Source organism: Corynebacterium sp. AOP36-E1-14, assembly GCF_052377495.1.
Taxonomy (GTDB): Bacteria; Actinomycetota; Actinomycetes; order Mycobacteriales; family Mycobacteriaceae; genus Corynebacterium.
Map to the genome: position 1 here is coordinate 56,763 of NZ_JBQSWV010000004.1, position 56,856 is coordinate 113,618.

Here is a 56,856-nt window from a genome sequence, read left to right on the forward strand (position 1 = left end):
TCCCCTCAGGGGTCTCGTGACCGGGCATGCCCATCGACGTCGGCATCGTCTTGACGACCTCGCCGTTGCGGGTCACCGTGACCATCTTCGTGTCGTTGTCGGCCACGGCGCGCACGTCGTCACCGATGGTGAAGGACGCCTCGCGGTCGACCTCGCCGTACATGCCGCCGAGGTCCTTGCCCACCAGGTCCGCGTCCACCGTGACCTCGGTGCCGGCCTGCCAGTACTCCTCCGGGCGCCAGCGCACCTCGTTGGAGGTGATCCAGTAGAACGCGCCCTCCACCTTCGGCTCCGTCTGGATCGAGATCGCGTCCTCGACCGCCTGACGGTCACCCGGGGCCTCGTCGAATCGCAGCGCGATGGACTGGCCCACGCCGACCGTCGACCCGTCCAGCGGGGCGAGCGAGGCGTTGGTCAGCAGATCCGGGCTGAAGGTCGTGAAGGACGTCGACAGGTTCTCGTCGCCGGCCTTCGCCTCGAGCGAGTAGGTGCTGGAGTACTCCAGCTTGCCGTCCGAGGTCCACTCCGTCTCGTCCTCGTTGAAGGACCCCTCGACCTCGTTGCCGTAGCCGTCGGTCAGGGTGACGGAGTCGATGCCCTCGTCGTCCTGCACGGTGACGGGTTCATCGACCTTGACGCCGGTGTCCTCGTCCTCGACGTTGGCGGTGAGTTCGACGGCGTCGTCCTCGTCGTCGGACGTCCCGCTCTGAGCGACCTGGTCGGTGTCGGTGTCGTCATCACCGTCGATGGTGCAGGCTGCGGTGGTCAGCAGCGCGGTGGCGGCGGTCGCCGCCACGACGGTGCGAATAACTCGGCCCGTACGGCCGAATCGGAAGTGCATGGTGTCTACAGTCTCTTTCCGCCCCGGCGGAAGCTCTCCCCGGGGTGATGAAATGTCGTGGTGAAGTCGTCTTCGACGGCTGCGGCGCGGATGAAGCACGGAAGCCCGTCCGCGCCCGGCGAGGTGAGGGTCGGGCCGCGTCTAGAAGGTCATCTTACGTCTGCACTGTGCTGCGAAAGTAACGAAAACCGCCGCCGCGGCAAGATTGTGTCCTAATCGTTACCCAGCCTCACCGACCTCTCGGCGACCCTCCGGACACCTCCCGGGGAACTCTCGGAAGACCCGCGGAAGACTCTCGGCGAACAGCCAGCGCGGGTGCATCCTTCTGCCCTACGCACCCGCGGTCCCGGCCCTCACCTGGCCACCAACTGCACGCCAGCGCCCCGCCGACACCGTTTCGCCGCCCTACCTGCAGATTTGCCAGAGAATCGGCGTGGAGCTATAGTTTTCCTCGTTGCCGAGGACGGGACATCCGCTCCGAAGTACATGCGTCATTAGCTCAATTGGCAGAGCAGCTGACTCTTAATCAGCGGGTTCGGGGTTCAAGTCCCTGATGACGCACCACCTACCCCAGGTAGACACGGTCACCGACCAGAGTCTACCTGGGGTTTCGTCATGCCGCGCCCAATTCCCGCGCTGCCCCTCCCCCACAGTCGGCGACGAACGGCCGGTGGGGTACCAAGTTGGACCTGGGAGCTCTGAGTTGGCCGACTCAACGCTCCCAGGTCCAACTTGGTACCCGTCCCCGACGGAGACAGGGGCAAAGATCGAGCGTGGGATCGTTGAACACGGGTGTTCAGACATCCCACGCTCGATCTTGGCCCCTCGGGCACCGCCGCAACCCGGGAGGCACCCGAGCACGCCGCCGCACCACCTCGTAGTATCAGTGCCCAGTCATGGTCAACAGAAGAAACCGCACGCCGCTGCCCGTCGAGGTGTGGGCACTCGTCGCAGGCGCCTTCGCCGTCGCCCTCGGGTACGGCGTCGTCGCCCCCGCGATCCCCCAGTACGCGCACGCGTTCGGCGTCTCGAACGCCGCGGCGTCCGGCATCGTCAGTGCCTTCGCGCTCATGCGGCTCATCGGCGCACCGCTGGCGGGGCGCGTCGTCGTACGTCTCGGCGAGCGGCGCACCTACACGCTCGGGATCCTCGTCGTCGCCGCGTCCACCGGCGCCTGCGCCCTGGCGGCGAACTACACCCAGCTGCTCATCCTGCGCGGGCTCGGCGGCCTGGGCTCGATCATGTTCACCGTCGCAGCGACGGCCCTGCTGATCAAGGTCAGCCCGGTGGACGCCCGTGGGCGGGTGTCCAGCATCAACGCCGCCGGCTTCCTGCTCGGCAACCTCATGGGCCCGGTGTTCGGCGCCCTCGTCGCCGGGTTCGGACTGCGCGCCCCGTTCGTCTTCTATTTCGGCATGCTCGTCGTCGCCGCGACGGTGGTGTGGGTCGCGTTGCGCGGCTCCACGCTGGCCGGTGTGCACGCCGACGACAGTCCCCGTACTCCGCTGACCTTCGCCGAGTCGCTGGGGATCCCGCAGTACCGGGTGCTGCTGGGCTCCGTGTTCGCCTTCGGGTGGACGTCCTTCGGTGTGCGCGTGTCGATCGTGCCCCTGTTCGTCGCCGCCGCCTTCCACGGCGACGCCGCCGTCGCCGCCTGGGCGTTGGCCGCCTACGCGGCGGGAAACGCGGTGCTGATCCTGCCGTCGGGACGCTGGAGCGACACCGTCGGACGCAAACCGATGCTGGTGCTCGGCATGCTGGTCACCGCCGTCGGCTACGTGGCCTTCCCCTTCTCCCCCGGCATCGCGCCGGCCTGTGCGGCGATGTTCGTCGCCGGGGCAGGGTCCGCGCTGGTCAACCCGGGGCAGCAGGCCGTGCTCGCCGACATCGTGGGCACGAAGCGCGGCGGGTCGACGGTGGCCGGCTACTCCATGTTCCAGGACCTCGGAGGGGTCCTCGGCCCACTGCTCGCCGGGATGGTCGTGGACGCCGCCGGGTTCGGCTGGGCCTTTGGACTCAGCGGGGTGCTGCTGGTCGCCGCGGCGATCGGGTGGTCGACGGTCGGCGACTCCCGGACGCTGCAACGCGGCAGCTAGACAGTCAGCGCCGGGCGGACAGCATCCCGGTGATGGGCCCGAGCACCCAGCTGACCAGCGCCATGATGATCGCGCCCCAGAACGCCGCGCTGAAGGAGTCGATGTTGAGCCCCAGGCCGACCGCCTGGGCCAGGATCTCGGCGAGGAGGAAGACGCCGGCGTTGATCACCAGGGCGAACAGCCCCAGGGTGAGGATCGTCAGCGGCAGGCCCAGCAGCCGCAGCACCGGACGCACCGTCATGTTGAGCAGCAGGATCACCGCCGCGCAGCCGAGGAAGACCCACAGCCGGTCGTTCGACCCGTCGCCGACCAGCGGCTGCGACGGGGCGGTCACGGTGACCCCGGTGACGAAGTAGGTCACGACCCACAGTCCCAGGGCGGTGCCGACGGCACGGACGAGGAAGTTCCAGATGAAGCCCATGGCCTGAAACTACCATCGCGGCGCGCCAGTTCAGGTCAGACCCGGTCAGGTCAGCTCCGGTGCCGCCGGCCCCACCAGCCGATGACCGTGGGCAGGTACGCACCGATCACGAGCATCGCCAGCGTGCGCATCACCTGCACCACCGTGACGATCGGCTCCGACCCCGACTCGTGGGCGAAGGCGAGCACAGCGTAGATCCCCCCGGGCACGGTCGCCAGGTAGGCGTCCAGCATCGGGACGTCGCTGACCTGGGCGATCACCAGGGCGGCGACGATGGCACCGAGGATCATCGACGCCACCGCCGCGAGGATCAACGGCAGGCTGTGGCTGAACTGGCGCAGCGCCGACTTGGTGAGCGTGCCGCCGGCCTGTACCCCGATCACCGCGTAGGCGAACAGCAGGACCAGGCCCTCGGGCCGCAGCCACTGCTCGGAGATCCCCGCCACGCCGGCGACCCAGGTCAGCAGCATCGACACCAGCAGGTAGGGCACGGGCACCTTCACCACCCGGCGGGTGAGCCGCACCAGCAGCCACACGATCGCCCAGATCACCAACGCGCCGACGACCGGACGCAGCTCCGGGGACCACCACGGCGCCGTGTCGGACGCCGCGGCGTCCTGCCCCGCCGTACCGCCCGCGCCGCCCGCCGAGCCGGCGGCGAAGAGCTGCACGAATGCCGGCAGGGTGAGCACCACCAGCGACAACCGCAGGTACTGCGTGAGGACGACGAAACGCACGTCCTCCTTCAGCTCCGCGGCGAGCACCGTCATCCCGCTCGCCCCGCCGGCCAGCGTGGCGAGCAGCGAACTCACCGCACTCGCGGCACCGGAGCGGTGCAGCAGGAACGCCGCCGCCGCGCACACCGCCAGAGTGATCGTCAGCGCCAGGAGCGTCGGAACCACGTAGCCGAGCACGGTGGAACCGTCGAGCTCGACCAGCGGCGCCACGCACACCATGGCGATCACGACCTGCGCCGGCTGCATCAGCCGCGTCGGTGGCGTCGTCTGACGGTCGGAGACGATCGCGTAGACGCCGAAGGACACCAGGAAGGCGAAGATCCAGGACGCCGGCACACCCAGGTGGGTGCACAGCGCCCCGAGGCCGAGCGCACATGCGCAGACCCCGGCGATCTCGACGGCACGCCTGGTGCCGGAGATCCGCCGGGGCCCGTGAGGTTCGCGGGGTTCGCGGGGGTCGCGCGGTGCGGGGATGAGAATCAGGACCGGGCGTCGGCCAGCAGGCGCTGGATTTCCTTGATCTGCTTCTTCTCGTTGCGCTTGCCCACCACGGTCAGGGCCACGACCAGGCCCACCCCGGCCACGACGCCGCCGATGATGAGCTGGACCTTCGGCTGGGCGAGGATGTTCGACGCCTGGGTCTTCGCCTCGTCCGCCAGGTTCTTCGGAGCCGCGCGGACGCTGAGCTCGTCCAGTGTCCTCGCGAGCTGGTCACGGGTGCGTTCGATGTCGCTCTGGATAGAGTCGATGGTGCGGGCCACTGAAGTCTCCTGCATTGCTGGTCGTGAATGACGGTTTTTAGAGATTGTTCCTGAATTGTACGTTCTCCGGTGCGTGCGGTGCAGAAGAACCCTCCGATGTCGCCGTAGCGACCCGTGCAGCGGCCCTGCCGTAGCCGCGCCGTCCGCCGTACACTCGGATGCCATGAGTACTCCCGAGAACCCCTCCGAAGCCCCCGCCCGCACCGTCCTGGAGGTCGGCGACGCCGCCCCGGACTTCACCCTCACCGACGACCGCGGCAACCAGGTCAGCCTCTCCGACTACCGCGGACGCCAGGTCATCGTCTACTTCTACCCGCGGGCGAACACCCCGGGCTGCACCACCGAGGCCTGCGACTTCCGCGACTCGCTCACCGAACTCAACGACGCCGGCATCGACGTCCTGGGCATCTCCCCGGACACCGTGGAGAAGCTCACGAAGTTCCGCGAGGACCACGAGCTGACCTTCCCGCTCCTCGCCGACCCGGAGAAAACCGCGCTGACGGCCTACGGCGCCTTCGGTGAGAAGAAGAACTACGGCAAGATCGTCCAGGGCGTGATCCGCTCGACGTTCCTCGTCAACACCGACGGCACGATCGGCATGGCCAAGTACAACGTGAAGGCCACCGGGCACGTCGCCCGCATCGCACGCGACGTGCTCTGACGTAACTACACGACGCGCACCGTCGCCGAGCCCTCGAAGGGCCGAACGGTGCCGCGGGCGTCGCGCCAGTCCCCGCGCAGGACGACCCGGTGCTCGCCGCGTTCGGCGCCGGTGGTGTCCCACTCCACGGTGGTGGTGGTCTCGGTGACACTCCTGTCGAAGGTCAGCAACGTCGACCAGGAGGAGTCGTGCGCGACGACCATCCCTTCCGGTCCGCCGCGCACGACCTGCAGGTAGCCGTCCTCCAGGCGCAGGTCGTTGTTCGGGTTCGCCCCCACGAAACGCACCGTGGCGGTCTGCCCGAGGGACACGTCCCCACCGCCGGACAGGACGTCACCGAAGGCGCGGCCCGGCGCGGCGGTGTCCGGCAGCGCCACGGCCGCCGGGCCGTCCGGTATCACCCCGGTCAGGTCCCCGGCCGGGACACCGGACGCCACGTCCTCCCCCGCCGCGAGCGCCGTCGCCAGCGCGTCCACGACCTGTTGCACCGCCGGCAGCTGCAGGCGTCCGAACGCGGTCGCGCCGCCCTCGTAGTCCTGCTGCAGGTACTCCTCGGGTGTGGTGACGTAGTGGCCGTAACCGCACGAGTAGCCCTGAACGACCACGTTGTCCTGCGGCACCCCCATCGCCTCGGCGACGGTGCGTCGGATGCGCAGCCCGGCGGTCACCGTCGGTTCGAAACCGAGGTAGACCAGCACCAGCCCGCCGAGACGCCACACGCCGAAGATGTGGCGTTGCTGGATCATGCCGTCGATGTAGCCCATCGGCAGCAGCATGTCCTTCGGGGCGTGCACGGCACGTACGTCCTCGGGGACCGGGGCGAGCTCGTTGAGCTGGCGCACCCACGGCGCCCCGCCGCGTTCGGCCTCGTCGAGCCCGATGTCGACGTCGAGGCCGCCGCCGTCCTCCTGGCTGGACGCCGCGAACGCCGCGCCGAGCACCGCCGGGCCGGTGCGTCCCGGGTGTCCGTCGGGCGTCCACCGCCCGTCGACGTCGACGGCGTCCATGTCCACCCACCGGGTGCGTCCCTCGAGCCCACCGGGGATGCCGGCGAAGCGGCCCGTGGTGTCCAGCGCGGCGTCTGCCTGCCGGGTGCCGAGGATCTCCACCGAACGTTTCTGCCCCTGCACCCCGGCGCCACCGGGCCCGGACTCCGGCACCAGGCCGTGGTTCGGGGTCACGTCCCCGGGCGCGCCCTGCGCGAACGCCGCGACGAACGGCGCTGCCGCCAACCCGGACTCGTCGCGGTGGTCCACGCCCGCGGCGTCCTCCACGCTGTAGGCGGCGAAGCCCTTGTTGTCGCCGGAGATGTGGCGGATCTCCGGGCTGAAACTCGTGGCGTGCACCGAGTACCAGTTGATCAGCCCCACCGGGATGCCGGCGCGCGCGACGTGCAGGGTCACCGAGGTGCGGTCCACCCCGTCCGGGTTGGCCTCCTTGTCCTGCTGCGGGTTGCGGTCGAAGGCCTGCTTCGAGCGGTTCTCCCCCACACCGTCGAGCTGGCCGCGCACGAGGGTGAGTTCGGCCGGGGCGACGTCGCCGTGTGCCCGGCGCACCGAGCGCACGATGCCCGCCACCTGTGCCTCGAAGGTCACCGGACGAAAACCCAGGGAGACCAGGTCGACCATGGCGTGGCCGGACCGTCCGCCGGGGGCGACGTGGGTGTGCGTGGCGGTAACCACCACGTTGTCGCTGGTGTAGGTGTCGCCGTAGTCCGCGCGCAGTCGGCGCAGGACCTCCAGGAACACCGACTGGAACATCAGCGGGGTGTCCACGGTGACGTGGCAGAACCGGTTGGTGCCGTCGTCGAAGATGAAGGCGCGGGAGTACAGGCGTTGGCGGATGCCGACGCTCGTCTGCTCCTGCACGGCGTAGCCGTCCATGCCCGCACCCAGCGGCTCGCCGGTGGTGTCGGCGATGCCGCGGCCCACGGCGAGTCGGTCGGCGTCCGGTGCTCCCTGCGCACGATCCTGGGCGGTACCGGCGGTCGCGGTGTGCGACGACCAGAGCACCGTGCCCCCGAGCGCGGCGAGGCCGGCGAAGAACGTGCGGCGTGAGAATTCGATCATTCGGGCTCCCCTCGGGTCCGCACTGACGCTACCTGGGTGGGGGTGCCCTTGTTTCCGGAACGCAAGGAAAACGACCGTGGTTTTCGCGGGGTGAACATCGTTTCCGGCGATTGCGCTGGTCAGCGCGATCCCGATGCAGGTTCGGTAGGAGCTGCTATAGATTCGGTCGCAACCACCGGCACGATCACCAGGAGAGATCCATGACCAGACGCCGCAGCATCGCCGCCCTCGTCCTCACCGCACCCCTCGTCCTGGCCGCCTGCGGCGGTGGGGACGACGACAACAGCGACGACGACGGGGACGGTGCCACAAGCTCGTCCACCGCCAGCGCCGGGGACAGCGGGGACGGAGAGGACAACGGGGACAGCGGGGACGGAGACGGGATCGACTCCGACCTGCCGCGCATCGGTGAGACGATCAGCATCGACAAGGCCGACATCACCGTGGACAACCTGCGGGAGTATGAACGCGATCCGTCGAACCAGATCTGCGCGGACGTGAACTTCACGGTCACCAGCGAGACCGAGCCGCTCAACGTGCGCGGACTGGCGGCGTGGAAGCTCTACGACCCGGAGCAGCATCCGCGCACCCAGACGGTCTCCGACGAGACCGTCCACGTGCTCGACGAGGTCGCCCCCGGTCAGAGCGAGGACGGGACGATCTGCTTCGACGGCCCCGTCGACCCCGGTGAGTACCGGCTGAGCTTCCAGGAGAACTTCGAGGCCGGGACCGACCGTGCCGAATGGATCGGCGCGCTCTGACCGCAACCATCCGGGGCGCGGGGAGCTCCCGCGGCTAGGGGTGTTCCACGCCCTGCGGCAGCTGGAACAGCGCGTCATACTCGACGGCAACTGTCGGGTGGTGGGGCTCGGTCGGTTCATAGGCCGGTCCGGTGAGGTTGTGGATCAGCGTGCGGAAAGTGCGGGGCATGGTCACTCCTTTCGGAAAATGTGTCGACGACAGGTGTCTGAGACAGTGTTGAGATACAGGGTTCTTAGCAGTTACTTACAGGGAAATGGACGCGACTGTCCGGTCGGAAGCCGCCGCAAGCGCTCTACGGCTGGACTCCCGGGACGTGACATGAAGGACGTTCCCCTGTGATTGCCCGCTCCACCGTCCCCCGGTGGTTTGCTGCCGCGCGGTTCCCCGCATGGCACCACCCTGACGGTCGAGCCGGACGCTGCAGTATATCACCTGAGAACGCCCCCTGGCCAGCCCCTTTGCCAGCACTTTTGCGGGCCCCGCGATCGGACGCGGCGGCGCGCCCACACGCACACACGCATGTGACGCACAGGCGGCCGTCATTCCGGCCCCCTGTGCGTCACTCGAAAGGGGAATGATCGCTGATCATCGTTGATGGAGGTCATCACGTCTCCACATGAAGAACATTACATGAGGAAACCAAAGGATTGCCGCACAACACCCCCGGGGGTATGCGCCAATATCGAAAACCAGCCGGACGTCCGATTCATTTTGAAGTGAAACGGAGATGGCGCGCCGGTCGATTGGCACGGTGACCACGGCGACTACGGCCACAGAGCTGAAGCAAGAACCCCGGCCTCCGCGCTCCCCTTCGCAACCCCCGGCAGAGAGAAGTACCACACCATGAACTGTCCCCAGTGCACCTCCGAGAATGTTTCCGTCCAGATGGTCCAGACCGGCGGCAGGAACGCCCACAAGGGCACCGGATTCCTCGGCAACACGAACAATGCGGCCAGGGCCACCACCGCGCTCGTAACACTCGGCACTTCCAACCTGTTGTGGAAGAAGTCCAAGGGCACTACGCGACAAAAGTTCAGCAACCAGAAGATGGCCATCTGCCAGTCCTGCGGAAACAGCTGGAAGGCGAAGTAGGTCGCCCCCCCCTGCTCAGAGCATTCCCAACCCCACCCTGCCGTGCGCCCGGGGGGACTTGAACCCCCACATCCATCAAGGACACCAGGACCTAAACCTGGCGCGTCTGCCAATTCCGCCACGGGCGCGGTGAGGGCCACGACGTGGTGGTCCTCACAGCCGGAAAGGACCGGCTGCTCTGGGTTATGGTAGCAGCACCGCCAGGGGTACCCTTGAACCCGTGCCAGACGACACCACCGGATCAGCGAACACCTCGACGTCCCCCGGACCTCGGCAGCCGCAGTCGCTGCGGGTCCGTGTCGTCCAGCTGGTCTTCCTGGCCCTTGCGGTGGTCGCCACGCTCTGCCTCGCCTGGTGGCAGTGGGGGCGTTGGTCCAGCGGCGACGGCTCCTACCAGAACCTGGGCTACGCCCTGCAGTGGCCGATCTTCGGCCTGTTCTTCATCTTCGCCTACCGCAAGTACATGGAGTACGAGCGCGACCGCGCGGAGGGCAACGCCAGTCCGGCGATCCCGGAGGAGACCCCGGAGTCCGCGCCGCGTGAGATCCCCAGCGACCTCCTCCCCTCCCGCGCGACGACCGCGCAGGACGCACCGCTCGTCGACGACCGTCGACGCCGGGCCCGGCAGGCCCGCGGGAGCACCGAAACGACCGACGACACAGCAGGAACGGACCACGAACCTCGATGACCACCTCCACCCCCGCACCCCAGGTCACCCCGGAGCGTAAACGCCGGGTCAAGGGCGCACTGACGCGCTACTCCGTGCTCGCCTACATCACCGGTGTACTGCTCCTCGTGCTCTGTGTGGAAATGCTCCTCAAGTACGTGATCTTCCCCCCGATGGACATCGAGGCGCCGGGCTGGTTCTTCATCGTGGCAGCCGTGCACGGATGGGTCTTCCTCGCCTACTGCGCGACATGCCTGGACCTGGGCATCAAGGCACGGTGGGCGCCGAGCAAGTGGGTCACCACGATCCTCGCCGGCGTGATCCCGGTGCTCTCCTTCGTGCTGGAGAAGCGTCGCCGCAATGAGGTCGTGGAGGCCTTCGGCCTCGACAGCTGACAGTCCCCCGGCCACACACCGTCCCCACTCAGTCGGCCTGCGAGGTCTCCACCTTCGCCCGACGCACCGCGGCGGCGTCGATGTCGCCGGTCCCCGTGCCCGCGTCCGGCGACCAGCCCGCCGGGGCGTCCGGCCACCGGTGGGTCAGGCAGCCCAGCACCGCCAGCGCGGCGGCCTGCGTGGTCACCGGCAGCGTGGTGATGTCCGGCAGGAACCCCGGGTTGTGGTTCGAGGGGATGTCGATGTCCAGCCGGTCGGCAGCCTCGGCACGGCGCCACTGCTTCAACGGCGTGATCCCCACCGTCCAGAACAGGTACGGGGCGTTGAACGCCCGCGGGATCACCGAGAAGTCCTCCGAGGCCGTCCACGGCTCCATCTCGTGGGACTGCTCACCGAAGAAACTGTCGAAGTGCGGACGCACCACCGCGTAGGCGGTGCTGTCGTTGTCCGTGGCGGCGAGCAGGCCGAGGAACTTGAACTCCGGCTCACGCTCACAGCCGGCCGCGGCGGCCTCGGCACGCACGATCCTCTTGATCGCGTCCACCGCCCGGGTCCGCACCGACTCCTCGTAGAACCGGCAGCTCAACGCGATACGCGCGGAGTCCGGGATCACGTTGTTCGCCTTGCCCGCCTCCACCGAGGCCACGGTGACCACCGCGAACTTGCCCGGAGGCAATTCGCGGGAGACCACGGTCTGCAGCTTCATCACCACCGAGGCGGCCAGCACCACCGGATCCACCGCCCGGTGCGGCATCGAGGCGTGTGCGCCGCGTCCGAACAGGGTGATCTCGATCGTCGTGGAACTGGTCAGCACCGGCCCCGGCGCGGAGTACACCTGGCCGGACGGGCCGGGCACCACGTGCTGGCCCAGGCACACGTCGGGGCGCGGGATGATCGAACGAAGCCCGTCGTTCACCATGCCGTGCGCGCCGATCGACGCCTCCTCGGCGGGCTGGAACAGGAAGACCACCGTGCCGGACCACTTGTCGCGCGAGGCGTCGATGATCGACATGGCCCCCAGGGCGCTGGAGGTGTGTGCGTCGTGCCCGCAGGCGTGCATCGTGGGCACGCGCTGGCCCTGTGCGTCCAACTGGGAGTGGGTGGAGGCGTAGTCCACGCCGGTGGTCTCGGCGACGGGCAGGCCGTCGAAGTCGGCGCGGAAGAGCACCGTGGGCCCCTCCCCGTTGCGCAGCACGGCGGTGATGCCGTACCCGCCGATGCCGGTGGTGACCTCCCAGTCGGCGAAGCGGCCGAGTTCCTCGCTGATACGCGCTGCGGTCCACTCCTCGGCGCCGGAGAGCTCCGGACGCCGGTGGAACTCCTTGTACAGGCTGGTGAGCCAATCCCGGTCAAGCGTTGTCCCTGCCACGATGTCAGCGGGTTCGACGGTCACGGGCACGGTCTCACTGGTCCTTCCGGGACGGTCACCGACTCTGCGGTGCCGGTGGGAGTTGTTTTTCCTCCCACCACCCTACCGTCTCAGCCGCGCAACGCCGTGAGGAACGGCACGAGCTCTGCCAGGGCGCGGCCACGGTGGGACAGTTCGTCCTTACGCCGCGGGTCGAGCTGTGCGGAGGACAGCTGCGGCTCCTCGTCCGGGGAGAACAGCGGGTCGTAGCCGAAGCCGTTGTCACCGCGGGGCTCGCGCAGCAGGCTGCCGCGCCAGACGCCGCGCACGGTGAGCTCCTGCTCGCCGCCGAGGCGTCCTGCCATGTCCTCCGGGACCGCCAGGGCGCAGGCGGAGACGAAACCGGCGCCGCGGCGCTCGTCCGGCACGTCGGCGGTCTGCGCGAGCAGCAGCCGGTTGTTGGCGGCGTCCACGTCCCCGTCGCCGGTGTCATGGTCACCCGACCAACGCGCCGAGAGCACCCCGGGCATGCCGTTGAGCGCGTCGACGCACAGGCCCGAGTCGTCGGCGACGGTCGGCAGGCCGGCGTAACGCACCCCGTCACGCGCCTTGATCAGGGCATTGTCCTCGAAGGTCGCACCGGTCTCCGGGGTCTCGGGGTACTCGGCGACGTCGCGCAGGCTCAGCAGCTCCACGCCGTCGACACCGGCGGCCTCGAGCACGCGGTGCAGCTCGGCGAGCTTCTTGGCGTTGCGCGAGGCGACGAGAACCTTCAGGGGCTGCACGTGCTCTCCCCCACTCACAGGGTGACCGCCTGACCCAGCTCGGCGTCCAGCGCCTTGCGCTGCAGGGCGGTCAGGTCGCGCAGCCCGCCCTCGGCGAGGTCGAGCAGCACGTTGAGCTCGTCACGGCTGAACTCGGAGTTCTCGCCGGTGCCCTGGATCTCCACGAAGTGGCCCTCCTCGTTCATGACCACGTTCATGTCCACGTCCGCCCGGCTGTCCTCCTCGTAGGGCAGGTCCAGGCAGCCGACACCGTCGATCACGCCGACCGACACCGCGGCGACCGGGTCGAGCAGCGGCTCACCGGGGACCACGCCGCGCTTCTGCAGCACCGCCAGGGCGTCCGCCAGCGCCACGTAGGCACCGGTGATCGAGGCGGTACGGGTACCGCCGTCGGCCTGCAGGACGTCGCAGTCGATGTTCACGGTGTTCTCCCCCAGGGCGCGCAGGTCGACCGCGGCGCGCAGCGAGCGGCCCACCAGCCGGGAGATCTCCTGCGTCCGGCCCTTGACCTTGCCCTTCACCGACTCGCGCTGCATGCGCTCGGCGGTGGCGGAGGGCAGCATCGCGTACTCGGCGGTCAGCCAGCCCTCGCCGGAGTCGCGCTTGAAACGGGGCACGCCCTCGGAGACGCTGGCGGTGCACATCACGCGGGTGTCGCCGAACTCGACGAGCACGCTGCCGGCGGGGTTGGTGGTGAAACCGCGGGTGATGCGCACGGTCCTGAGCTGGTCGACGGCGCGACCGTCGGCACGGGTGAAGTTCTCGGGGTTACTCATGCCACGAGAGTCTAGTCACCCACGTGCAGCTCCATGTCGGGCCGGGCCAGCTCCACCGGGCCGTCGTAGAAACGCCGCGCCCCACGCAGCGCACCTTCCGCGTCGCCCCACGGCGGCACGTGGGTGATGACCAGGCGTCCCACCCCTGCCTCCGCGGCGGCCTGGCCGGCCTCCTCACCGGAGAGGTGCATCTGCGGCGGGTTGTCGCCGTTGTCGCGCTCGCCCCACGTCGCCTCGCACAGCAGGACGTCCGCCCCCGCGGCCAGCGCGGCGAGGTGCCCGGTGGCGGCGGTGTCGCCGCTGTAGACCAGCGAGGAGCCGTCCCGGTCCTCCACCCGGATCATGTACGACTCGGTCGGGTGCACCGCCGGGGCGGCGTACAACGTCGCCGAGCCGATGCGGTGACCCGGGTAGACGGTGCCGCGGGAGGTGTCGTCGAAGACCACCGGGGCGTCCTGCGCCGCCGGCGCGCGCCAGGAGTGCACGTCGAGGATGTCGGAGAAGTCGTCGACCTGCGACGGGTGGTCCGCCGAGGCGCGCCCCAGGTGCAGTGCCGCGATCGACGGGCCGAGCAGGACGTGGCGGTCGGACGCCGCACGCGTGGGGTGGAAGCGCTGCCACACCACCAGCGACGGGAAGTCCGAGCAGTGGTCCGGGTGCAGGTGGGAGAAGACGACGTCCACGTCACCGGGGTTACCCAGCTCCTGCAGGCGCGCCAGCACGCCCGGTCCGACGTCCATGAGGATCTGACGCCCGTCCGCCGTCCGCAGCAGGTAGCCGGAGGCGGGGTTGCCGGGGGCGGAGAGACTCCCGGAGCATCCCAGAATGGTCATGTCCATGCCCGTCATTGTTACATGATACCCCCGTGGATCCATGAGCCAGGCCTCCGACAGCCGCCGACGGGTGCCGGACGGCTACCGCAGCATCTCCGGGATCCGGCTGACCCCGGCCACCGACGGGCCGAGGAAACGCGAGGCCAGGGACGCGAAACGGGCCGGGTCACCGGTGGACTCGAAGGTCAGCTCCGGGGCGGCGGCACCTGCACCGTCAGCGGCGTGGGGGTCGGCGAGCAGGTCGTTGTCGCTCAGGGTGCGGTAGACCATCTTCGCGGTCTCCTCCGCCGAGGACACCAGCGTCACGTCGTCACCCATGACCAGCTGGATCACGCCGGTGAGCAGCGGGTAGTGGGTGCAGCCGAGCACCACGGTGTCCACCCCCGCCTCCTTCAACGGCTCCAGGTAGGTCTCCGCCAGGCCCAGCAGCTGGCGTCCGGAGGTGATGCCGCGCTCGATGAAGGGCACGAACTGGGGGCACGCCTGGGCGACGACCTCCACGCCCGGGCTCGCGGCGAAGAGGTCCTGGTAGGCCCCCGAGGTGACCGTCGCCCGGGTCCCGATGACCCCGACGCGGTTGTTGCGCGTCACCGACACCGCGCGGCGCACCGCCGGCAGGATCACCTCGACCACCGGCACCGGGTAGCGCTCGCGTGCGTCGCGCAGGAAGGCGGCGGAGGCGGAGTTGCAGGCCACCACGATCATCTTGCAGCCGCGCTCCACGAGCTGGTCGGCGATGCTGGTGGCCAGTGAGCGCACCGTGGCCAACGGCTTGTCGCCGTAGGGGGAGTTCGCGGTGTCGCCGATGTAGATCACCGACTCGCCGGGCAGCTGGTCGATGATGGAGCGGGCCACGGTGAGCCCGCCGACCCCGGAGTCGAAGATGCCGATGGGTGCTGACGCGGTCGGTGCTGCGGGGGTGAGGTCGTCCATGCCCTCCGAGTCTAGGCCCGCGCTCCCCTACGCGGTGCCCTAAGTGCACTAGGAGCCCTTGGCCGCCTTGAGCGCCTTGTCCTGCTCGCGCTGCTTGATCGCCGGACGCCCCGCACCCCAGGCCGCCACGGCACCGCCGACGCCGCCGAACAGGTGCCCCTGCCAGCTGACCCCGGGCTGGTTGGGCAGGATGCCCCAGAACAGTCCGGCGTAGAGGATGATGACCAGCACACCGAGCAGGATCTCGGGGACGGCCCGGGTGAAGATGCCGCGCACGGCGAGGAACACCGCCCACCCGTAGATCAGGATCGACGCCCCGACGTGCACCGTGTTCTCCCCGCCGAGGAAGAACACGCCCACCCCGGCCACCAGCGTGGTCACCACGGTCGACGCCCACACCGCCTTCTGCCCGGACAGTGCGACGAGGAACAGCAGCACCGCCACCGCCGGGGTGTTGGCCAGCAGGTGGGAGAAGCTGGTGTGGATGAACGGGGCGGGCAGGATCCCCCAGATCCGCGAGAAGTCGAGCGGGTGGATACCCCATGACACCAGCCGGTTGCCGGACGCCCAGTTCACCACCTGCACCGCCCACAGCACCGCCAGGAACACCAGGGTGGTGACCAGTGCCTGGCCGACCCGCCCGCGGTCGCGGAAGCGCGTCCGGCCCGTATCGTTCGTACTGCTCTGGGTTACGTCTGATCCGCTCATGGTTCTCCTCAGGGTGTGTGGGGTCTGCCGGGTCAGTTCATCACGTCGCGCCAGGACGGCACGTCGAATGCGGTCTCGGCGGCCAGGACTGCCTCCACGACCGCCCGTTCGGTCACCGTCGCCGCCGCGGCGCACAGCGCCGCCAGGTCGGTGGTCGCCACACCGCCACGTGCGCCGGACGGTGCGAGGGCGAAGAAGGTGTCGCCGTCCATCGGCAGGTGCGAGGGCCGGACGGCGCGGGCCAGGCCGTCGTGCGCGGCCATGGCCAGACGCTCGGCCTGCGCCTTGGTCACCGTCGCGTCGGTGGCGACGACACCGATGGTCGTGTTCATCGGCGAGGGGTCCGGACCGGTCATCTTGGTGCCGTCGACGCCGCGCTCCAGGATGGTGCGCAACCCCGCCGCGGTCGGTTCAGGGACAGGTTCGGGTGTCCGGTTCCCCCACAACGCCCCGGTGGACGGGTCGACGACCGAGCCGACGGCGTTGACGACCAGCCCGACGGCCACCACCGCACGCCCGCCGCCCGGCAGGTCCACCCCGCAGGACGCCTCGCCGAAGCCGCCCTTCAGCGCGCCGGCGGTCGCCGCGCGCCCCGCGCCGACGTTCCCCGCGTCCTGCGTCCTGTCCTGTGAGCCGTCCTGCGAGCAGTCGAGGGCACGCTGCACGGCCCGGCGTCCGGTGTCGGCCGTCGGACGTGACGCGGGGTCGCCGACGGGCAGGTCGAAGATGACCGCCGACGGCACGATCGGCACGATCAGAGACGGGGCGAGGTCGCCGAGCACCTGCAGGCCGATGCCGCGGTCCTCGAGTTCGGCCATGACCCCGCCTGCGGCGTCCAGCCCGAAGGCCGACCCGCCGCACAGCGCGACGGCGTGCACCGCCTCCGCCGAGTTCGACGGGGCCAGCAGGTCGGTCTCCCGGGTACCCGGTCCCCCACCGCGTACGTCGACGGCCCCGACCGCACCTTCGGGGCACACCACCACGCTGACCCCCGAGCTCTGCACCTCGGCGTGGCCGAGGAACAGGCCCGGCACGTCCGTCAGGCCGCCGGTACTCATTCCCCGCTCATTCCTCGGGCACGTCCATCGGCCCCATCAGGGCCGTCAGCAGGCTGTCCTGGTGGTAGCCGAGCCACTCCACGTAGTTCTCCGCCGCGGCGATCTCGTCCGCACCGGCCTGGCCACCGGTCTCGCCGAACTCGTCCAGACGCTTCCTGATCAACTCGATCTGGCCGTTGTGGAAGGCACGGATGTCCGTCAGCGCATTGAGCCACGGCCCGGTCTGCTCGGTGTTCAGGCTCACGTTCACCGACCCGTCCGGGCCGAGCAGTTCGCTGACCAGGCGCAGGTTCGTGAGCTTGCCCTTGATGATGTCGGTCTCGTTGAACTGGCGCGACACCCCCGCCTCGCCGTCGACCTCCTCGTCACCGTCACGGAAGAACGACGGCAGCATCGCCGCGAGCACCGGGTCGTCCGGCGCGTCGGTGTGCCCCGACGGCAGGCCCGTCATCTCCGCCAGCTCGTCCTTCGGCGCCGAACGCGCCCGCCCGATCAGCAGCTCGCCGACGTTGGCGGCGCTGTTGCCGAGCATCTCACGCTCCACCGGCTCCAGCTCGGTGACGAAACGCACGCCGCGCACCAGGCTCTTCTTCTTCGTCCACGGTTTCATCGCATGCCCTCCATCGTGTGCCGCACTAACCTTCCGAGCGCTGCATCGTGGCCCACAGGCCGGCGGTCTGCAGCTTCTTCACGTCGCCCTCGACCTTGTCGCGCTCCCCGGAACTCACGATGGCCTTGCCCTCGTTGTGCACCTGCATCATCAGCTCGGTCGCCCGCTTGCGGGAGTAGCCCAACACGGTCTGGAAGACGTAGGTCACGTAACTCATCAGGTTCACCGGGTCGTCCCAGCAGATGCACTGCCAGGGGAGGTCCGCCTCGGTGAGGGTGTCGGGAAGCTGCTCTTCCACAGGGGTGACCGCCGGTGCGGCGGGAGCGGCGGGTGAAGTCATGGTGTCCAGACTACCGACTAGGATGGACGACCGTGACCGAGCACACCGATAACCCAGCCGACACAGCAGGCCGGTCGACCGCCCTGCTGACCGACATGTACGAACTGACGATGCTGCAGGCCGCGCTGCGCGACGGCACCGCGCACCGCCGGTGCAGCTTCGAGGTGTTCACCCGGCGGCTGCCGAATGAGCGTCGTTACGGTGTGGTCGCCGGCACCGCGCGTGTGCTGGAGGCCGTGCGCGACTTCCGCTTCACCGAGGAGCAGCTCGCCGGCCTGGACTTCCTCGACGACACCACCCGCGAGTACCTGCGAACCTACCGCTTCACCGGGCAGATCGACGGCTACCGCGAGGGCGAGGTCTACTTCCCGAACTCGCCGATCCTCACCGTGCGCGGCACCTTCGCCGAGACGGTCATCCTGGAGACCGTGATCCTCTCGATCCTCAACTACGACTCCGCCGTCGCCTCCGCCGCCGCGCGCATGGTCACCGCGGCGGAGGGACGTCCGATCATCGAGATGGGTTCGCGGCGCACCCACGAGCAGTCCGCGGTGAGCGCCGCGCGCGCCACCTACCTCGCCGGCTTCCACTCCACCTCCAATCTGGAGGCCGCCGCACGCTACGGGCTGCCCGCCGGCGGCACCAGCGCGCACGCGTGGACGCTGCTGCACGTCGACGAGCACGGTCGGCCGGACGAGAAGGCGGCGTTCCGCTCCCAGATCGAGGCCCAGGGCCCCGGCACCACCCTGCTGGTCGACACCTACGACATCACCCAGGGCGTGCGCAACGCCGTGGAGGTCGCCGGCACCGCCCTGGGTGCGGTGCGCATCGACTCCGGTGACCTGGGCGTGCTCGCCCGGCAGGTCCGCACCCAGCTCGACGGGCTCGGCGCCTACGACACCCGCATCGTGGTCTCCTCCGACCTCAACGAGTTCGCCATCGCCGCACTGCGCAGTGAACCGGTGGACACCTACGGGGCGGGCACCTCGGTGGTCACCGGCTCCGGGGCGCCGACCGCGGGCCTGGTGTACAAGTTGACCTCCGTCGACGGGCACCCGGTGGCCAAGCGCAGCAGCCACAAGGCCAGCCACGGCGGGGCCAAGCGGGCCCTGCGCGCCTGCCGCGACACCGGCACCGCCGTCGAGGAGGTCGTGTACCCGCTGGAGGCGGACACCCCGGATCTCGGGATCCTGCACCCGGTGGAGCTCACCGTGCCGATGGTTCGCGACGGACGTCTCGTCGACGACCTGCCCACCCTCGACGAGTCCCGTGACCACCTCGCCCGCCAGCTCGTCTCCCTGCCGTGGGAGGGGCTGGCCCTGTCGCGCGACGAGCCGGCCCTCAGCGTCCGCTTCGTCGATCTATGAGCGGACCTGTGGGTACCAAGGTGAGCACGAAGGGAACCAAGGCAGAAGAGAGGACGACCGGGTTGCTCGACCACGTCGTCGGGGAGCTCGGCGGGTCGCGTCGTGACGGGCAACGCCGGATGGCCGCGGCGGTGTCCACGGCGATCTCCTCGCAGCGTCACCTCGCCGTGCAGGCGGGCACCGGCACGGGCAAGTCCCTGGCCTACCTGGTGCCGTCGCTGGAGCACGCCGTCGGCTCGGGCGAGCGGGTGGTGGTCTCCACGGCCACGATCGCGCTGCAGCGCCAGCTCGTCGACCGTGACCTGCCGCGGGTGACCGAGGCACTGAAGGACGAGCTGGGCCGGCGTCCGTCCTTCGCGATCCTCAAGGGCCGCAACAACTACCTGTGCCTCAACCGGATCGGCGACGGCACCGCGGGTTCAGGTGCCGACGGCGCAGAAGGTACGGAAGCACTCATCGACGAGGCCGAGGTCACCGCCACCGGTTCCCAGGTCGCCCGTCTGCACGAGTGGGCCCAGGAGACCGAGGACGGCGACCGTGACACCCTGCCCCGCGGCGTGTCCGACCGCGCCTGGCGCCAGGTCAGCGTGACCAGTCGCGAATGCGTCGGCGCGACCCGCTGCCCCTTCGGCGACCAGTGCTTCGCCGAGGCCGCCAAGGAGAAGGCCGCCCAGTCCGACGTGGTCGTCACCAACCACGCCCTGCTGGCCATCGACGCCCTGTCCGAACAGTCCGTGCTGCCCAACCACGACACCGTGGTCATCGACGAGGCCCACGAGCTGGAGGGACGCATCACCTCCGTGGCCACCGAGGAACTCTCCGGTGCGGCGGTGGCGATCCTCGCCCGGCGCTGCGAGAAGGTCGGCCCGGACGACTGCGCCGCCGAACTGCTCACCGCCGGCGACACCTGGACCGCCGAGATCGAGGCGGCGGTCACCGCGCACACCGCCCCGGAAGGACGCTGGACGTCCGTGCCGATCACCCTCGTCGAACCCCTGCACGCGCTGCGCGACGCGCTGTGGAAGACGCGCAGCCGGCTGCAGGGCACCGGCGGGGCGTCCGGCTCCCCGGGCAGCGCCGTGAGCGAGGCCGACCAGGAGAAGTCCGCGGAGATCTTCTCCTGCCTCACCGCCTGCGAGGAGATGCACGACACCGTGGTGCGCATCCTCGAGGCGTCCCCCGCCGAGGGCGGGGACGGTAGCGGCGACGCAGCGTCCGAAACGTCCGAAACGTCCGAAACCTCCGACGACCTGCTCGGCGAGGACGTCGTCTGGCTCTCCGGCGACCGCAACCGGCGCAGCGTGTACGTCGCCCCGCTCAGCGTGTCCGACCTGCTGCGCGGGCGCCTCTTCGCCGACCAGACCGTGATCCTGACCTCGGCGACCCTCGCCCTCGGCGGACGCTTCACCTCGATGCTCGCGACCTGGGGACTGGCCGCCTCCGCGTGCACCACCCTCGACGTGGGCACCCCCTTCGACCCGGCGACGCACGGCATCCTCTACACCGCCCGCCACCTGCCCCCACCCGGACGCGAAGGCGCCTCACCGGAGTCCATCGACGAACTCGCCCAGCTCGTCTCCGCCGCCGGCGGCAGGACGCTGGGACTGTTCTCCTCCCGCCGCGCCGCGGAGAACGCCGCCGCCGAACTGCGCACCCTCGTGCCCCACGAGATCCTCTGCCAGGGCGACGACTCCCTCGGCGCCCTGATCAAACGCTTCCGCGACGAGCCCGAGACCTGCCTCTTCGGCACGCTGAGCCTGTGGCAGGGCGTGGACGTGCCGGGGCCCTCGCTGTCGCTGGTGGTCATCGACCGGATCCCGTTCCCTCGTCCCGACGACCCGCTGTCCCAGGCCCGCAAGGAGGCCGTGGACTCCGCCGGACGCAGCGGGTTCATGGAGATCGCCGCCACGCACTCCGCCCTGCTCATGGCGCAGGGCGCCGGACGTCTGCTGCGCGCCGTCGACGACCGGGGTGTGGTGGCCGTGCTCGACCAACGGCTGGTGACGAAGCGGTACGGCTCCTTCCTGCGCTCCTCGATGCCGCCGTTCTGGCAGACGGTGGACGGCGACACCGCGCGCGGCGCGCTGCGCCGGTTGCGCGCCTGACGGCGGGGCGCTTGTCGGCACGGGTATCAGGGGCGGGTGTGGCCGCGCGGGGGATTGTGGCGGGGGTCACCGACGGTCGCGGGTAGGATTGACCGCGACCACAAAAGACACCGGGGCGACGACTACCCCGACCATCCCGCGCAGGAGGACACGCATGCCCGTCACGAGCGACCGTCCCGACGTCACCATCCCCGACGTCGGAATCCACGAGTACCTCTACGGCGACCTGTCCCCCGAGGACGAGGACCGCATCGCCGTCGTCGACCTCGCCGGAGGCACCGAGACGTCCTACGCCACGCTGCGCAGCCACGTCGACTCGGTCGCCGGGTGGCTCTCACGCCACGGTGTCGCCAAGAACGACGTCGTCGCCCTGCACTGCCCGAACTCCGTGGAGTTCATCGTCGCCGCCCACGCCGTGTGGCGTCTCGGCGCGGTGCTGACCCCCGTGCCGCTGCTGGCCTCCCCGCCGAAGGTCGCCGAGCAGCTGCGCGACTCCCACGCCGTCATGCTGCTCACCCTCGCCGGGCTGGGCGACGGCGGTGAGGAGGCCGCCGAGCTCGCCGGGCTGCCCGGTGAGCGGCTCATCCACCTCGACACCTCACGGGGCCTCAACCAGATGCTCGCCGAGCGCAGCACTCCCCCGTCGGTGTCCTTCGACCCGTCGACCCAGCTCGCCGCTCTGCCGTACTCCTCCGGGACGACCGGGCTGCCCAAGGGCGTGCGGCTCACGCACCGCAACCTGGTGGCCAACATGGCCCAGGTCGAGGTCTCGGGCCCGGTCACCCGCGAGGACGTCGTCTTCGGTGTGCTGCCCTTCTTCCACATCTACGGGCTGACCACCCTGGCCAACCTCACGCTGCGCCTGCGCGCCCGCCTGCTCACCGTGCCGCGCTTCGAGCTCAACACCTTCCTGCGCAACCACCAGAAGCACGGGGTGACCTTCACCTTCATCGCCCCGCCGGTGGCCCTCGCTCTGGCCAAGCACCCCGAGGTCGACAACTACGACCTCTCCGCCCTGCGCGGGGTGCTCTCCGGTGCCGCGAGCCTCGACGGGGAGCTCGCCACCGCGGTGCACGACAGGCTGGGCATCGAGGTGTACCAGGGTTACGGGCTCACCGAGTCCAGCCCGGTCACCCACGTGAACCTCGGCGACGGGCTGTCCCCCGGTTCCGTGGGGCGCCCGGTGGCCAACACCGAGCACAAGCTCGTCGACCCGGACACCGGCGAGGAGATCGCGGTGCCGTCAGGGACAGACGGGACAAGCGGTGAACTCAGCGCGGCCGGTGAACTGTGGGTCCGTGGCCCGCAGATCATGGACGGCTACCTCGGGAACCCCGAGGCCACGGCCGACGCCCTGCCCGGCGACGGGTGGCTGCGTACCGGCGACCTCGCCCATCAGGGTGCCTCCGGGGAGGTGTTCATCGTCGACCGGGTCAAGGAGCTGATCAAGTACAAGGGCTACCAGGTCCCGCCGGCCGAGCTCGAGGCCCTGCTGCTCACCCACGAGGCCGTGGCCGACGCCGCGGTGGTCGGTGTGACCGACGCCGACGGCGAGGAGATCCCCAAGGCCTTCGTCGTCGCACAGGACCCGGCCGCCGCCGGTGACGAGCTCGCAGACACCCTCGTCAGCTTCGTCGCCGAGCGTGTGGAGCCCTACAAGAAGCTGCGCGCGCTGCAGTTCATCGCCGAGGTCCCGAAGTCCGCGACCGGCAAGATCCTGCGCCGTTCACTGGCCTGACGGTGCCGGGGCACCCCGGTCGAGTGCCACCACGGTGACCGACCCGGGCGCGACCTCGGTGTAGCCGGCGTCGCGCACGACGGCCGCGCTCCCGTCCGCCCCGCTCCCGTCGGACGCACCGGTGTCCTGCGTGCCGGCGCCCCGTTCCCTGCGCTCCGCCTCGGCGCGCACCACCTCGAAGCGTCCGGCGTCGACCTCGCAGACGTGCAGCGGGAACCCGTCCTGCGCCCAGCGCCACGCCCGCCCGCGGCCCATGGCCGCGGCCAGCAGCATCGAGCCGTGGGCGACCTGGGCGGCGGCCTTGCCGACCGTCATCGTCAACGAGGCGTCCACGTAGACCACCGGGTGGTCGTCGGCGTCGAGCACGCCTTCGGCGTCCTCGGGCAGGGGCAGGTCAGTGCCCTCGATCTGCAGCCGGTTGATCAACGCCGGTGTCTCGGTGACCGGGCAGGCGGGGAAGGCGCGTACCGATGCAGGACGCTGCGGGTCCCCCACGCTGGCGGTCACACCCGGCAGCGACTGGACGTCCGACCACTTCTTGTTGCGCGCCCGGCGGGCGATCTTGCGGATCCGCGCGCCGTACCAGTTCATCAACGCCTCAGCGAAGGCCGTGTCCTGCCCGGCACGCTCGTCCAGGCAGACGGAGACGCAGGCGATCGCCGCGGCCTCCAGAAGGTCACGACGCTCCGGGCGCGGCTCGTGCGGGAGGTGCAGCACCAGCGGCATCGCCTGCACCGTCGACGGGTCGGACGGGTCCTCGCCGTCGGGTCTGTCGCCGTCCTCCCCCAGCACCGTGCGCAGACGGTCGTGTGCGAGCGCGAAGGACACTCAGCCCTCCAGCGGGACGCGGTGGTAGCTGCCGTCCTCGAGGTCGGCGGCGTCGATCTCCTCGCGGTCGATGCCGAGCATGAACAGCACCTCGTCGAGGAAGGGGTGGTTCACCGTGGCGTCGGCGACCTCGCGCAGGGCGGGCTTGGCGTTGAAGGCGATGCCCAGCCCGGCGACCGAGAGCATGGCGATGTCGTTCGCGCCGTCGCCCACGGCCACGGTCTGGTGCAGGGCGATGCCGTTGGACCAGGCGAACTCCTTGAGGCTTTCGGCCTTGACCTCACGGTCGATGACCTGGCCGATGACCCGGCCGGTGAGCTTGCCGTCGATGATCTCCAGGGTGTTGGCGCGGTAGAAGTCCAGGCCGAGTTCGCGGGCCAGCGGCTCGAGGACCTGGACGAAACCGCCGGAGACCGCCCCGGTACGGAAACCGAGACGCTTGAGGGTGCGCACGGTGGTGCGTGCGCCCGGGGTGAGCTGCACCATCTTCGACACCTCGTCGATGACCGAGGCGTCCAGCCCGGCCAGCGCCTTGACCCGCTCGTGCAGCGACTCGGAGAAGTCCAGCTCCCCGCGCATGGCACGCTCGGTGACGGCGGCGACCTCCTCCTCGCGTCCGGCGTGGGCGGCGAGCATCTCGATGACCTCCTGCTGGATCAGCGTGGAGTCCACGTCGAAGCAGATCAGCCGGGGGGCGCGTCGGGTCAGGCCGGCGCGCTGGATGGCGATGTCCACGCCGGTGGCGTGCGAGACGGCGGCGAGGGCCTGGCGCAGTTCCGCACTGCCGCCCGGGGCGGGGTCGGCGGCGGTGACCTTGAGTTCCAGCCCGGTGACGGGGTAGTCGGCGATGCCGCGGATGCGGTCGATGTTGGCCCCGTGGTCGACGAGGGTCTGGCCGATGGCGGAGATGTGCTCGGCGGTGACGGGGTTACCCAGCACGATGACGGCGTGGGTGGAGCGTGCACGGCTGCCCTCGAGCTCGTCGTCGACGTCGAGGGTGACGGTCATCGCCCGGCTGGAGAGTTCGTCGGTGAGTTCCTGGCGCATGGCCTCGGTGCTGCCGGCGACGACGCCGATGTAGGCGGCGAGGTTGAGTGTGCCGCGGAAGTTCGCCTGTTCGACGTCGAGCAGTTGCACGTCGTGGTCGGCGAGGATGCGGAAGAAGTCGGCGGAGACGCCGGGGGCGTCCGGTCCGGTGACGGTGACGACGCCGGGTGAGAGCCCGGGTGCGAGGCTGACGGTCAGGTGACGGGAGGAAGTCTGCTGGTCCACGGGACTCATTCTGTCATGGTTTCCCTGACACACGAACAGCCGCACCCCGCGTAGTCGGGGTGCGGCTGTCTCTGTGGTGACTGTGGTGGCGGCGTGGTGGTGCCGCGCCTGCGGTGGGCCCTAGAAGTGGCGTCCCACGTGCGCTTCCTCGCGGGCCGTCTTCACCATGTGCGGGTAGTGCAGCTCGAAGGCCGGACGCTCCGAACGGATCTTCGGCATCGAGGTGAAGTTGTGGCGCGGCGGCGGGCAGGAGGTCGCCCACTCCAGGGAGTTGCCGTAGCCCCACGGGTCGTCGACGGTGACGATCTCACCGTAGCGCCAGGACTTGAACACGTTCCACACGAACGGCAGGACGGACAGGCCCAGGATCAGTGCACCGATGGTGGACACCTGGTTGAGCAGCGTGAAGCCGTCCTGGTCGAGGTAGTCGGCGTAACGACGCGGCATGCCCATGTTGCCCAGCCAGTGCTGCACCAGGAAGGTCATGTGGAAGCCGATGAAGGTCAACCAGAAGTGGATCTTGCCCAGACGCTCGTCGAGCATGCGGCCGGTGATCTTCGGGAACCAGAAGTAGACGCCGGCGAAGGAGCCGAAGGCGACGGTTCCGTAGAGCACGTAGTGGAAGTGCGCGACCACGAAGTAGGAGTCCGTCAGGGCGAAGTCCAGTGCCGGGGAGGCCAGCATGACACCGGTCAGACCACCGAACAGGAAGGTGGCGAAGAAGCCGATGGCGAAGATCATCGGGGTCTCGAAGGAGATCCGGCCCTTCCACATCGTGCCCAGCCAGTTGAAGAACTTCATGCCGGTCGGCACGGCGATCAGGAACGTCATGAAGCTGAAGAACGGCAGCAGCACGGCGCCGGTGACGAACATGTGGTGGGCCCACACGGCCAGCGACAGTGCGGCGATCGACAGGGTGGCGAAGATCAGGCCCACGTAGCCGAACATCGGCTTACGGGAGAAGACCGGGAAGATCTCGGAAATGATGCCGAAGAACGGCAGGGCCAGGACGTAGACCTCGGGGTGGCCGAAGAACCAGAAGAGGTGCTGCCACAGGATGGCGCCACCGTTGGCCGGGTCGTAGATGTGGCCACCGAGGATGCGGTCGTAGAGCACGCCGAGGGCCGCGGCGGTCAGCAGTGGGAAGATCAGCAGTGCCAGCAGCGAGGTCACCAGGATGTTCCAGGTGAAGATCGGCATGCGGAACATCGTCATGCCCGGTGCACGCAGGCACAGGATGGTGGTGATCATGTTGATGGCGGCGGCGATACTGCCGACACCACCGACGCCGACACCGACGACCCACAGGTGCGAGCCCACACCCGGGGAGTGGATGGCGTCCGCCAGCGGCATGTACATCGTCCAGCCGAAGTCGGCGGCACCGCCGGGGGTCAGGAACCCGGTCAGCATGATGATGCCGCCCCAGGTCGTCAGCCAGAAGCCGAGTGCGTTGAGTCGCGGGAAGGCGACGTCGGGCGCACCAATCTGCAGCGGCATGATGTAGTTGGCGAAACCCCAGACGATCGGGGTGCCGAACAGCAGCAGCATGATCGTTCCGTGCATCGTGAACAGCTGGTTGAACTGCTCGTTCGACAGGAACTGCAGGCCCGGGTGGAACAGTTCCACGCGGATCAGCAGGGCCATGAGGCCACCGATCGCGAAGAACGTGAAGGCCATGATCATGTACATGATGCCGAGCTGTTTGTGGTCAGTCGTGGTCAGCATGGTCCATGCATGACCACCCTTCTTCGACTTCCCACCCTGAGGAGCAGGCCGAGCTGGGGAGACCGGTTGGTCTTCCCTGGGCGCTACTGCGGTCATTCAATCCTCCTGACTACGCGGTGCCGTTCGTCGGGACGACACCCAGTGAATGAGCTGCACAGCGAGGACCCGGTGTCGTTGAACGTCACCCGTCACGGGGCCACCCGCACAGACTGGGGACAATACTAATCCCTCGGCCCCGGCTTTAATAGCCGGAGCCCCCCACCTGCCCCAAATGACACGATCGGGGGTGCACGAACCCCTGCACTCCCCCACCGTCCGAGGCGCCGCGCACCCGTCGGGAACCCACCCCCGCATCACCACGCCCCGTGCTCGAAACAGCCGGAAATGGTCGGAAATGGTCGCTGACAGGCCCGTGGCCGACGCGGTGCGTCCTGCTCGGAGGTCAGGACGCCGCACTGCGCCGCACTGCGCCGCACGGCGCCGCACCGCCGGAGAGCCGGCGCAGCGTCCTGCAAGACGATCCTTTCAGGACGCTATGGCGTTCCTGAGACGCAAATGCCCCGCCGTGTCCCCTCGCGGGGACGACAGGCGGGGCGGGCGAACCTGGCGCAGTTGGCCCAGAGCTCCGAGCTCAGAAATCCCAGTCGTCGTCGTTGGTGTTCTCGGCGGTGCCGATCACGTAGCTGGAACCCGAACCGGAGAAGAAGTCGTGGTTCTCGTCGCCGCCGGGGTTCAGCGAGGACAGGATCGACGGGGAGACGTTCGTCTCGTCGGCCGGGAACAGCCCCTCGTAACCGAGGTTGTTCAGCGCCTTGTTGGCGTTGTAGCGCAGGAAACGCTTCACGTCCTCGGTCCAGCCGAGGTCGTCGTAGATGTCCTCGGTGTACTGCGACTCGTTGTCGTAGAGCTCGAAGACCAGGTCGAAGGTGTGCTCCTTGAGCTCCTGGCGACGCTGCTCGGACACCTTCTCCAGCCCGCGCTGGTACTTGTAGCCGATGTAGTAGCCGTGCACCGCCTCGTCGCGGATGATCAGGCGGATCAGGTCCGCGGTGTTCGTCAGCTTCGCGTGCGAGGACCAGTACATCGGCAGGTAGAAGCCCGAGTAGAAGAGGAAGGACTCCAGCAGCGTGGAGGCGATCTTCTTCTTCAGCGGGTCGTCGCCCCGGTAGAAGTTCAGGATGATGTCGGCCTTGTCCTGGAGGTTCTTGTTCTCCTCGGACCAGCGGAAGGCGTCGTTGATCTCCGGGGTGGAGGACAAGGTCGTGAAGATCGACGAGTAGGACTTGGCGTGCACCGATTCCATGAAGGCGATGTTGGTGTACACCGCCTCCTCGTGCGGGGTGATGGCGTCCGGGATCAGGCTGGTCGCGCCCACGGTGCCCTGGATCGTGTCCAGCATCGTCAGACCGGTGAAGACACGCATGGTGGCCTGCTTCTCGGTCTCGGTGAGCGTGCCCCAGCTCTGGATGTCGTTGGACAGCGGCACCTTCTCCGGCAGCCAGAAGTTGCCCGTCAACCGGTCCCACACCTCGAGGTCCTTGTCGTCCGGGATGGTGTTCCAGTTGATGGCGGTGACCGGACCCCCCTCACTGTGGTGGACGGGCGAGTGCGGCTGCCGGGACGTGGTCATGTACCTCTCCTGAAGGGCAAGTGATGATGCGTGAAGCGCCACGCCGGACGACGCGAACGGCGGGCGCAAGTCACCGCCATCCTAGCCGTCCGCGACCGCCCCTGCTAACCCGTCCGCCGGACGCCGCCGTCGGCGGCGTCCCACGGCCGGCGCCCGACACATCGGGGCGAATTCACCCCCACTATAGGGTAATTTGACCGAGGCCACGCTAACCCTAGAAACCTCGTGATACGAGGCTCCGATTCGCCGAGGTTCGCACGAAAAGGCGTGGACCTGCAGAAACGCCCTTTACCCCTAAGCAGTGCAGGCAAGGCATAATTAGGGCAGACATGCCTTTTCACCTGCACCGATAGGCCGTTGGTTAGCCTGAACTGTCTAGAGAAAGGTTTTACCGATCAGTACCGTTACCGCCATGAGCATCAACGAGAAGTTCCAGGAAGCCGTCAACAAGCAGGTCGTCGCCGAGCACCAGGCCGCCCTCATCTACACCCAGCTGTCCTACGAGATGGACCGCCTCTCCTTCCTCGGCATGCGCGACTGGTTCCGCGCCCAGGCCGACGAGGAGCGCGAGCACGCCGCGAAGTTCGCTGAGCACCTGCTCGACCGCGACGCCCGCGTCGACCTCACCGACATCGAGCTGCCCTCCCTGAAGATCGCCACCCCGCTGGACGCCTTCGAGGCCTCCCTCGCCCACGAGCAGAAGGTCTCCGAGCTGATCCGCGACCTCGCCCGCACCGCGGACGAGACCGGCGACATCGACTCCCGCCAGCTGATCAACTTCTTCCTGGCCGAGCAGATCGAGGAGGAGTCCTCCGTCAACGACATCATCGACTGGATCAAGACCGTCGGCAACGACGGCTCCGGCCTGCTGCGCATCGACGCCAAGCTCGGTGCCCGCGACGGCGAGTAGGCACTCCCCCGCCGCACTGGCCTGCGCCGGCGTGCACCAGCACAGCTGACACGACCACCCTGGGTCGGTTCTGAACGAACAGAACCGACCAAGGGTGGTCGTTTTGCGTCTGCAGGAGGGGCGGCGCGGCTCCGGTGGGGCAAACCCCGCGTCGCGTGCCGGATCCGGTCTCCGCGTGCCGCGGAGCGGGCGGATCCGGCACGTGGCGCGGGGTCAACTCGTTCCCGACCCGGCACTCCGAGCGCCGAACCAGGCAGCCTTAGAGCATGCAGCTCACGCAGCCCTCGACCTCGGTGCCGGCCATGGCCGTCTGACGCAGGCGGATGTAGTACAGGGTCTTGATGCCCTTGCGCCACGCGTAGATCTGCGCCTTGTTGATGTCACGGGTGGTGACCGAGTCCTTGAAGAACAGCGTCAACGACAGCCCCTGGTCCACGTAGCGCGTCGCCACCGCGTAGGTGTCGATGATCTTCTCGTAGCCGATCTCGTAGGCGTCCTCGAAGTAGTCCAGGTTGTCGTTGTCCATGTGCGGCGCCGGGTAGTAGACGCGCCCGATCTTGCCCTCCTTACGGATCTCGATCTTCGAGGCGATCGGGTGGATCGACGAGGTCGAGTTGTTGATGTAGGAGATCGAGCCTGTCGGCGGCACGGCCTGCAGGTTGCGGTTGTACAGGCCGTCGGCCATCACCGCCGCCTTCAGCTCCGCCCACTCCTCAGTGGAGGGCACGTGGATCGACGACTTCTCGATGATCGCGGCGACCTTCTCCGTACGCGGCTGGAAGGCGGCCGGGTCGTAGGAGTCGAAGAACTCCCCGGAGGCGTAGTCGGAGTTGGCGAAGTTGCGGAACTTCGTCCCGCGCTCCCGCGCGATCGTGTTGGACGCCTTGAGGCACTCGTACATCACCGCGGCGAAGTACACGTTGGTGAAGTCCAGGCCCTCGTCCGAGCCGTAGTGGATGTGCTCGCGGCCCAGGAAACCGTGCAGGTTCATCTGGCCCAGCCCGATGGCGTGGGAGCCGTCGTTGCCCTCACGGATCGACGGCACCGAGTCGATGGACGTCTGGTCGGACACGGCGGTGAGCCCGCGGATCGCGGTCTCGATGGTGCGCGAGAAGTTGTCCGAGTCCACCGCTGCGGCGATGTTGAGTGAACCGAGGTTGCAGGAGATGTCCTCGCCGACCTCGGAGTAGGTCAGGTCCTCGTTGAACTCGCTGGGGGTCGAGACCTGCAGGATCTCCGAGCACAGGTTGGAGTGGGTGATGCGCCCCTCGATGGGGTTCGCCTTGTTCACCGTGTCCTCGAACATGATGTACGGGTAGCCGGACTCGAACTGGATCTCCGCCAGCGTCTGGAAGAACTGGCGCGCGTTGATCTTGCGCTTGCGGATCCGCGGGTCCTCGACCATCTCCTCGTAGTGCTCGGTCACGGAGATGTCGGCGAAGGGACGGCCGTAGATGCGCTCCACGTCGTACGGGGAGAACAGGTACATGTCGTCGTTGCGCTTGGCCAGCTCGAAGGTGATGTCCGGGATGACCACGCCCAGCGAGAGGGTCTTGATGCGGATCTTCTCGTCCGCGTTCTCCCGCTTGGTGTCCAGGAACTTCATGATGTCCGGGTGGTGGGCGTTGAGGTACACCGCGCCGGCACCCTGGCGGGCACCGAGCTGGTTGGCGTAGGAGAAGGAGTCCTCCAGCAGCTTCATCACCGGGATCACGCCGGAGCTCTGGTTCTCGATGTGCTTGATCGGCGCACCGGTCTCACGCAGGTTGCTCAGCAGCAGCGCCACACCGCCGCCGCGCTTGGACAGCTGCAGGGCGGAGTTGATGGAGCGCCCGATGGACTCCATGTTGTCCTCGATGCGCAGCAGGAAGCAGGACACCGGCTCGCCGCGCTGGGCCTTGCCGATGTTCAGGAACGTCGGGGTGGCCGGCTGGAACGTACCGGCGATGATCTCGTCGACGAGGTTGCCGGCCAGCTCGATGTCGCCGTCAGCGAGCCCGAGGGCGACCATGCACACCCGGTCCTCGTAGCGCTCCAGGTAGCGGCGTCCGTCGAAGGTCTTCAGCGTGTAGGACGTGTAGTACTTGAACGCCCCGAGGAAGGTCTTGAACCGGAACTTGTGGGAGTAGGCGCGCTTGAACAGCGCCTTGACGTCGGCGAACTCGTACTGGTCGAGCACCTCCGGGTCGTAGTACTTGTTCTCGACCAGGTACCCGATCTTCTCCTCCAGGTCGTGGAAGTAGACGGTGTTCTGGTTGACGTGCTGCAGGAAGTACTGGTTGGCGGCCTCGCGGTCCTTGTCGAACTGGATCTGGCCGTTACCGTCGTACAGGTTGAGCAGTGCGTTGAGCTGGTGGTAGTCGAGCTGGTCGGCCTGCTGGACCGGTTCAGCGACGGTTTTCCCGAGATCGGTGGTCATGGCTCTCCCCGTTGTGAAAAAAGATGGTGTCTGTGTCTATGTCTACTGGAGTCGGCGGCCTATGTCATGCGACGGCCTCCCAGCGCCCGTCATGGCGCAGCGAGTCCTCGAACTCCGCCAGCCCCTCGCGCACGCGTGTCACGTCGTCGGGGGTTCCCATGAGTTCGAAACGGTACAGGTAGGGCACGCCGCACTTCGCGGCGATCACGTCCCCGGACCGGCAGAAGTCCTTGCCGAAGTTCAGGTTCCCCGAGGCGATCACGCCGCGCAGCAGCGCGCGGTTGCCGGGGTCGTTGAGGAACCGGATGACCTGTTTGGGCACCGGACGCGAGTCGTCCCCGGTGATCGACGCTCCCCCGCCGTACGTCGGGCAGACGAGCACGAAGGGCTCGTCCACGACGAGCGGCTCGTCCGACCGGCGCAGCGGGATGCGCGCGGCGGGCAGCTCGAGCTTGTGGACGAATCGGTCGGTGTTGCGGGTGGTCGATGAAAAATAGACGATGAGCATGCTCGCTGTACCTCGTATTCTCTTTACGGACTCTACCGCTCGGCGAACCGGGCAGGGACGTACTTCAGGAAGGACGGGACGATCGCCACCGCCACGACGGTGCCGATGACGACCAGGACGCCGCCGACGAGTGTGGCGGTGCCCGCGCCGAGGACGGATCCGGCCCAGCCGTGCAGCATGTCCGCCAGGCGCGGGCCGCCGGCGACCACGATGAGGAAGACGCCCTGCAGGCGTCCGCGCATCCGGTCGTCCGCGGCCTCCTGGAGCATCGCCGAGCGCTGCACCGAGGAGAACATGTCGGCCAGGCCGCCGATGACGAAGGCGAACACCGCCACGCACGCCCACAGGCCGATGCGTCCGTCGGCGAGGTTGACGGCCACACCCATCACGATGATCGCCACGCCCCAGCACAGCACCGAGACCACGATGCCCACTCCCTGGTGGCGCAGCCTGGTCACCGCGCCGGAGAAGATCCCGCCGAGCACGGCGCCGGCGGGCACCGCCGCCCAGAGCAGCGCGTAGAACAGGCCGCCGTCCCCGGCTTCACCGAAGTCCACGGTGGAGATCTGCGGGATCAGGGCGCGCGGCATGCCGAAGATCATGGCGATCAGGTCGATGACGAAACTCATCAGCAGGATCGGCATCGCCGCGAGGTAGATGAAACCCTCGGCGATGCTGCGGAAGCCCGGCGTCCTGCGCCGCGAGGCGTCCTTCCCTGCGCTGCCTGCGCCTCCTGCGCCGCTCAGGTCCGGCGGCAGCGCCGGAAGCTTGAGCACGGCCCACAGTGTGGCCGCCAGGCAGAAGGCGTCCACCAGGTAGAGCAGCGAGTAGCCGGTCACCGGGATCAGCAGCCCACCGAGGATGGGGCCGAGGATGGCGCCGGCCTGCTGCACCGTCATGTTCAGCGACACGGCCGGGGCCACCGCACCCTCCGGGACGATGCGGGCGGTGATCGCGGTGCGGGTCGGCTGGTTGACGGCGAAGAACGCCTGCTGCAGCGCGAAGATCGACAGCAGCAGCCACACGTTGTCCAGCCCGGCGGCGGCCTGCGCCCAGAAGGCCACCGCGGTGGCGATCAGGCCGACGGTGGTGATGATCAGCAGGCGCCGACGGTCCATCATGTCCGCCAGCGCGCCGCCGTACAGGCCGAAGACGATCAGCGGGACCAGACCGAAGGCACCGGCCAGGCCCACGAAACCCGAGCTCCCCGTGATCGAGTAGATCTGCGCGGGAACCACGACCACGGTCAGCTGGGAGCCGATGACGGTGACGATGTTGGCCGTCCACAACCGCCGGAAGTGCGGCGACTGCAGCGGAGTGGTGTCGGCCAGAACCGACCGCAGGGCCGTCCTGCCCGGACGGCGTTCAGAGCGCGAAGCCATGGAAAAACACCACTTCAAGGGGTTCGAGGGGTCAAACGTGACAAAAAGGAGGGAGGACGCTGCGTGCTGCAGCGCCCTCCCGGTGGTGTTCGCGTCCCCCTCGCGGGGGACGGTCTCAGGCCGCTGCGACGTCCAGGGACTTGATGCGGTCCGGACGGAAGCCGGACCAGTGGGCGTCCTCCGTGACGACGACCGGGGCCTGGAGGTGACCGAGGGCCATCAAGTAGTCGCGGGCCTCGTCGTCGAGGCTGATGTCGACCATCTCGTAGTCAAGTCCGGCCTTGTCGAGGGCCCTCTTGGTGGCGGTGCACTGGACGCAGGCGGGCTTGGTGTAGACGGTGATCATCGAGGCGCTCCTGTGAAGAATGACGGCGAAATGCGTGGGGTGGGACGTGCCCGGCGGTGCGTGTTCCCCGGGTGCCCGGAGCGGTGCCCCTGCCGGGCTGATGACGACGACACTACACCGGGATCGGAGCGGGACACAACCCGTTTTTCCACGAGATATTGGGGTAATCACATCATTCGAACACAAGATATAGTAGTTACAAGATGCGTATTCGCAGGTGGCGCGAGAGGGTCGACACTAGATGTTGGGCCGAAAAATCATTGATGTAATTCCACGGAAGGTAACTGCCTCCGGAACTCCCCCGTGCGACCCCGGACGCGAAAGAACCCCTCCGGTGCACGCCCCGGCGAGGGGGCGGCACTGGAGGGGTTCGTCCGAAAAACGGAAGACCGCTGGATCAGCCCTGGCGAGCCTTGAAACGCGGGTCCTTCTTGTTGATCACGAAGACCTTGCCGTGGCGGCGGACAACCTGGGCGCCCGGCTTGTTCTTCAGCGACCGAAGGGACTTACGGACCTTCATCGGGCGCTCCTTTCTCGTCGTGCGCCCCGGGCTGCTCACACAGAACCTCGGCGCGGTGTTGATCGTGATTGATCGGAATTGATCAGACTCCCCGGAACGCCAGAAAGCGTCCGGAAGAGCGACGTACGAGCCCGGCGAAATCCCGGGTCGCGACACAGCACGACAGTTTAGCCGGACACGGTGCCCTGACCAAACCGCCACCGTTGGCGGTGCCTACCGGGCTCAGAACACGAACTGCTGGAGGATCAGTGCGGTGAATCCGAGGTACCACACGACGACGACCGCCAGCGGCATGAACAGAGCCGACGCACCACGCGGCGCCGTCCCCCCGGCGGCCTCGGTCCGCGAGTGCGCGATCCGCACCACCGTGGACACGAACAGCGGCAGGACGACCGCCCACACGACCATGCAGTAGGGGCACAGGGCCTCGATCTCGTAGACCGCCTCGTAGGCGAGCCAGTGCACGAAGACCACGGCGAGCGCCAGTCCGAGGAGGAAGCCGTACCAGAACCAGGCGCGGAAGCGGGCGCCGGCGAAGAGCGCCACACCGATGCACAGCACGACGGCGAATCCGACGAGACCGATGAAGGGGTTCGGGAAGCCGAAGGCGGAGGCCTGGTTCGAGTTCATCACGTCCGTGCACGAGACGACGTCGTTCAGGGTGCACGCCGGGGTGAAGCTCGCGTCCTGCATGAGCTTGATCTTGTCGAAGAGGATCAGGCCCGACATGAACAGGCCGATGACGCCGAAGACGACGAGCCCGAACGCGTACGGTGCAGACCCTCCCCAGAGGCCCGCCTGGCGACCGTCCGGCCGCTCGCCCGCCCGTTCCTCAACCGCTGTAGTCACTGGATCTCCCGTCGTGTGCCGGAGCGGACCCGCTGCCCGCCGTCGATGTACTGCAATTCTCGCACACCGGCCCATCCCGCCCCAACGTCTGAAATGCGTCTTTCGCCACACTCACCTGCTGGTTTGCGTGCTCGGAGAGCCCTGGGGTACATTATGTCTCGTCCGCAGCGAGGAACACTTCTTCTTCCGCTCAGCGTACGGGGCTATGGCGCAGCTGGTAGCGCACCACACTGGCAGTGTGGGGGTCAGGGGTTCGAGTCCCCTTAGCTCCACCACGGTCCGCCCCCTGTTCTCCCCGGAGAACAGGGGGCGGACTTTTTCGTGCGCGGTCTTCCGCTGTGGTGCCGGGCACCCGATCCAGCGGATGTTCCCCGCCGTCCCCTGCCTCCGGCGCCCGGCGCAATCAATGCAATTCGGTCCGGTCACTGGCAGTGACCGGACCGAATTGCAGTGTTTAGGCCGTCCTCGGGGACGAACTGTTCCGAACTGCCCCGACCTACGCGGACCTACGCGGACCTACTCGGAGTCAGCGGACTCCGACTCCGTCGCCGCGTCCGACTCCTCGGAACCGGAGTTGCCGGCGATGACGTCCGGGACCCAGTTCTTCATCTTCTCCGGATCCTCCGGGTCCCGCTCGATCGCGTAGGACTCGCCGTCGACGTAGAGGGCAGGCGTGGCAGCCTGGCCGTCCATCCGCTCGTTGAGCTCCTCCGAGTTCGCGTCCAGCAGGGGCTTGTACGTGTCCACGACGGACTCGTCACGGATCGACTCGACGACGGAGTCCTCGACACCGAGCTGCTCGGCGGCGTCCGCCAGCTCATCGAAGCCCCAGTCACGTGCGACGGTGGTCTGGTCCTCGAAAGCCTTCTCGTGGAAGGCCCAGAATGCGCCGGCGTTGCCGGTGTCCGCGATTGCCATGGCGACGGCTCCGGTCCGGGTGGACGCCGGGTCGCTGCCGCTGACGAAGTTCACGGTGTGGAGATCGACGTTGAGGTCCCCGTCCTCCAGTGCGGCCTTCATCGAGTCGCCGTCGACGTCGACCAGCTCGGCACAGTAGTGGCAGCTGTAGTCCTCGAACACCTCCGCCGTGGAAGCGTCGTTGTCGTCGCCAGAGCGGAGCTGGACCACACCGTCCTCCACCGACACGGAGAAGGACACGTCTGCCGCGCTGAGGTCCACGTCGGCGCTCTTCCGGCCGTTGAAGACCATGAAACCGATGAACAGCACGCAGATCACCACGAGCGCCACGATCGCCCAGAGGAAGCTCCGGTTCTTGTCGTTGGGCGCCTTGATCTTCTGACTCACAAACCTCAACCTTTCACGGTGTTCTCTCTCCTCGCCCCGACGTTTTCGCAGGACGTGACCGCGTCCACCCTATCTGTCGTCCGCGCCGCTAATCCAGACGGGACCGCCGGGGGTGTCGGCATTCCCAGCAAACTGGCAACCAGGGCTCCCGCACTGACAGTGCACGCACAGCAGACCCCCCTCCACCCCCACGCAGAAAAACTTCCCTGTTCATTACCTGGCGGAAACACGGGCGGGTTATCTTTCTCTCATGCAAACAACCGACATGCAGCTGGCCTCGGGCTTCGAGGACGGCCTCGACACCGCCGCGTCCTTCGTCTGGGGCCCGTGGCTCCTGATCCCTCTCCTGTTCGCCACCGGCTTCATCCTGACGATCAGGTTGCGCGGGGTCCAGTTCCGCAAACTGTTCCCCGCACTGCGCCTCGGGCTCATCGACCGTGAGGACGAGGGCGCCAAGGGAGACATCACCCAGTACCAGGCGCTGACCACGGCGCTGGCCGCCACGGTCGGCGTCGGCAACATCGTCGGTGTGGCCACCGCCATCTCGATCGGTGGCCCCGGCGCGCTGTTCTGGATGTGGATCACCGGCCTGCTCGGCATGGCGTCGAAGTACTCCGAGGCGTTCCTCGGGGTGCGTTTCCGCGTGACCGACGGCAAGGGCAACATGTCCGGCGGCCCCCAGCGTTACCTGGAGCGCGGCATCAAGGGCCCGGTCGGCAAGTTCCTGGCCTGGTTCTTCGCCATCGCCGCGGTCGTCGCCTCCTTCGGCATCGGCAACATGACCCAGGCCAACGCGGTGTCGGAGAACCTGGAGAACTCCTTCGGCGTCGACCCGACGATCACCGCCATCGTCCTGTTCATCCTCATCGGCGCGGTCCTGCTCGGCGGCATCAAGGCCATCGGCCAGGTCACCGCCGGCTTCGTCCCGCTGATGATCGCCGTCTACATCATCGGTGGCCTGGCGGTACTCACCATCAACGCCGCGGCCATCCCCGAGGCCATCGGCCTGATCTTCTCGGACGCCTTCTCCGGCACCGCGGCCGTCGGTGGATTCGTGGGCTCCGGCATCCTGCTGGCACTGCAGATGGGTGCCGCCCGCGGCATCTTCTCCAACGAGTCCGGCATGGGCTCGGCCGCGATCGCCGCCGCCGCGGCGAAGACCACCCACCCGGTCCGTCAGGGCCTTGTCTCCATGACGCAGACCTTCATCGACACCATCGTGGTCGTGTCCTTCACAGGTCTGGTGATCATCTCCAGCGGCGTGTGGGACCAAGGCGAGGACCGGGCCGGGACGATGACGAGTGACGCCTTCGCCGAGGCCCTGCCGGGCCACTGGGGCGGTTACATCGTGACGATCTCGATCGTGTTCTTCGCCTTCTCCACGATCCTGGGCTGGTCGTACTACGGCGAGCGCAGCGCGCAGCGCATCTTCGGTGACTACGCCACGGTCCCCTACCGCATCGTCTTCACCTGCGTGGTCGTCGTCGGCGCCACGATGGAGCTCAACATGGCCTGGACGTTCTCCGACCTGGCCAACGGGCTGATGGCCCTGCCGAACCTCGTCGGCCTGCTGATCCTGTCCGGACTCGTCGCCCGGGAGACCAAGGCCTACCTGGACTTCGACCCGAAGCTCAAGGCGTCGACCGCCGAGGTGGAGAACTTCCTGGTCGAGCAGAAGTCCCCCTGGCGCTGATCAGGCCCCAGAAAAGGCCCCGGCTCAGGCGCAGCTGACCTCGAGTTCCAGCTCGGCGACGTCGCCGGCGTCCGGGTGGTCGTCGTCGACCTCGAGCTCGCCGCGGACCCGGTAGGTGTCACCGTCGACCTCGACGGTGGCCTCCGCCTCCCGGGCGTCCGTGGACTCCCACTCCTTGCCCTCCATCTCCACGCCGAGACCGTCGACGCGCGGAGTGTCCCTCGTGTCGAGGTCGACCTCCACGTGGCTCGTCGCGTCGGCGTTGCGCAGGTCGATCTCGAACTCGTCCGCGCCGTCCTGCCGGCACTGCACGTCGCTGAAGTCGGACGCCATGTCCGTCCCGTCGAAGACGAGGCTGGCCACGCTGCCACCGCCTGCAGAGCCACTCCCCGAGCCGCTCCCCGGCTCACTCGTCCCGCTCGCGTCGGCGCCCGCCCCCGCGTCGGACGTCTCGGTCACCGTGACGGTCGCGTCGCCGCCCGTGGCGTCCCCACCACTGTCGCTGTCGTTGTCGTCGCCGCAGGCGGCGAGCGCGCCGACCATGCAGGTTCCCAGGGCGAGGGCCACCACGCGGCGGCGGGTGTCGCTGATGTTCACGGCCGTTCCTTTCCTCGGTAAATGTTTCCTCCCCGATCGTAACCGTAACGCCGCGGCCACGGCCGGACACTGTTACCCTCGCAGGTGTTGATTCACCGTCCAAAAGGAGAACCGTCCATGACCGCAGGCCTCAACGTCCCGCTGACCCCGCTGCGCTTCCTCGACCGCAGCGCCACGATCCACCCGGACCGCACGGCCTGCGTCGACGGTCCGCGTCGCGTCACCTTCGCCGGGATGCGGGAGGACGCGCTGCGTCTCGCCCGCGCGCTGCAGCGCCGCGGCCTGCGGCCCGGGGGACGCGTCGGCATGTTGGCGTCCAACAGCTACGAGGCGCTGCTCGCGCAGTTCGCCGTCCCCCTCGCCGGCGGCGTCCTCGTGCCGATCAACACGCGCCTGGCGCCGGCGGAGGTGCGCTACATCTGCGACCACGCCGGCATCGGCACCCTGTTCGGCGAGCAGGAGCTGATCCTCGCCTGCCGGCGCACCCTCGGCAGCGCCGGGCTCGTGGACACCTTCGTGCTCATCCAGGACGCCGACGGCACCCAGCCCACCCCGAAGTTCCCCGACTCCGGGGTCGTCACCACCTTCGACGAGTACCTCGCCGAGGGCGCTGAGGGCGCCGAGCTCCCCTTCACCGTCGGGGACGAGGACGCCGCCATCGCCATCAACTACACCTCCGGCACCACCGGACGCCCCAAGGGCGTGGTCTACACGCACCGCGGCGCCTACCTCGCCGCGCTGGGCATGGTGATGACGCACAACTACACCCGCGACTCGGTCTACCTGTGGACCCTGCCGATGTTCCACTGCTCCGGATGGTGCACCGGCTGGGCGGCGATGGCGGCCTGCGCCACCCAGGTGGCGTTGCGTGCGGTGCGCGGCCCCGAGGTGTGGCGACTGATCGACGAGGAAGGCGTGACCGGGCTGTGCGGGGCACCGGCGGTGCTGGCCACCATCGTCTCCGCCGAGGAGGCGCACCAGGTCACCGACCTGTCGGTGGCGACCGCGGGCGCGCCGCCGAGCCCCACGGTGATCGGCGCGTGCGAGGACCTCGGCATCGACGTGATCCACGTCTACGGTCTCACCGAGACCTACGGCCCCACGGTCACCTGCGCCCCGCAGCCGGACTGGGCCACGCTGTCGACGGCCGAGCGTGCCCGCCTGAAGTCACGGCAGGGCCTGGCGATGGTCACCAGTGAGGAGGTCCGCGTCGTCGAGCAGATCGGGAAGGACGCACCGCCGGACGTGACGCTGGTGGACGTGCCGTCCGACGGGGAGACGATGGGCGAGGTCGTGATGCGCGGCAACATCGTGATGCGCGAGTACTTCCACAACCCCGACGCCACCGAGGAGGCGTTCCGCGGCGGCTGGTTCCACTCCGGTGACCTGGCGGTCAAGCACCCCGACGGGTACATCCAGGTCCTCGACCGGGCGAAGGACGTGGTCATCTCCGGCGGCGAGAACATCTCCACCATCGAGGTGGAGCAGGCGGTGATCAGCCACCCGTCGGTGGCGGACGTCTCGGTGATCGGTGTGCCGGACGACCGGTGGGGTGAGGCGCTGCGCGCCTACGTCGTCCTCGTCCCCGGCGTGGAGCAGGACGCGGCGCTGGAGTCGTCCGTCATCGACCACTGCCGCGGCCTCATCGCCGGCTACAAGGTCCCGCGCGACTACCGCGTCATCGACGAGCTGCCACGGACGTCGACGGGCAAGGTGCGGAAGAACATGCTGCGCGAGCAGGCCGACTGAGCAGGCCGACTGAGCTGGCCGGTTCAGTCGAGCGTGCGGTCGCGTCCGACCCGCCACCCCACCGCGACGAGCAGGACGTCGGCGACGATGAGCACCACCAGCGCCGGCGTCCAGGAGCCGCTCACGTCGTGCAGGGCGCCGACCGCGACCGGGCCGGCCGCTGCCAGCAGGTACCCCACCGACTGCGCCATCCCCGACAGCGAGGCGGCCTGCCCGTGGTCCCGGGTGCGCAGCCCGAAGAACGACAGCGCGAGCACGATGCTCGACCCACAGCCCACACCGGCGAGACACACCCACAGCACCATCACCGACGGCGCCAGCAGCATGCCCGTCACCGCGGCGAGCATGGTCAGCGGAACCACGACCCCGAGCACGCGCTGGTCGGCCGTCCTCGCGATCAACGCCGAGCAGCCGAGACTGCCGACGATGCCGAAGACGTGCAGCAGGAACTGGTGGACGCCGGCCGCGGTGTCCCCCACCCCGGCGTCGACCTCGATGGCCGGCAGCCAGGTGACGAGCACGTAGTAGCTGGTCGACTGCAGGCCCATGAACACAGTGACCTGCCAGGCCAGACGTTGGCGCCACACCGACCGTGCCGCCCGCGCCACGGGCGCCACCGGCGCCACGGCATCGCCGGACAGCTCGACGTGGCGGGACGCGGCGGCCGCCGCGTCCTGCCGTGGGGCGTGGCCCCCGACACGCAGGCGTGGCAGCAGCACGCCGATCGTCACCAGCGCCAGACCCGCCCACATCCCCAGCGGCAGACGCCAGCCCAGGGAGGTCAGTCCGGCGACGGGCACCGCGACCCCGGCCGCCACCGCAGCGAAACCCGACTGCATCGCCGAGTACGCCCCGGTGACCTGTCCGATACGCCCCGGGACGTCGCGTTTGACCAGGGCGGGCAGCACCACGTTGAGGGCTGCGATCGACACCCCGATCATCACCGTGCCCGCCCACAGCAGCATCTGCGGCGGGGTCGAGCGCACCAGCAGGCCGACTGCGAGCAGGACGAGTCCGGAGACGATCACCCGCTCCAGACCCCACCGCGTCGCCAGCCGCGGGATCAGGGGCGAGACCACCGCGAAGCACAGCAACGGGAGACTCACCAGCACCGACGCCGCCGACGCAGACAGGCCCAGGTCCCCCTCCACCGAGGAGAGCACCGGGCCGACGGTCGTGATCGCGGCGCGCAGGTTTGACGCGACGAGCAGGATGCCCGCCACGATCAGCCCCATGGGCAGGGTGTTGCCCCTACTCACCGTGTCGTGATGTGCCACCGGTGATGTCAGAAGTTACTGGTCAGGAACCCGTAGACCGGGTTCACCCCACCGTTGCCGCCGTAGCTGGAGACGTGCGCGTACTGGCCGGGGGCCAGGCCGAAGGGAACCTCGGCGACCACGCTGCGGTTGTCGACGCCGCGGATGTCCGAGCTACCGGTCAGCGTCTGGTCGAGCGCGGTCATCTGGGTGACGGCCTCGGCGCGCTCACGGGTGTTCTCGGTGCGCTCGTCGGAGTTGCAGATGTAGTCGGCGGCAGCACACACGTCCATCACGCGGTCGGCGACCTCACCGTAACCGCCCGGCAGGGCGCCGAACACGCCGGCACCGCCGCGGGCGCTACCGCCCTCGACCGAGTCCGCACCACGGTTCGGGCTGGAGATCACCGCGGCGGAACCGAACTTGTCGGCGTCGATGGGGCCGCGCCCGTGGCCGATCTCGGCGGCCACGCGGGACGCCACGTCCGCTCCCAGGGAGTAGCCGACGAGGCTGATCTGGGAGGACGGGCATTCCGCCGCGGTCCGGGAGATGAGCTGGTTGGTGCGGGTGATGCCCTGCGACTGGATCTTGCTGTATGCCGTGGAGACGAACGGCAGGGCGTCGTAGGAGACGGTGCGGGTGGTGGACTTCCCGAAGTTCTCGAGCATCGCGCCGAGGTCCGAGGTGTAGGCCCCGACCGGCAGGTTCTCCGGCAGAGCCGTGGAGGACTGGCCGCCACCGGGCACGATGACCACGATGTTCGGCTCGCACCGCGGGATCGCAGGGGTGGCGACGATGCCGGCGGAGAAGCCCACGGCCGAGGCCATCGGCGCTCCGACGACGGCGACCGCGACGGTGGCTGCGGCGGCGGTGAGCATCGAACGAAGAGCGGGACGGTTGCGGCGGTGACGGGTGGACAGACGCACGTGGACTCCTGAGGCATGGACGACGGAGGTGGAGAGCTAAACAATCACCTGTGATGAAACGACGAAGAGGATTATAAGCATACTTTGGACCCCGAGTCACCGTGATGGTCGCCGAGGCTGTTTCGGTGGTGGTCACCGTCGCGATTTCGCGGGCCCCTGCGTGAGACAGCAACCCCCGGAAGTCGGTCGGACCAACCTGCGGGGTTGCTGTCTCCCCATCCACGGAGAGGTATACCCAGAATGTGCCCACGGGCGCCCTCCGGGACGTGGCCCAGACACAGAGAAGGCCCCCTGACCGGTGGGTCAGGGGGCCTGTCGGTGGAGCCGCCGGGAATTGAACCCGGGTCCTTCGCGACCTCGCCAGGGCTTCTCCGTGCGCAGTCCGCGGCTACCTCTGCTCGGCTCTCCGGGTCATGCGGACGTGCCCGGATGATGAGCCCAGTCGCTCTGAAATGTCCGCCACCCGCCCGAACGACAGGACGGTGGCGTGAAGTCCCTTAGCTGATGCCAGTGACCGGGTCAGGGACCTACCCGGGCTGACAGACACGCGGTCGCTGATTAGGCAGCGAGGGCGTAGTCGCGCTGAGTGTTCTTCTCGGCGCCTATAGGTTGCTGCGACGCTCACGGTGGTCTCCAGCCTGCACCGGCACGCTTCCCCTGGCTCAATGCACGAAGTCGAAACCTGATCGACCCCTTGGTGTACATCCCCTGTCGTCGGAAAGCTCGGCGACGGCAGGAAGATCAACTCTAGTTCGCGCCGCGCACCGACGTCAACCTTGGCAGTCGCCCCAGGTCAGCCCCCGCTTCAGCCCTTGATGCCCTTGATCCGACGCCCCAGCTCACGGGTCGCCTCACGCTCCTCGGTCCGCCGCTTGATGTCCTGGCGCTTGTCGTAGTCCTGCTTACCGGTGGCCAGCGCGAGCTCCACCTTGAGGCGTCCGGAGACGAAGTAGAGCTGCAGCGGGACCAGGGTGTTGTTGCCGTCGCGGACCTTGCCCATGAGGGTGTCGATCTCGTTGCGGTGCAGCAGCAGCTTGCGGACGCGACGCGGCGCGTGGTTCGTCCACGTCCCCTGCGCGTACTCGGGGATGTGCAGGTTGCGCAGCCACACCTCGCCGTCGTCGACGGTGGCGAAGGCGTCCACCAGGGAGGCCTTGCCCTCGCGCAGCGCCTTGACCTCGGTGCCGACCAGGGCCACACCGGCCTCGACGGTCTCCAGGATGCGGTAGTTGTGGCGGGCCTTGCGGTTGGTGGCGACGACGAGCGGGCCGCCGTTCTTCGTGCCGGCCTTCCCGGCCTTGCCCGACTTGGCGGCCTTGTCGCCCTTTTTCCGTCCGGAATCCACCGGTGTGCTCTTCTTCGCCATAGCCCGAGGAAGTCTACCCGGTTACTTCTTCACGTACCAGCGCAGTGTGACCTGCGCAGTCACCCCGGCGACCAGGGCACCGGCGATGATGACGAACGGCGAGACCAGCCAGATGTCCGAGGCGGTGATCCTCGCTATCAGGTCGGCGTCGTAGAGGGACCCGAGCGCCTGGTCCAGCAGGAAGCGCTTGCCCAGCAGCAGCGCGCCGACGGACAGCAGGGAGCCGATGATCGAGGCCAGCATGGCCTCGAGGATGAACGGCGCCTGGGTGTACCAGCGCGTCGCGCCGACCATGCGCATGATGCTGGTCTCGTGGCGTCGGGAGTACGCCGCGAGCTGCACCATGTTCATGATGAGGAAGATCGCGGCGATGGCCTGCACGGCGGCCAGCACGAAGCTGGCGTTGCGCACCGCGTCGAGGTTCTGTGTCGCGCCACGCAGGTCGTCCTGCTGGTCGACGATGGTGGACACGCCGGGCTTCTCGGCGATCTCGTCGATCGGCGTGGTGTCCAACGGGTCGGCGAGACGGACGTGCAGCGCCGCGGGGAAGGCGTCCTGCGAGGTCTGCTCCACGAGGACGGGGTCGGACTGCCCGAAGAGCTCGACGAACCGCTGGTAGCTCTGCTCCTTGTTGCGGTAGGTCACCGACTCGACGTCGTCGTCGGACTCCAGGGTGTCGCGGATGTCCGCGCAGACCTCACTGGAGCAGTCGAGGTCGCTGGAGGAGATCTCGTCGTCGAGCTGCACCATCACCTCGATGCGGTCGAGGTAGAGCTCCTTGGTGTCGGAGGTCATGTTGGTGATCAGCACGCCGGTGGCGAGCAGTGCCAGGGAGATGGCGGTGGTGATGATCATCGCGACGGTCATCGTCACGTTGCGGGTCAGCCCGGAGAAGGCTTCCTTGAGGACGAAACGGATCTTCATGTGTTCCCTCTTCCCTAGCGTCCGACGGCGTAGATGCCGTGTGCGTCGTCGCGCACGAGTTTTCCGTTGGACAGTTCCAGGACGCGGCGGCGCATGGAGTCGACGGCGACGTCGTCGTGCGTGCTCATCACCACGGTCGTGCCGCCCCGGTTGATGCGGTTGAGCAGCGCCATGATCTCGGCGGAGGTGTCCGGGTCGAGGTTGCCGGTCGGCTCGTCGGCGAGCAGGACGAGGGGACGGTTCGCGGTGGCGCGGGCGATGGCCACGCGCTGCTGCTCGCCGCCGGAGAGCTCGTCGGGCATGCGCTGCCCCTTGCCCGCCAGGCCGACCATGTCGAGCGCCTCGGGGACGGCCTTCTCGATGGCGTCCTTCCGTCGCCCGGTGACCTCGAGGGCGAAGGCGACGTTGTCGTGGACGTTCTTGTTGGGCAGCAGGCGGAAGTCCTGGAAGACGTAGCCGATCTTCTGACGCAGCTGCGGCGTCCTGCGCTTGCGCAGCGTGTTGACGTGGAAGTCCGCGACGTAGAGCTCGCCGGAGTCGACCTCCTCCTCACGGATCATGAGCTGCAGGAAGGTCGACTTGCCCGAGCCACTGGGCCCGATGAGGAAGACGAACTCACCCTTGTCGATCTCGACCGAGACATCCTGCAACGCAGGCCGGGTGGACGTCCGGTATGTCTTGCTGACCTTGTCGAATGTGATCACGTCGCTACCGTACCCGACAATCTGGGGCAAAAGAAACAGATGTGGCTGGAGTGACAACTCTATTTATGTGCATGTCCTGCAGCAGATCGGCCGGATTGGTAGTCTGCTGCCCCATGACGCCTCAGGAGACTCAGACGCCGTCGGAGAAGCCAGAAGACAAGGTAGAGGACAAGAAGGAACACCACTCCAGACCCCACGGTTTCCTGGGGTGGGTGGAGTGGCTCGGCAACAAGCTGCCCAACCCCTTCTGGCTCTTCGTGATCCTCGGCGGGCTCGTGCTGGTCCTCAGCTGGCTCGGATCCCTGGCCGGCTGGTCGGCCGAGGACCCGCAGACCGGTGACCCCGTCGAGGTCACGAACCTGCTCAACAGCGAGGGCCTGCACCAGATCGTCACCGGGGTGGTCACCAACTACACCGACTTCCCGCCGCTCGGCGTCATCATCACCGTGATGCTCGGCGTCGCGGTCGCCGAGTACGCGGGCCTGATCAGCGCCATCGTGCGCGCCATGGTGGCCAAGACCGGTCCGAAGACGCTGACCTTCGTCGTCGCGCTCGCCGGCGTGACCGGGTCCGTCGCGTCCGACGCGGTCTACGTCATCGTCATCCCGCTCGGCGCGATGGCCTTCCACGCCATCGGACGCTCCCCCATCGTCGGCGCGATCGTCGCCTTCGTGGCGTCCTCCGGCGGCTTCAACTCCTCGCTGGTGCTCAACATCACCGACGTGCTGCTGTCCGGCCTGTCGACCTCGGCCGCGCAGATCGTGGACCCCGACTACGTGGTCAACCCGCTGTCGAACTACTACTTCGTGATGGCCTCCGCGATCCTGCTGGCGGTGATCATCACCCTGGTCACCGAGCTGTTCATGAACAAGCGCATCCACCAGCTCGTCGACCACGACCAGGTGAACTACGAGGAGGTCGCCTTCACCGACGAGGACGGCAACGAGGTCAAGGACCTCGCCCTGCGCGACGTCGAGGGCCGCGGCCTGAAGATCACCGGCCTCGTCGCCCTGGTCGGCCTCGCCGTCTACTTCGCCCTGCTCTTCGTGCCCGGTTCCCCGCTGCAGGGCGAGGGTGGTGCGGTGATGGAGAGCCCGCTGATCACCGACATCGCCGTGCCGATCGCCCTGGGGTTCTTCCTGCTGGGCACGGTCTACGGTGTCGTGGTCGGTTCGGTGACCAGCCCCGCCGACATCCCGGAGTTCATGGTCCGCGGCCTGAAGACGCTGCTGCCCATGATGGTGCTGTTCTTCGCCGTCTCCCAGTTCCTCGCCTGGTTCGAGTGGTCCAACCTGGGCAACTTCCTGTCCATCAAGGGCAGTGAGGTGCTGCAGACCTGGGATCTGCCGCCGGTGGTGCTCTTCGCCGGCTTCATCGTGATGGTCTGCCTGCTCAACCTCATGATCACCTCCGGGTCGGCACAGTGGGCGCTGATGGCACCGGTGGTGGTGCCGATGATGATGTACGTGGGCATCTCCCCGGAGGTCACCCAGATGCTCTACCGCATCGGTGACTCGACCACGAACATCATCACCCCGATGAGCCCCTACTTCGCCCTGGCCCTGTCCTTCCTGGTGCGCTACTACAAGAAGGCCGGCCTCGGCACCCTGCTGTCGATGACGATCCCCTACTCCATGGCGATGCTCGTCGGCTGGTTCCTCTTCTTCCTCGCCTGGTGGGCCCTCGGCATTCCGCTCGGCCCCGGCGCGCCGATGGAGTACCCGGCGAACTAGAACCACGCCGGAAACCGCGCAGGACGGTTTCTGTCCGGCGCGCAGGACGAAGCGTCCACTTCGCCGTCCCGCGCCGACGGAAACCGTCGCCGTCCCACCTCCCGGGGTGGTCTCCGGACGCACCCGCGCCGCGTCCTCCCCCGGCACACCTCCTCAGCTCAGCGTAGGCTCGGTGCCCCATCACCCACGGGCCGCTCTCCTCCGCCCCCGCGCACCGTGGACCGAACGACCTGACACCACGGTCGTCCACACCACGGTGGACGCCGACGCCTCGAGAGGAGCCCGCGTGCCGCACCACCACCTGTCGCCGTCCGACCGCCCGGCACCCACCGGCCTACGTCCCGTCGGTGACCGCCCGCCCGCCCGGACCTGCTGAACCCACCTCACGACCCTGAACCCGATCCCGTACCCGACCCCGGGGCCGGTGGACCGAGAACCACGGCCCCGTCAGGAGAACACGCGTGTCATCCAACAACTCACCGTCCACCGCCACCACCCGTCCGGAGAAGGCCGACGACGTGGAGGCCGTGGTCAAGCGGTCCCTCGGTCTCGCCGACACCTGGCTGCAGGTCGAGGAGACCAGCAAGTCGACCAAGCAGCTCGCGGACATGGTCCACGAGCCCAGTGGTGTGGAGTTCACCTTCAGCTTCGTCGACCGCGTCGCACGTCCGGAGGACAACAAGGTCGCCGCCGACGAGTTCGCCAAGATCGCCCACCCGGTGAAGCGTCAGGCACCGGTGCCGGGGTTCCTCGGCGTCGTCGACCAGATCCTCATGACCGCCGGGTCGATCGCCGCCCCGCTGCTGCCGCAGATCGTGATGCCCATCGCGCGCGCCTACCTGCGCTCCGTGGTGGGCCACCTGGTGCTGGACGCCGAGAGCGGCACGATGGACAAGATGCTCGAGGAGGCGCGCGACGCCGGGTTCCGCCTCAACATCAACCTGCTGGGTGAGGCCGTCCTCGGTGAGGACGAGGCGGTGCGCCGTCGCGACGACCTCATCGACCTGGTGCGTAACCCGAAGGTGGACTACATCAGCGTGAAGCCGTCCGCGGTGGTCTCACAGCTCAACCACTGGGACCTCGACGGGTCCACCGAGCGTCTCAAGGAGCGCCTGCGTCCGCTCTACCGCGAGTCGCTGAAGCGCTCACCGCGCCCCTTCATCAACATGGACATGGAGGAGTACAAAGACCTCGACCTCACGCTGCGCATCTTCACCGAGCTGCTCGGCGAGGAGGAGTTCCTGGAGATCGAGGCGGGTATCGTCCTGCAGGCCTACCTGCCGGACTCCTTCGACGCGCTGCGTCAGCTCACCGAGTTCGCCCAGGAGCGTCGGGAGCGTGGCGGTGCGAAGATCAAGGTTCGCATCGTCAAGGGCGCGAACCTCTCGATGGAGCGGGTGGACGCCGAGCTCCACGACTGGCCGCAGACGCCCTACCTCACGAAGGCCGAGGTGGACGCCAACTACCTGCGGCTGCTCGACTGGGTGCTGCGCCCCGAGCACTCCGACGTGATCCGTATCGGTGTGGCCACGCACAACGTCTTCCACATGGCGCTGGCCCACGAGCTCTCCGTGGAGCGCGGCGTGGAGGACCAGATCGACGCCGAGATGCTGCAGGGCATGGCCCCCGCCCAGGCCGAGGCGGTGCGCAGCGTGATCGGCGAGGTCATCCTCTACACACCGGTGGTGAAGAAGGAGAACTTCGACGTCGCGGTGAGCTACCTCGTGCGCCGCCTCGAGGAGAACGGCGCCAAGCAGAACTTCCTCTACGCCATGTTCACCCCCGAGGACGACGAGGAGACCGGCATGACCCCCATGGAGGGTCAGCGCGAGCGTTACCTCGCCGCCGTGCGCGACCGGTGGTCCACCGACGCCGGACCGCGCCGGACGCAGAACCGTACCGAGGAGGCCCGCGCCAAGGCCGGCACCAGCTCCGCCAGCGTCCCCGGCAACTTCGTCAACGAGCCTGACACCGACTCCGACCTGCCCGCCAACCGCGAGTGGGCCGCGCGCATCGTCGACGCGTCCTCCGACCCGGGCCCGACCGTGAGCGAGGAGGTCACCGACCCCGCCACCGTCGACGCCGCCGTCCAGCGTGCCTTGGACGCCCACGAGGCGTGGGCCGCGAAGAGCGGCGCGGAGCGCGCCGAGGTGCTCGACCGCGCCGCGGACGCCCTGGCCGACAACCGTCACCGGCTCATCGCCGCCGCCGTCCACGAGGCCGGCAAGACCGTCTCCGAGACCGACCCCGAGGTCTCCGAGGCCATCGACTTCTGCCGGTACTACGCCGAGTCCGCGCGCAAGATCGACCGCCACCGCGGCTCCACGTTCACCCCCTACCGCACGGTGGCCGTCGTCCCGCCGTGGAACTTCCCCATCGCCATCCCCGTCGGCGGCTGCATGGCCGCCCTCGCCGCCGGAGCCTGCGTGGTCATCAAGCCCGCCCCGCAGACCCTGCGCATCGCCGAGGTCTTCGTCGAGGCGCTGCGTGAGGCAGGTGTCACCGAGGACATGCTGCAGCTCGTCAACGCCGACGAGGGCGAGGCCGGCAAGCGCTTGGTCTCCCACGAGGACATCGACTCGGTGATCTTCACCGGCGGCTCCGAGACCGCCCGCATGTTCCGCTCCTGGGACCCGCAGATGACGATCAACGCCGAGACGTCCGGCAAGAACGCCATCATCGTCACCCCGGCGGCCGACCCGGACCTGGCGGTCTCCGACATCCTCGCCTCCGCCTACGGCCACGCCGGGCAGAAGTGCTCCGCGGCGTCGCTGATCATCACCGTCGGGTCGATGGGCAAGTCCAAGCGCTTCATGGGCCAGCTGGTGGACGCGGTGAAGTCCCTGCGTGTGGGCCCCGGCGACGACCTCGCCACCGACATGAACGGCATCATCGAGCCCGCCGGCGACAAGCTCCTGCGCGGACTGACCAAGCTCGACAAGGGCGAGAAGTGGCTGGTCAAGCCCGAACCGCTCAACGGCACCGCGGAGGACGCCACGCTGTGGACCCCCGGGCTGCGCGACAACGTGCGTCCCGGCGCCTGGTTCCACACCCACGAGTGCTTCGGCCCCGTCGCCGGCGTGATGCACGCCGACACCCTGGAGGAGGCCATCGAGTGGCAGAACTCCACGGGTTACGGGTTGACCGCCGGACTGCACACCATCGACCGGGACGAGACCGAGTTCTGGCGCGACCGCGTCGAGGCCGGGAACGTGTACGTGGAACGCGGCATCACCGGCGCCATCGTCCAGCGCCAGTCCTTCGGCGGTTGGAAGGGGTCCTCGATCGGCAGCGGTGCGAAGGCCGGCGGCCCGAACTACGTCGCCCAGCAGGGCCACTGGGCCGAAGGCGACATCAGCGCCCTGCACAGCGGCAGCGTGTCCACCGCGATCACCCAGATGCTGCGCGAGTTCCACGGCATGGCGCACCCCGTGCTCACCGAGGAGGACCACCGCTGGCTGCGCCGCGCCGCGGAGTCCGACGCACAGGCGTGGACCTCCGAGTTCGGCATCGAGCACGACCGCACCGCCCTGGTCGTGGAATCCAACGTATTCCGCTACCGGCCGTTGCTGGAACCGCTGCGCGTGCGCATCGGGGCCAACGCGAACCTGCGTGACCTGCTGCGACTCTACCTCGGCGCCTCGGTGACAGGCACGAAGCTCGAGGTGTCCGCCGCACCGTCGGTGACCTCCGAGATGGGCGAGCTGGCCAACCGGATCAGGATGGTCTCCGACATGGAGTTCGCCGCCGAGATCGGTGTGCAGCCCAGCGTGCGGATCCGCACCCTCGGCGACGTGGACGAGAACCTGTACGAGGCCGCCGCGCGCTCCGGCTCGGTCGTCCTCGACCAACCGGTCCTCCCCGACGGACGCCGCGAGCTGCTGCCGATGCTGCTGGAGCAGGCCGTCACCACCACCGAGCACCGTTTCGGCTACATCCACGGCACCACGCCGTAGTGATGTAGGGCTGGGGGCTGCTGGCCGGGCCGGCAGCGCCGGCCCCCTTGTCCCAGAACCCCGAGCGATCGGTGGTCTCCATCCCGGAAACCACCAATTGCTCGGGGTTTCGTGACGGGTGCGCCTACGTCCCCTTGACGTTCATCACCTGGCGCAGCTTGTGCAGCACGTGCACCAGCGGTTCGGCGTCGGCCATGACCACGTCGATGTCCTTGTAGGCGTCGGGGATCTCGTCGACGAAGGCGTCGCCCGGACGGTAGACGATGCCGTCCATCCGGGCGTCCAGGTCGTCGGCGCTGAACCGCTTGCGCGCCTGCGTGCGGGAGAAGCGACGTCCTGCGCCGTGCGGCGCCGAGCGCAGTCCCGGCGCGAAGCCGCGTCCCTCGACCACGTAGGACGCCGTGCCCATCGACCCGGGGATCAGCGCCTTCACACCCTCGTCCGCACGCACGGCACCCTTGCGGGTCAGCCACACCGTCCTTCCGTAGTGCTCTTCCTTGACAGTGTAGTTGTGGTGGCAGTTGATCCGCTCGGTCTCCTCGACGGGTGTGCCGACCCACTCTCCGAGCAGGCGGGAGAAGCGGTCCATCATCTCCTCGCGGTTCAGCCAGGCGAAGCGCTGCGCCCAGGCGAGTTCACGCAGGTAGCAGTCGAATTCGGGGGTTCCTTCGGGGAGGTAGGCGAGGTCGTCGTCGGGCAGCTGCACCCAGAACTTCCGCATCAGCCGCTGCGCAGTCTTGATGTGCTTCTGCGCGATCTTGTTGCCGACCCCGCGCGAGCCGGAGTGCAGGAACATCCACACACGCTCCTCCTCGTCGAGGCAGAGCTCGATGAAGTGGTTGCCGCCGCCGAGGGAGCCCAGCTGCTGCCGCCACTTCTTGGAGTGCCCCAGGTCCACGCCGGTGGTCTCGGCGAGGTCGGCGAGTTCGCGGGTGCGTGCCTCGGCGGTGCCGCCGAGCACCCAGCCGTTGTAGCGTCCGGGGGACAGCGGGATGGCGCCCTCGATGGCGTCGCGCAGGTCGGTGAGTTCGTTTCCTGCCAGGTCGTCGGCGGTGAATGCGGTGCGCACACCGATCATCCCGCAGCCGATGTCCACGCCGACGGCGGCGGGGATCACGGCGCGTTCGGTGCCGAAGACGGTACCGACGGAGGATCCCTTGCCGAAGTGGGCGTCGGGCATCAGCGCGACGTGCGGGAAGATGAAGGGCAGCCCGGCGATCTGGCGCGCCTGCTCGAGCGTGTTGTCGTCGACGTCGGAGGCGAAGCTCAGGAGCTTGTTCTCCTGGAGCGTCACTCCCGGTGTGTCGACGTGTCTACTGGACATGGTGGTCCCTTTCTGGTGAAAGGGGCGGCAGCATCGGCGGGCACACGTCGAGAGACTTGAAAGAGGGTTCGCTGAGGAACTCGTCCGGACGGGGGCACCGATGCCCCGCCCGGGAAAATGTGGGTCGGAGTCAGCGGTGGTCGGGTAGCAGCCAAAACTGATGCTGTGCGCGATGCGTCGCCTTCATGGCCGCTCCCCTCTCCGGAAAATCTTCTGACTTCTGCTGACTCGAACTGGTTCGTGCCCGCAGCATCTCGCTCCGGGCACCCCGATCATGGCACAGCCCCTCGTACCGGGCAAGAGGGGTTCGACATCACCGGATCCGACGTGCCCCGTCGGACGGTGCAGCCACGAAGAACGTCGGCGCCGGGAAACCTCGGTCGCGGGCGGCGGCGTCCACCGCCTCGGCGACGACCTCGACCTGCTCGCGGTGAACCAGGGCGATGACACTGCCGCCGAAGCCGCCACCGGTCATCCGCGCGCCGAGCGCCCCGGCGGCCAGTGCTGCCTCCTGGGCGCCGTCGAGTTCAGGCACGGTGACCTCGTAGAGGTCGCGCAGGCTGGCATGGCTGGCGTTCATCAGCTCACCGAGCTCACCGAGCCCACCCATCTCTCCGGACGCACCGGCGTCGCGCAGCGCCGGCACCGCTTCGTCGCGGGTGCGCCGGATCTCCTCGACGACGTGCCGGACGCGGCGCTGCGCGGTATCCCCGCCGTCACTCCCGCCGAGCAGCGCGTGGGCCTGCGGCGTCGCCGACCAGGCGCGCACCTCGTCCGGCAGTCGGGAGGACGCCGCGGCGTCCTGCAGGATCTCGCCGAGAGTGCCCACGCCGAGGTGGGCGGAGACCGCGTCGATCACGCCGCGGCGCGAGGCGTACTGGCCGTCGGCGAGCTGGTGCGCCGCATTGGTGTTCATGATCAGCAACGCCAGGCCCGCCGCCGCCAGGTCGCAGGGCACCAGCTCGACGGAGCCGTCGAGGAAGTCGACGGCCAGGGCCATGCCCGAGCGTCCGTAGAGCGAACTGCGCTGGTCGAGCCCACCGGTGGACGCGCCGACGACCTCGTTCTCCGCGCGCATGCACGCGGTGACCAGGCGCTCGAGCGCCGCGCTGTCGGGTGAGTGGCCGGTGGCTAATTCATAGGCCGCCAGGGCGACGGAGCACTCCAGTGCCGCGGAGCTGGACAGCCCGGCACCCAGGGGGACGTCGGAGACCAGGGCGATGTCCAGGCCCTCGCACGAGGGGATGACCCCGTCCTGCAGTCCGGCCCACACCGCGCCGGCGGCGTAACCGGCCCACCCGGCCGGGTTACCCGGTCCGATGTCGGCCAGGGCGATCTCGGTGCTCGGCGCATCCTGCGTGCCCTCGGTGCCGGGCACCACCGACACCAGGCGCAGCACCCCGTCCGTCCTGCGTCCCACCGCGGCGGCGGTGTTCTGCGGCAGCGCGAAGGGCAGGGACATGCCGCCGGCGTAGTCGACGTGCTCGCCGATGAGGTTCACCCGCCCGGGCGCGGCCCACACACCCTCGCAAGTACCGTCACCGAAGTGCTGATTGAACAGCGCCTGCGCGTCGTCGGCCAGCTGCTGCTCGTCGCGGGTGGTCCACCAGTCCGGTGTCACCATGAGCCGGTCTCCTTCTCGTCGGGCCACACCGCGCGCAGCCGCTCGGCGACGGCCTCCGGGGTGGTGTCACTGATCCACGCGCCGAAGGCGGACTCCGAGCCGGCGAGGTACTTCATCCGGTTCGGCGAGCGCATCAGGGAGAACAGCTGCAGGTGCAGGCGCCCCTCCCCACGCAGCGACTCGTCCTCCCCGGTCAGCCGGGACTGCACGGGCGCCTGGTTCCAGGCGGCGATGTAGGGGGTACGGTCCACGCCCTCGAAGTAGCGGTCCACCGCGGTGTACAGGGCCTTGAGCACGCCCGGCAGTGCGGCGCGTTCCTGCTCGGTCAGCCCGGTGAAGTCGGCGACGGGACGCTCCGGCACCACCATCACCTCCACCGGCCACTTCGCCGCGGCCGGCACGTAGACGGTGAAACCGCCGGTGGACGCGGCGTCGGCGATCACCCGCGTACCGGCCCGACGCTCCGCGGCGAGCACGTCGTCGAACAGGTCGCCGCCGGTGGCCGCGCGGTGGGCGCGCGCCTGCTCCAGGATCTGGCGGCTGCGCGGCGGCAGGAACGGGTAGCTGTAGATCTGCCCGTGCGGGTGCTGCAGCGTGACCCCGATCTCCTCGCCCCGGTTCTCGAAGGGGGCGACCTGCAGCACCCCGTCGACCTGGGACAACGCTGCGGTGCGGTGGGTCCAGGCCTCCACGACCGTGCGGATGCGCCTCAGCGGCAGGTCGCGGAACGACAGCGAGGAGTCAGGGGTGAAGCAGATGACCTCGCAGCGTGCGGCCGCCGGACGCCGCGGGACCAGCTCCTCACCGTCCACGTGCCAGGGGTAGTCCGCCGGGTCGTCCGGCATCACGATCCTCGTGGAGAACGACGGGAACCGGTTCTCGAAGACGACCACGTCGTAGTCGTCCGCCGGGATCTCCGTCGGCAGGTTGCCCGGGGTGGTCGGGGCCAGCGGGTTCTCGTTCGCCGGGGGCATGAACGTGCGGTTGTTGCGGTGCGCGGCGTAGGTGACCCACTGCCCGGTGAACGGGTCGCGGCGCATCTCCGACTCCGTCACCGAGCCGGGCAGGTCCCGGGGGTCGTGGAGTTCGCGGGTGGTGCGTCCGGCGAGGAGGTCCGGGTCGTCCGGGTCGTCGTCGAAGTAGATCAGTTCGCGGCCGTCGGCCAGGTGGGTGGGCGTGATCGCCATGGGGTGGTCGGTCATCAGTCGTCGGCCCCGGGGAGCTTGTCCTCGTCGATGAGCGACTCGTCGACGACGACGGGGTTCAGCCGGGCCCACAGGACCAGGGCGCCGGCGACGACGATCAGGGCGATGCCGGCCCAGACGTTGTCCGTCATCGACTTCGCCTCGCCGGTGTCCGGGTTCACGCCGGGGTCCATGAAGGCGGCGACCAGCAGCAGGACGACGCCGTAGATCCCCAGCAGGGCCGCGGTGACCGTCCGGATGTCGAAGGCCCCCGCCCGGTGGGTGGCCGGTGCAGCGGGGTCGGTCATGGGAGTGGCGCCGGCGGTATCAGTGGTATTCGCGGACATGGTGTTCTCCTTTCAGTTCAGGTCAGTACAAGTCAGTGGAAGATCACGTTGAGGACCACGGCGATCACCAGCGCCAGCACACCCAGCGGCACGGTGCGGCGGTACCACGGCAGGGTCTTCTCCACCGGGTCCTCCAGCATCGCCTTCGGGGTCACCGACTTCACGAAACCGACCAGTTCCTTGTCCGGCTTCGGCTTCGTGAAGGACGTGACGACCACGGAGACGATGATGTCCACGGCGAACGCCAGGCCGGCGGCGACGAACGCGGTCCCCTGCCCGGGCAGGTTCACCAGCGGGTCGGCGCCCAGCGACAGCGACCAGAAGATGATCGCCGCGGCGGTACCGGCGACCAGGCCGGACCAGCCGGCGTGCGGGGTCATGCGCTTCCAGAACATACCGAGCAGGAACGTGGCGAACAGCGGGGCGTTGAAGAAGCCGAACAACGTCTGCAGGTAGTCCATGACGTTGCCGAAGTTGTTCGCGATCAGCGCGGTGCCCACGGCGATCACGGTCGCACCCACGGTCGCCCAACGACCCACGTTGAGGTAGTAGCCGTCCTCGCGCTCCTTGACCACGTAGGTCTGCCACAGGTCGTAGCTGAACACGGTGTTGAAGGCGGAGATGTTCGCCGCCATGCCGGCCATGAACGAGGCCAGCAGGCCGGCGATGGCCACGC

At 68.6% G+C, this 56,856-nt stretch carries 51 protein-coding genes, 3 tRNA genes and 1 other RNA gene (2 of these 55 running past the window's edge); 16 read left to right on the top strand and 39 right to left on the bottom strand.

All coding sequences use genetic code 11. From position 1 onward, the window contains the following. Positions 1-841: the 5' portion of a L,D-transpeptidase gene (locus tag ACT3TD_RS03055; RefSeq protein ID WP_441579463.1), read on the bottom strand. Its footprint begins 353 nt before the window's first position; only the first 841 of its 1,194 coding nucleotides appear in the window; it begins with the start codon at positions 839-841; its stop codon lies beyond the left edge, outside the window. Positions 842-1,329: 488 nt separating this feature from the next. On the opposite strand from ACT3TD_RS03055, the gene ACT3TD_RS03060 reads away from it, so the two are divergent. After that, a tRNA-Lys gene (locus tag ACT3TD_RS03060) sits at positions 1,330-1,405 on the top strand. Between the two features lie 332 nt (positions 1,406-1,737). After that, positions 1,738-2,937, top strand: coding sequence for an MFS transporter (locus tag ACT3TD_RS03065; protein ID WP_301443310.1), 1,200 nt, complete (start codon positions 1,738-1,740; stop codon positions 2,935-2,937). Between the two features lie 4 nt (positions 2,938-2,941). On the opposite strand, the gene ACT3TD_RS03070 is transcribed toward ACT3TD_RS03065, so the two are convergent. From ACT3TD_RS03070 to ACT3TD_RS03080, 3 genes are all read right to left on the bottom strand, one after another. Then, on the bottom strand, positions 2,942-3,358 hold the full coding sequence (locus tag ACT3TD_RS03070; protein ID WP_301443309.1) for a phage holin family protein: 417 nt from the start codon (positions 3,356-3,358) through the stop codon (positions 2,942-2,944). A gap of 50 nt (positions 3,359-3,408) precedes the next feature. After that, complete coding sequence (locus ACT3TD_RS03075; protein WP_301443308.1) at positions 3,409-4,431, bottom strand: AbrB family transcriptional regulator; 1,023 nt, start codon at positions 4,429-4,431, stop codon at positions 3,409-3,411. Between the two features lie 143 nt (positions 4,432-4,574). Beyond that, entirely contained in the window at positions 4,575-4,856 is a 282-nt protein-coding gene (locus ACT3TD_RS03080; RefSeq protein ID WP_301443307.1) for a DUF3618 domain-containing protein, read from the bottom strand. Positions 4,857-5,019: 163 nt separating this feature from the next. On the opposite strand from ACT3TD_RS03080, the gene bcp reads away from it, so the two are divergent. Then, positions 5,020-5,517: a thioredoxin-dependent thiol peroxidase gene (gene bcp, locus ACT3TD_RS03085; protein WP_301443306.1), complete on the top strand. Its 498-nt coding sequence runs from the start codon at positions 5,020-5,022 to the stop codon at positions 5,515-5,517. A gap of 5 nt (positions 5,518-5,522) precedes the next feature. On the opposite strand, the gene ACT3TD_RS03090 is transcribed toward bcp, so the two are convergent. Further along, on the bottom strand, positions 5,523-7,586 hold the full coding sequence (locus ACT3TD_RS03090; protein ID WP_444614805.1) for a neutral/alkaline non-lysosomal ceramidase N-terminal domain-containing protein: 2,064 nt from the start codon (positions 7,584-7,586) through the stop codon (positions 5,523-5,525). A 200-nt stretch (positions 7,587-7,786) separates the two neighbouring features. Between ACT3TD_RS03090 and ACT3TD_RS03095 the strand changes: the two genes are divergently transcribed. Then, complete coding sequence (locus tag ACT3TD_RS03095) at positions 7,787-8,347, top strand: DUF4352 domain-containing protein (RefSeq protein WP_301443304.1); 561 nt, start codon at positions 7,787-7,789, stop codon at positions 8,345-8,347. A 34-nt stretch (positions 8,348-8,381) separates the two neighbouring features. Here the strand turns inward: ACT3TD_RS03095 and ACT3TD_RS03100 are convergent, their stop codons facing one another. Further along, complete coding sequence (locus ACT3TD_RS03100) at positions 8,382-8,516, bottom strand: hypothetical protein (RefSeq protein WP_301443303.1); 135 nt, start codon at positions 8,514-8,516, stop codon at positions 8,382-8,384. A 675-nt stretch (positions 8,517-9,191) separates the two neighbouring features. Here ACT3TD_RS03100 and ACT3TD_RS03105 point away from each other — a divergent pair. Further along, entirely contained in the window at positions 9,192-9,440 is a 249-nt protein-coding gene (locus ACT3TD_RS03105) for a hypothetical protein (RefSeq protein ID WP_441579480.1), read from the top strand. A 43-nt stretch (positions 9,441-9,483) separates the two neighbouring features. Here the strand turns inward: ACT3TD_RS03105 and ACT3TD_RS03110 are convergent. Further along, positions 9,484-9,568, bottom strand: a tRNA-Leu gene (locus tag ACT3TD_RS03110). Between the two features lie 92 nt (positions 9,569-9,660). On the opposite strand from ACT3TD_RS03110, the gene ACT3TD_RS03115 reads away from it, so the two are divergent. After that, positions 9,661-10,128 carry a hypothetical protein gene (locus ACT3TD_RS03115; protein ID WP_441579481.1) on the top strand — a complete coding sequence of 156 codons (468 nt, stop codon included), beginning with the start codon at positions 9,661-9,663 and terminating at the stop codon, positions 10,126-10,128. Next, positions 10,125-10,502, top strand: a complete 378-nt coding sequence (locus tag ACT3TD_RS03120; RefSeq protein ID WP_301442458.1) for a DUF3817 domain-containing protein — start codon at positions 10,125-10,127, stop codon at positions 10,500-10,502. Before ACT3TD_RS03115 ends, ACT3TD_RS03120 begins: the two co-directional genes overlap by 4 nt. Positions 10,503-10,530: 28 nt before the next feature. Here ACT3TD_RS03120 and ACT3TD_RS03125 read toward each other — a convergent pair whose 3' ends face one another. The 9 genes from ACT3TD_RS03125 to clpS all read right to left on the bottom strand — a co-directional run bounded on the left by ACT3TD_RS03125 (position 10,531) and on the right by clpS (position 17,893). Further along, positions 10,531-11,901 carry an amidohydrolase gene (locus ACT3TD_RS03125; protein ID WP_441579482.1) on the bottom strand — a complete coding sequence of 457 codons (1,371 nt, stop codon included), beginning with the start codon at positions 11,899-11,901 and terminating at the stop codon, positions 10,531-10,533. 80 nt (positions 11,902-11,981) lie between these two features. After that, on the bottom strand, positions 11,982-12,626 hold the full coding sequence (locus ACT3TD_RS03130; RefSeq protein WP_301442473.1) for a non-canonical purine NTP pyrophosphatase: 645 nt from the start codon (positions 12,624-12,626) through the stop codon (positions 11,982-11,984). Positions 12,627-12,649: 23 nt separating this feature from the next. Beyond that, complete coding sequence (gene rph, locus ACT3TD_RS03135; RefSeq protein ID WP_301442459.1) at positions 12,650-13,411, bottom strand: ribonuclease PH; 762 nt, start codon at positions 13,409-13,411, stop codon at positions 12,650-12,652. Positions 13,412-13,422: 11 nt separating this feature from the next. Further along, positions 13,423-14,250: an MBL fold metallo-hydrolase gene (locus ACT3TD_RS03140; protein ID WP_301442460.1), complete on the bottom strand. Its 828-nt coding sequence runs from the start codon at positions 14,248-14,250 to the stop codon at positions 13,423-13,425. Positions 14,251-14,325: 75 nt separating this feature from the next. Then, on the bottom strand, positions 14,326-15,177 hold the full coding sequence (murI, locus tag ACT3TD_RS03145) for a glutamate racemase (RefSeq protein ID WP_301442461.1): 852 nt from the start codon (positions 15,175-15,177) through the stop codon (positions 14,326-14,328). 48 nt (positions 15,178-15,225) lie between these two features. After that, on the bottom strand, positions 15,226-15,885 hold the full coding sequence (locus ACT3TD_RS03150; protein ID WP_301442462.1) for a rhomboid family intramembrane serine protease: 660 nt from the start codon (positions 15,883-15,885) through the stop codon (positions 15,226-15,228). 32 nt (positions 15,886-15,917) lie between these two features. Then, positions 15,918-16,943: a P1 family peptidase gene (locus tag ACT3TD_RS03155; protein WP_301442463.1), complete on the bottom strand. Its 1,026-nt coding sequence runs from the start codon at positions 16,941-16,943 to the stop codon at positions 15,918-15,920. Positions 16,944-16,950: 7 nt separating this feature from the next. Further along, a complete protein-coding gene (locus tag ACT3TD_RS03160; RefSeq protein ID WP_301442464.1) occupies positions 16,951-17,553 on the bottom strand; it encodes a DUF2017 domain-containing protein in 603 nt (200 codons plus the stop codon). A gap of 25 nt (positions 17,554-17,578) precedes the next feature. Further along, positions 17,579-17,893, bottom strand: coding sequence for an ATP-dependent Clp protease adapter ClpS (gene clpS / locus ACT3TD_RS03165; protein WP_301442465.1), 315 nt, complete (start codon positions 17,891-17,893; stop codon positions 17,579-17,581). A gap of 32 nt (positions 17,894-17,925) precedes the next feature. On the opposite strand from clpS, the gene ACT3TD_RS03170 reads away from it, so the two are divergent. From ACT3TD_RS03170 to ACT3TD_RS03180, 3 genes are all read left to right on the top strand, one after another. After that, on the top strand, positions 17,926-19,260 hold the full coding sequence (locus tag ACT3TD_RS03170; protein WP_444614804.1) for a nicotinate phosphoribosyltransferase: 1,335 nt from the start codon (positions 17,926-17,928) through the stop codon (positions 19,258-19,260). Further along, positions 19,257-21,365: an ATP-dependent DNA helicase gene (locus tag ACT3TD_RS03175; RefSeq protein ID WP_441579740.1), complete on the top strand. Its 2,109-nt coding sequence runs from the start codon at positions 19,257-19,259 to the stop codon at positions 21,363-21,365. The genes ACT3TD_RS03170 and ACT3TD_RS03175 overlap by 4 nt, the downstream gene beginning before the upstream one ends. Before the next feature lie 154 nt (positions 21,366-21,519). Continuing rightward, positions 21,520-23,103 (top strand): AMP-binding protein, encoded by a 1,584-nt coding sequence (locus ACT3TD_RS03180; protein WP_441579739.1) that lies wholly within the window; start codon positions 21,520-21,522, stop codon positions 23,101-23,103. Here the strand turns inward: ACT3TD_RS03180 and ACT3TD_RS03185 are convergent. From ACT3TD_RS03185 to nrdF, 4 genes are all read right to left on the bottom strand, one after another. Then, positions 23,092-23,931, bottom strand: coding sequence for an aminoacyl-tRNA hydrolase (locus ACT3TD_RS03185; RefSeq protein ID WP_441579738.1), 840 nt, complete (start codon positions 23,929-23,931; stop codon positions 23,092-23,094). The two genes, ACT3TD_RS03180 and ACT3TD_RS03185, sit on opposite strands and share 12 nt — an antisense overlap. Next, positions 23,932-25,212 (bottom strand): phosphoserine phosphatase SerB, encoded by a 1,281-nt coding sequence (gene serB / locus ACT3TD_RS03190; RefSeq protein WP_301442469.1) that lies wholly within the window; start codon positions 25,210-25,212, stop codon positions 23,932-23,934. It abuts the gene before it with no gap. Between the two features lie 111 nt (positions 25,213-25,323). Continuing rightward, complete coding sequence (gene ctaD / locus ACT3TD_RS03195; protein ID WP_444614803.1) at positions 25,324-27,024, bottom strand: aa3-type cytochrome oxidase subunit I; 1,701 nt, start codon at positions 27,022-27,024, stop codon at positions 25,324-25,326. A 535-nt stretch (positions 27,025-27,559) separates the two neighbouring features. Then, the gene (nrdF, locus tag ACT3TD_RS03200) at positions 27,560-28,558 is read right to left on the bottom strand and encodes a class 1b ribonucleoside-diphosphate reductase subunit beta (RefSeq protein ID WP_301442501.1); all 999 of its coding nucleotides are present in this window, start codon (positions 28,556-28,558) and stop codon (positions 27,560-27,562) included. A 412-nt stretch (positions 28,559-28,970) separates the two neighbouring features. On the opposite strand from nrdF, the gene ACT3TD_RS03205 reads away from it, so the two are divergent. After that, a complete protein-coding gene (locus ACT3TD_RS03205) occupies positions 28,971-29,468 on the top strand; it encodes a ferritin (protein WP_301442502.1) in 498 nt (165 codons plus the stop codon). A 259-nt stretch (positions 29,469-29,727) separates the two neighbouring features. On the opposite strand, the gene nrdE is transcribed toward ACT3TD_RS03205, so the two are convergent. The 6 genes from nrdE to ACT3TD_RS03235 all read right to left on the bottom strand — a co-directional run bounded on the left by nrdE (position 29,728) and on the right by ACT3TD_RS03235 (position 35,492). Beyond that, positions 29,728-31,887 carry a class 1b ribonucleoside-diphosphate reductase subunit alpha gene (gene nrdE, locus ACT3TD_RS03210; RefSeq protein ID WP_301442503.1) on the bottom strand — a complete coding sequence of 720 codons (2,160 nt, stop codon included), beginning with the start codon at positions 31,885-31,887 and terminating at the stop codon, positions 29,728-29,730. A gap of 64 nt (positions 31,888-31,951) precedes the next feature. Continuing rightward, the gene (nrdI, locus tag ACT3TD_RS03215) at positions 31,952-32,395 is read right to left on the bottom strand and encodes a class Ib ribonucleoside-diphosphate reductase assembly flavoprotein NrdI (protein ID WP_301442504.1); all 444 of its coding nucleotides are present in this window, start codon (positions 32,393-32,395) and stop codon (positions 31,952-31,954) included. A 32-nt stretch (positions 32,396-32,427) separates the two neighbouring features. Then, positions 32,428-33,777: an MFS transporter gene (locus ACT3TD_RS03220; protein WP_301442505.1), complete on the bottom strand. Its 1,350-nt coding sequence runs from the start codon at positions 33,775-33,777 to the stop codon at positions 32,428-32,430. A gap of 115 nt (positions 33,778-33,892) precedes the next feature. Then, complete coding sequence (nrdH, locus tag ACT3TD_RS03225; protein WP_444637966.1) at positions 33,893-34,123, bottom strand: glutaredoxin-like protein NrdH; 231 nt, start codon at positions 34,121-34,123, stop codon at positions 33,893-33,895. Between the two features lie 397 nt (positions 34,124-34,520). Next, a complete protein-coding gene (gene ykgO / locus ACT3TD_RS03230) occupies positions 34,521-34,643 on the bottom strand; it encodes a type B 50S ribosomal protein L36 (RefSeq protein WP_012732041.1) in 123 nt (40 codons plus the stop codon). A 222-nt stretch (positions 34,644-34,865) separates the two neighbouring features. Further along, a complete protein-coding gene (locus ACT3TD_RS03235; RefSeq protein WP_301442507.1) occupies positions 34,866-35,492 on the bottom strand; it encodes a vitamin K epoxide reductase family protein in 627 nt (208 codons plus the stop codon). 199 nt (positions 35,493-35,691) lie between these two features. Here ACT3TD_RS03235 and ACT3TD_RS03240 point away from each other — a divergent pair. After that, a tRNA-Ala gene (locus ACT3TD_RS03240) sits at positions 35,692-35,767 on the top strand. 241 nt (positions 35,768-36,008) lie between these two features. Here the strand turns inward: ACT3TD_RS03240 and ACT3TD_RS03245 are convergent. Next, a complete protein-coding gene (locus ACT3TD_RS03245; RefSeq protein ID WP_444637967.1) occupies positions 36,009-36,797 on the bottom strand; it encodes a DsbA family protein in 789 nt (262 codons plus the stop codon). A 265-nt stretch (positions 36,798-37,062) separates the two neighbouring features. Here ACT3TD_RS03245 and ACT3TD_RS03250 point away from each other — a divergent pair, with 265 nt between their 5' ends. Next, a complete protein-coding gene (locus tag ACT3TD_RS03250) occupies positions 37,063-38,490 on the top strand; it encodes an alanine/glycine:cation symporter family protein (protein ID WP_441579469.1) in 1,428 nt (475 codons plus the stop codon). A 24-nt stretch (positions 38,491-38,514) separates the two neighbouring features. On the opposite strand, the gene ACT3TD_RS03255 is transcribed toward ACT3TD_RS03250, so the two are convergent. Beyond that, on the bottom strand, positions 38,515-39,087 hold the full coding sequence (locus ACT3TD_RS03255) for a lipoprotein LpqH (protein ID WP_301442509.1): 573 nt from the start codon (positions 39,085-39,087) through the stop codon (positions 38,515-38,517). A 117-nt stretch (positions 39,088-39,204) separates the two neighbouring features. Here ACT3TD_RS03255 and ACT3TD_RS03260 point away from each other — a divergent pair, with 117 nt between their 5' ends. Next, the gene (locus ACT3TD_RS03260; RefSeq protein WP_301442510.1) at positions 39,205-40,836 is read left to right on the top strand and encodes an AMP-binding protein; all 1,632 of its coding nucleotides are present in this window, start codon (positions 39,205-39,207) and stop codon (positions 40,834-40,836) included. Between the two features lie 23 nt (positions 40,837-40,859). Here the strand turns inward: ACT3TD_RS03260 and ACT3TD_RS03265 are convergent, their stop codons facing one another. The 6 genes from ACT3TD_RS03265 to ftsE all read right to left on the bottom strand — a co-directional run bounded on the left by ACT3TD_RS03265 (position 40,860) and on the right by ftsE (position 46,012). Next, positions 40,860-42,095 (bottom strand): CynX/NimT family MFS transporter, encoded by a 1,236-nt coding sequence (locus tag ACT3TD_RS03265; protein ID WP_441579467.1) that lies wholly within the window; start codon positions 42,093-42,095, stop codon positions 40,860-40,862. A 26-nt stretch (positions 42,096-42,121) separates the two neighbouring features. Then, positions 42,122-43,018, bottom strand: a complete 897-nt coding sequence (locus ACT3TD_RS03270) for a cutinase family protein (RefSeq protein WP_301442512.1) — start codon at positions 43,016-43,018, stop codon at positions 42,122-42,124. Between the two features lie 316 nt (positions 43,019-43,334). Continuing rightward, positions 43,335-43,712, bottom strand: a transfer-messenger RNA (tmRNA) gene (gene ssrA, locus ACT3TD_RS03275). Between the two features lie 111 nt (positions 43,713-43,823). Next, positions 43,824-44,384, bottom strand: coding sequence for an SsrA-binding protein SmpB (gene smpB / locus ACT3TD_RS03280; RefSeq protein ID WP_301442797.1), 561 nt, complete (start codon positions 44,382-44,384; stop codon positions 43,824-43,826). Positions 44,385-44,405: 21 nt separating this feature from the next. After that, on the bottom strand, positions 44,406-45,308 hold the full coding sequence (ftsX, locus tag ACT3TD_RS03285; RefSeq protein WP_301442798.1) for a permease-like cell division protein FtsX: 903 nt from the start codon (positions 45,306-45,308) through the stop codon (positions 44,406-44,408). 14 nt (positions 45,309-45,322) lie between these two features. Next, on the bottom strand, positions 45,323-46,012 hold the full coding sequence (gene ftsE / locus ACT3TD_RS03290; protein WP_301442799.1) for a cell division ATP-binding protein FtsE: 690 nt from the start codon (positions 46,010-46,012) through the stop codon (positions 45,323-45,325). A gap of 113 nt (positions 46,013-46,125) precedes the next feature. On the opposite strand from ftsE, the gene ACT3TD_RS03295 reads away from it, so the two are divergent. Together ACT3TD_RS03295 and ACT3TD_RS03300 are read left to right on the top strand one after the other, a co-directional pair. Then, entirely contained in the window at positions 46,126-47,745 is a 1,620-nt protein-coding gene (locus ACT3TD_RS03295) for an AbgT family transporter (protein ID WP_441579465.1), read from the top strand. Between the two features lie 461 nt (positions 47,746-48,206). Beyond that, a complete protein-coding gene (locus ACT3TD_RS03300) occupies positions 48,207-51,701 on the top strand; it encodes a bifunctional proline dehydrogenase/L-glutamate gamma-semialdehyde dehydrogenase (RefSeq protein ID WP_441582952.1) in 3,495 nt (1,164 codons plus the stop codon). Positions 51,702-51,825: 124 nt separating this feature from the next. Here ACT3TD_RS03300 and ACT3TD_RS03305 read toward each other — a convergent pair whose 3' ends face one another. From ACT3TD_RS03305 to ACT3TD_RS03325, 5 genes are all read right to left on the bottom strand, one after another. Beyond that, the gene (locus ACT3TD_RS03305; protein ID WP_301442801.1) at positions 51,826-53,025 is read right to left on the bottom strand and encodes an RtcB family protein; all 1,200 of its coding nucleotides are present in this window, start codon (positions 53,023-53,025) and stop codon (positions 51,826-51,828) included. A gap of 313 nt (positions 53,026-53,338) precedes the next feature. Then, positions 53,339-54,649, bottom strand: coding sequence for a galactokinase (galK, locus tag ACT3TD_RS03310; RefSeq protein WP_301442802.1), 1,311 nt, complete (start codon positions 54,647-54,649; stop codon positions 53,339-53,341). Continuing rightward, a complete protein-coding gene (gene galT, locus ACT3TD_RS03315; RefSeq protein ID WP_441578971.1) occupies positions 54,643-55,836 on the bottom strand; it encodes a galactose-1-phosphate uridylyltransferase in 1,194 nt (397 codons plus the stop codon). The genes galK and galT overlap by 7 nt, the downstream gene beginning before the upstream one ends. A gap of 14 nt (positions 55,837-55,850) precedes the next feature. Then, the gene (locus ACT3TD_RS03320; protein WP_301443104.1) at positions 55,851-56,180 is read right to left on the bottom strand and encodes an LPXTG cell wall anchor domain-containing protein; all 330 of its coding nucleotides are present in this window, start codon (positions 56,178-56,180) and stop codon (positions 55,851-55,853) included. A gap of 32 nt (positions 56,181-56,212) precedes the next feature. Continuing rightward, on the bottom strand, positions 56,213-56,856 hold the end of the coding sequence (locus ACT3TD_RS03325; protein WP_301443105.1) for a sodium:solute symporter family protein. Its footprint extends 1,009 nt past the window's final position; only the last 644 of its 1,653 coding nucleotides appear in the window; its start codon lies off the right edge, out of view; its stop codon occupies positions 56,213-56,215.

Bases quoted from the DNA above. Each gene is read 5' to 3' on its own strand.
- ACT3TD_RS03150 (WP_301442462.1), bottom strand. From the start codon at position 15,885: ATGAGCGGATCAGACGTAACCCAGAGCAGTACGAACGATACGGGCCGG.
- ACT3TD_RS03175 (WP_441579740.1), top strand. From the start codon at position 19,257: ATGAGCGGACCTGTGGGTACCAAGGTGAGCACGAAGGGAACCAAGGCA.
- ACT3TD_RS03155 (WP_301442463.1), bottom strand. From the start codon at position 16,943: ATGAGTACCGGCGGCCTGACGGACGTGCCGGGCCTGTTCCTCGGCCAC.
- smpB (WP_301442797.1), bottom strand. From the start codon at position 44,384: ATGGCGAAGAAGAGCACACCGGTGGATTCCGGACGGAAAAAGGGCGAC.
- bcp (WP_301443306.1), top strand. From the start codon at position 5,020: ATGAGTACTCCCGAGAACCCCTCCGAAGCCCCCGCCCGCACCGTCCTG.
- ACT3TD_RS03180 (WP_441579739.1), top strand. From the start codon at position 21,520: ATGCCCGTCACGAGCGACCGTCCCGACGTCACCATCCCCGACGTCGGA.
- ctaD (WP_444614803.1), bottom strand. From the start codon at position 27,024: ATGACCGCAGTAGCGCCCAGGGAAGACCAACCGGTCTCCCCAGCTCGG.
- ACT3TD_RS03160 (WP_301442464.1), bottom strand. From the start codon at position 17,553: ATGAAACCGTGGACGAAGAAGAAGAGCCTGGTGCGCGGCGTGCGTTTC.
- ykgO (WP_012732041.1), bottom strand. From the start codon at position 34,643: ATGAAGGTCCGTAAGTCCCTTCGGTCGCTGAAGAACAAGCCGGGCGCC.
- ACT3TD_RS03140 (WP_301442460.1), bottom strand. From the start codon at position 14,250: ATGGACATGACCATTCTGGGATGCTCCGGGAGTCTCTCCGCCCCCGGC.
- murI (WP_301442461.1), bottom strand. From the start codon at position 15,177: ATGGACGACCTCACCCCCGCAGCACCGACCGCGTCAGCACCCATCGGC.
- ACT3TD_RS03120 (WP_301442458.1), top strand. From the start codon at position 10,125: ATGACCACCTCCACCCCCGCACCCCAGGTCACCCCGGAGCGTAAACGC.
- rph (WP_301442459.1), bottom strand. From the start codon at position 13,411: ATGAGTAACCCCGAGAACTTCACCCGTGCCGACGGTCGCGCCGTCGAC.
- ACT3TD_RS03105 (WP_441579480.1), top strand. From the start codon at position 9,192: ATGAACTGTCCCCAGTGCACCTCCGAGAATGTTTCCGTCCAGATGGTC.
- nrdH (WP_444637966.1), bottom strand. From the start codon at position 34,123: ATGATCACCGTCTACACCAAGCCCGCCTGCGTCCAGTGCACCGCCACC.
- nrdI (WP_301442504.1), bottom strand. From the start codon at position 32,395: ATGCTCATCGTCTATTTTTCATCGACCACCCGCAACACCGACCGATTC.
- galT (WP_441578971.1), bottom strand. From the start codon at position 55,836: ATGGCGATCACGCCCACCCACCTGGCCGACGGCCGCGAACTGATCTAC.
- ACT3TD_RS03205 (WP_301442502.1), top strand. From the start codon at position 28,971: ATGAGCATCAACGAGAAGTTCCAGGAAGCCGTCAACAAGCAGGTCGTC.
- ACT3TD_RS03220 (WP_301442505.1), bottom strand. From the start codon at position 33,777: ATGGCTTCGCGCTCTGAACGCCGTCCGGGCAGGACGGCCCTGCGGTCG.
- ACT3TD_RS03065 (WP_301443310.1), top strand. From the start codon at position 1,738: ATGGTCAACAGAAGAAACCGCACGCCGCTGCCCGTCGAGGTGTGGGCA.
- serB (WP_301442469.1), bottom strand. From the start codon at position 25,212: ATGAGTCCCGTGGACCAGCAGACTTCCTCCCGTCACCTGACCGTCAGC.
- ACT3TD_RS03100 (WP_301443303.1), bottom strand. From the start codon at position 8,516: ATGCCCCGCACTTTCCGCACGCTGATCCACAACCTCACCGGACCGGCC.
- galK (WP_301442802.1), bottom strand. From the start codon at position 54,649: ATGGTGACACCGGACTGGTGGACCACCCGCGACGAGCAGCAGCTGGCC.
- ftsX (WP_301442798.1), bottom strand. From the start codon at position 45,308: ATGAAGATCCGTTTCGTCCTCAAGGAAGCCTTCTCCGGGCTGACCCGC.
- nrdF (WP_301442501.1), bottom strand. From the start codon at position 28,558: ATGACCACGTCCCGGCAGCCGCACTCGCCCGTCCACCACAGTGAGGGG.
- ACT3TD_RS03295 (WP_441579465.1), top strand. From the start codon at position 46,126: ATGACGCCTCAGGAGACTCAGACGCCGTCGGAGAAGCCAGAAGACAAG.
- ACT3TD_RS03250 (WP_441579469.1), top strand. From the start codon at position 37,063: ATGCAGCTGGCCTCGGGCTTCGAGGACGGCCTCGACACCGCCGCGTCC.
- ACT3TD_RS03095 (WP_301443304.1), top strand. From the start codon at position 7,787: ATGACCAGACGCCGCAGCATCGCCGCCCTCGTCCTCACCGCACCCCTC.
- ACT3TD_RS03320 (WP_301443104.1), bottom strand. From the start codon at position 56,180: ATGTCCGCGAATACCACTGATACCGCCGGCGCCACTCCCATGACCGAC.
- clpS (WP_301442465.1), bottom strand. From the start codon at position 17,893: ATGACTTCACCCGCCGCTCCCGCCGCACCGGCGGTCACCCCTGTGGAA.
- ACT3TD_RS03260 (WP_301442510.1), top strand. From the start codon at position 39,205: ATGACCGCAGGCCTCAACGTCCCGCTGACCCCGCTGCGCTTCCTCGAC.
- ACT3TD_RS03305 (WP_301442801.1), bottom strand. From the start codon at position 53,025: ATGTCCAGTAGACACGTCGACACACCGGGAGTGACGCTCCAGGAGAAC.
- ACT3TD_RS03090 (WP_444614805.1), bottom strand. From the start codon at position 7,586: ATGATCGAATTCTCACGCCGCACGTTCTTCGCCGGCCTCGCCGCGCTC.
- nrdE (WP_301442503.1), bottom strand. From the start codon at position 31,887: ATGACCACCGATCTCGGGAAAACCGTCGCTGAACCGGTCCAGCAGGCC.
- ACT3TD_RS03070 (WP_301443309.1), bottom strand. From the start codon at position 3,358: ATGGGCTTCATCTGGAACTTCCTCGTCCGTGCCGTCGGCACCGCCCTG.